Below are 57,335 nucleotides of genomic sequence, written 5' to 3' on the forward strand. Positions count from 1 at the left end.
AAGGCCGCCGCCCGGTTCCCCTACGTGGCCGCCTACCTGCCGTTCAACCGCCTCAAGGACGGAACCGTCCATGACTGGTGACGGCCGCGCCGCCACCAACCGGCGTGGTGCGACCCCGACCCGGCACATCGTCGTGATGGGGGTGTCCGGGTCCGGTAAGACCACCGTTGCCAAAGAGATAGGCAGGCTGACCGCCCTGGCCTTCGCCGAGGCGGACGAGTTCCACTCCGCGGACAACGTGGCCATGATGCGCGCCGGTGTGCCCCTCGACGACGCCGACCGCTGGCCCTGGCTGCGCGCGCTGGCCACTTGGATGGCCGCCCGCGCCGGGGAGGGGGTGTCGACGGTGCTGGCCTGTTCGGCGCTGAAGCGGTCCTACCGGGACGTGCTCCGGCTGGGGGCGCCGGACACGGAGTTCGTCCACCTCGACGGGCCCGTCGAGGTGATCCGCGAGCGGCTGGCGACCCGGGCCGGGCACTACATGCCGGCCAGCCTGCTCGACTCCCAGGTCGCGATCCTCGAGCCGCTGCAGGCCGACGAGTCCGGCCTGGTGCTCGACGCCTCGTTGACGCCGGCCGAGCTCGTGTCCGCGGCCGTCAGCAAGCTCGGGCTGCCCTGCCGCCGAGGCGAACCACCGGGTCAGCACGGCTGAGAGGACAGGCACCCGCCGCAGTGGGGCGCCCGTCCTGTCATGCAGGCCGTAGCCGACCTCACGTCCGACGCGGGTCGCGCCCGACCGGCCGGACCGCCCCGGGTCGGTAGGGTGCGGTACGTGGCAGACGCGGCGGCCGGACGGGCCGTGGACATTTACACCGACGGGGCGTGCAGCGGCAATCCCGGGCCGGGCGGCTGGGGAGCGCTGCTGCGCTACGGCGCCCACGAGAAGGAGCTGTGCGGCGGGGAGCCGGCGACGACCAACAACCGGATGGAGCTGATGGCCCCCATCCAGGCGCTGGAGAGCCTGACCCGCCCGGCGGTGGTCCGCCTGCACACCGACAGCACGTACGTGCGCGACGGCATCATGAAATGGCTGCCGCGGTGGAAGAGCAACGGCTGGCAGACCAGCGCCAAGCAGCCGGTGAAGAACGTCGACCTGTGGCAGCGGCTGGACGCCGCGGCCAGCCGCCACCAGGTGCAGTGGTACTGGGTCAAGGGCCACGCCGGGCACCCTGAGAACGAACGCGCCGACCGGCTGGCCGCCCGCGGTCTCGCCGAGTCCCGGGGGCGCTAGCCAGCCGGGCGCATCCAGTCGCGGGTACCGAAGGTCCGGCACGACGCGGCAGCGGTCTCCGCGGCGCGGCCCAGCGCCGCCACGAACGTCGTCTCGTCGAGCCGGCCGGCCGTCGCCAGCGCGTACGCGAAAGCGCCGTGGAACACGTCGCCGGCCCCGGTGGTGTCGACCACGTCGACGGCCGGAACCTCGACCTGTCCCGCCGAGGCCTGTCCCGCCGAGGCCTGTCCCGCCGGCGCGGGGCCGACCCAGCGCACCGGCTCGGCGCCGTCGGTGACCGCGACCCAGGGCACGCCCCGGTTCCGCAGTAGTTCCAGGGCCGGTTCGCCGGACGGCGCCCGCAGATCCGCCGAGCAGATCGCCACATCCACCAACGGGAACAGGTCGGGCAGGTGCGGCTTCCAGCTTCCACCGTCGAGGATCGCCGGCCGGTCGCCGGCCGCGGCGAGCGTCGCGCCGGCGAGTTCGGGATGGTGGCCGTCGACGAGCACCACGTCGGCGTCGCCGACGAGATCGGCGAGGGCGTCCGGCGGCCGCAGGCGCTGACCCAGCGCGTTGCGGGACACGACCGACCGGGCCCCGGTACCGGCGGTGACCAGCACGCTCGATACCGCCGGCGGCAGCTGAACGCCGGCCGCCAGGTCGACCAACCGGACGCCGAGGGCGTCGAGGTCGGCCTTGACCCCGGCGGCGAGCGGATGGTCGCCGACCCCGGTGACCAGTGTGGCCGAACCGCCGAGGTGGGCGAACGTGGCGGCCGCGTTGGCGGCTGGTCCGCCGGCCGCCACCACCTGCTCGACGGCGGTGGTCTTCTCGTTGGCGGCGGGCACCCGCTCGACCAGTTGGATCACGTCGAACGTGCAGAGCCCGGCGAACACGGCCCGGGGTGGCGTCATCGGGCCAGCGTGGCACACGGCGCGCCGCCACCTCGCACCCGGAAACACTACAAGACGTAGTAGCCTGCGGGTTCCAGCACCGGCCGCAGATCAGGAGCGTGCGCATGTCCTACCTTCAGAGAGGCGGGAGAAGGCTCTGAACGGGGCACCGCGCCGTCTGCGCACGATCACCGCCGGGACGTTGGCCGACACTCTCGCCGAGGCCACCGGTCGCCAACGCCGGGCCGACGCCGTACTGGCCGGCGGCGGCCCGGCGGGCAACGCCCGGCTGACCGCGTGGACCGGGCTCGCCCTGCTGACCCTGTTCCTCGCCGAACTGGTGACCCTTCTCGACGTACGCGGGCTGATCAGCTGGCACCTCGCGATCGGCGCGCTGCTCGTGCCGCCCGCGCTGCTCAAGACCGTGAGTACGGGCTGGCGCATCGCGCGGTACTACACCGGCGACCGGCCCTACCGCGAGTCCGGACCGCCCCCGCTGCTGCTACGGGTGCTCGGACCGCTCGTCGTCTTCGGCACCCTCGCCCTCCTGGGCTCCGGCCTGGCCCTGATCGTCACCGGTCCGCGGGCCGGGCAGGCGTCGCTGGGCAGCGTGCTCGGGTTCCCGCTGGACGTCCTCACCCTCCACAAAGCCGCGTTCGTCGGCTGGGGCGTCGTGACCGGACTGCACACGCTGTGCCGGCTGCTCCCGGCGCTGCGCCTGACCCTGCTGCCGCCCACGGCGCCGCGGCAGGCCGTACCCGGCCGGTGGCGCCGCGCCGGCGCGCTGGCCGCGACCGCCGCGATCGCGGCCGGCCTCGCGGTCGTCGTCGTGCACGCCGGTGACGCCTGGCGGACGCTGCCGGAGCGGCCGTTCCGGCACCACGGTCACTCCAAAGTGGAACCCGTCAGGTAATCCGACAGCACCGCGGCCTCCCGCCGCAACTGCTCGGCACGCTCCGGCCGGCCGGCGTCCTCGTACTCGCGTGCGGCGGCTACCCGCTCCGCCGCCTCGGCGCGAACGATGCGCTCCACCTGCGCCTCCGTCAGCGCCCGGCGCGCGACCTCGGCCGCGCCGACCCCGACGGGCGTCTGCTCGATCGCCAGCGATCCGGGACCGGACACCACCCCGTCGACCGCCTCGGCGTTGTCGACCGCCGCCAGCGCCGACCGCAGCGCCGTCACCGCCACGCGGTCGCGGGCCTTCATCGCGGCGGGAAGGGCTTCCCGCAGCCGCTGACGCAGCGGTACCGCGGGGTCGGGTCGGCCGGTGCCAGACGTGCTGGACGGCGTGCTGGACGGCGTGCTGGACATGGCCGCGACGGTACCGGCACGTTGCGTGTCCATCGACCGATATTCACGGATCGTCACCGGTGGAGCAGGACGAAGCCGTCCGACTCGGCCACGGTGCGGTAACCGGCGGCGCGCAGGGTGGCGACCTCGGCCGCGACGGCGGTCGCCGCGTACGGCCAGTCGGTGACGGCCGTGTCCGCCATCACCCAGGACGCCGTCACCGGGGTGCCGGCCGGTGGAAAGAGCCGGACCCGGCAGCGAGCGGTGAGCTGCGCGCTCAACCGGTTGGTCGCGGCGACCGGGGCGCCGTCCGGGATGCGGCTCAGCAGTGCGCGCGCCGCCACCACGCGAGGATCGGGGCGCCAGAACGCCGGGTCGGTCAGCTCCCACAACGGCCGGCTCGGAACGTACGCGAACGCCACGACCAGGCAGCCCACCGCGGCGGCGCCGCGGAGCCGGGCCGCAACCCGATCCGGCACGCCGATCCGGTCAAGCGCCCGCCGGCCGCCGACGGCATCGACGAACGCGGCGAAGACGATCACCATGGGTACGGCGTTGTAGTGGTACAGCGTCCCCCAGTAGCTGGGGTTGTCGGACAGGAACCGCCAGGCCAGCGTCGGCACGGCCAGCAGGATCAGCGGTGACCGCGCGGCGACGAACAGCCCCACCGCGAGCAACGCCAGGACCGTACCGGCCTGGACCGACCGCGCGCCGGGCACCGCGTCGCCGGCGTCGAACGCCTGCCAGTACGCGTACCGGTGCGCGGGGTTGAGCGCCGGCAGCACGACCCCGACGATCAGCACGGCCGAGGCGAGGCCGAACGCCACCGTCCACGCCCCGAGCCGGCGCTGGCCGCGCAGCAGGAGGTACCCACCGATCGCGGCGACAGTGAGCGGAAGGTCCTCCTTGACCGCGACCAGCGGCAGTGCCCACCCGACCGCGGCGACCCACCGGCGGCGCAGCAGGTTTTCCAGGCAGAACGCCAGCAGCGGCACCGCGAAGCAGATCTCGTGGAAGTCGAAGGTGACCGCCTCCTGGACGCCCCACGACAGCCCGTACGCCAGGCCGACGCAGGCGCCGCCCGCGACACCCAGTACCCGCACGGCCGCCCGGGTGATCGGGATCGCGGCGACGGCGAACAGCGCGGCCTGCGCCACGAGCAGCGTCTGTGGCCCCGGCACGAGCCGGTACAGCGGGGCGAGGAGCATCAGGATCGGATGGAAGTGGTCACCGAGCAGGTTGAAGCCGGGGCCCTTCAGCTCGGCGACCGGGGCGTGCCCGTGGGCGTAGCCGCGTACCGCCTGTTCGAAGATGCCCAGGTCGTAGCCGGTGGACCGGATCAGCTCGTGCTTGCGCAGGGCGAAACTGGTGTACCCGGCGAACAGCGCCGCGGCCAGCAGGTACGGCACCGTGGTCGCGGCGCGCCACCGGGCGGCCACGCCCGGTCGTACCGGCGCGGGTTCCGGCGTCGTCGTCGATGACTCGGTGAGCGAATCCATGGCGAGCACCATGACAGCCGGGCGCTGAGGCGGCCCTGAACCTCCTGAAGATCACTTCAGGTGCGCTCGACCCGCTGTGGCACGCTGGCCTGGATGCGGATCCTGCTGGTGGAAGACGAGCGGCGCATGGCCGAGGCGATCCGCCGAGGTCTGCAGGCCCACTCGTTCACCGTCGACGTGGTCCACGATGGACATTCCGCGCTGGCGAGTGCGGCACAACAGCGGTACGCCGCGATCGTGCTGGATCTCATGCTGCCCGGCCTCAACGGTTACCGGGTCTGCGCCGAGCTGCGCCGGACCGGCGACGCGACACCGGTGCTCATGCTGACCGCCAAGGACGGCGAGTACGACGAGGCGGAGGCGCTGGACACCGGCGCCGACGACTACCTGCGCAAGCCGTTCTCGTACGTGGTGCTGGTCGCGCGACTGCGGGCCCTGCTCCGGCGCGGTGGCGGCGCGCCGCCGGTGTTGCGCGTCGGCGACCTGGTCCTCGATCCGGCCACGCGCACGTGTGAGCGGGCCGGCCGGCCGGTCGACCTGACCCCGAAGGAGTTCGACGTGCTCGAATGCCTGATGCGCCGGGCCGGCGAGGTGGTCGCCAAGACCGAGATCCTCGACCAGGTCTGGGACCTGCACTACGCCCGCGACGTCAACCTCGTGGAGGTGTACGTGAGCGCCGTCCGCCGCAAGGTCGACGCGCCGTTCGGGGTACGGACCATCCACACTGTACGGGGCGTCGGGTACCGCCTGGAGGACTTCGATGCGTAGCGCGGTACGGCGGTTGCTGCCCCGCTCCGTACGTGCCCGGGCCGGGTTCGCCGCGGGGCTGGCCGCCACGGTGCTGTGCCTGGGCGCCGCCTTCTGGCTGCGTCACGTGGTGTACACCGAACGCATGCGCGCCACCGAGCAGAGCGCGCGGCGGGTGCTCTACAGCATGCAGACCACGCTGGTCGGCACGCCGTACGTCGATCCCGACAACCTCACCGTCTTCGTGTCGTTCAGCCCGGACGGGCCGTCCTCGGCGTACGTGACGGTCAGCGCCGACGGCCGGGTCTTCGGCGTCGGCGAGGGCCTCGGCATGATCAGCCAGGACCGGTCCCTGCTGCCGGCGCCACCGCCGGGGCCGGTGACCGAGCACGGGATCCGCCGGACCACGGTGCACGTGGGCGCGTTCCCGCCGGAGATGGGCGTCCGGTTCGCCAACCGCGCCTACCCCGTCCTGTATCTCGACATGGACCTCGACACTCCCCGCCAGCTCCAGCAGCTCGGGTACACCGCACGGGCGCTCGTCGCCTCGCCCGTCCGGCTCTACGTGTTCGTCACGCCGTTCGACGCCGAACGGGCGGTGGCCGCGATCGACCGGCTGCTCATCCCCGGCGTGCCCGCGGCGGTGCTGCTCGTCGCCGCGACGGCCTGGCTGGCCACCGACCGCGCCCTGCGACCGGTCGAGCGCATGCGCGCCCAGGCGGCCGAGTTCACCGCGAACGCCCTCGACCGGCGGCTGTCCGTGCCCGGCTCCGACGACGCCATCTCCCGGCTGGCCGTCACGTTCAACGACACCCTCGACCGGCTCGCCGAGGCCGCCCGGCGGCAGCGGCGGTTCATCGCCGACGCCGCCCACGAGCTGCGCAGCCCCATCGGCGGCGTGCACGCCATCCTGGAAGTCGCCGCGGCCCATCCCGACCGGGCCGACCACCCGGCGGTGTTCCGGGAGGCCATCGCGGAGGTCCGCCGGCTGGGCCGGCTCGCCGACGACCTGCTCCTGCTGGCTCGGCTCGAGGCCGTGCGGACCCCGCCCCGGGCCACCCCGGTCGACCTGGCCGCCCTGGCCCGGGAACGCGTCGTCGACCGGGGCCGCCTGCGGCGGCTGACGGTCACCTGTGACGCCCCTGCGAGCGCGGTGGTCCTCGGCGACCCGGTCCAGCTCGACCGGCTGCTGAGCAACCTGCTCGACAACGCCGAACGCCACGCGCGGCGCGCGATCGAGGTGTCGGTACACGAAGACGCCGACGAGCCGTGCCTGGTGCTGGCGGTCGCCGACGACGGCGCCGGCGTCGCGCCCGCCGACCGGGAGCGGGTCTTCCAGCCGTTCACCCGCCTGGACGACGCCCGCACCCGCAGTGCCGGGGGCACCGGGCTGGGCCTGGCGATCAGCCGGGACATCTGTGTGCGCCACGGCGGCTCGCTGGCCGTGGTCGACGCCGCGCTCGGCGGCGCGTGCTTCGTGGCCCGACTGCCCAACCCGCCACCGCCTCGGGGGATACCCGGCCCCACATGATTATCGATACGATCCGGATCGGCGATGACCACGACCGGGGTGGCCACCGCAGGGTGAAGGAGCCGCCATGCCGTTCGACGAAAGCCTCGACGACGGCCTGGACGACGGCCTCGACCGCAACGAAGACCCGCCGCGCGCGGTCCGGTCCGCGTCCAGGCTCCTGGTCGCCTGCGCGGCCGTCGCCGCGATCGACGCCGGACAGGCGATCCTGGCCGTACGCCACCTCAACGCCGCCGGTGACGTGCTGTCCCGGCTCGCACCGCAGAATGACGGTCCCGGCGTGGTACCCAACATCCGGTGGAGTCTGCTGTACGACACCACGGTCGCGGCCGCCCTCGCGCTGATGCTGGCTCCGCTGGGGTACCTCGTCCGGCGCCCGTCCCAGCCGGCCCGCATCGTCACCTGGTGCGTCGGGGCGGTCGGAGCGATGGCCCTGCTGGTCGGCATCGCCGGCAACCCCGACGACCTGGGGCAGCCGACCGGCGGCGAACCGGCCGAGGTGCAGCGGGCGATGCGTAACCTCCTCGCCGGCTGGTACCCGAGCACGCACGCGCTGGCCGTGGTAGCCGAGATCGTGGGGATCATCGCCGTGGCCGTGCTGCTCGCGCGCTCCAGCGTGGTCGACTTCTACCACCTCAGATCGCAGGGGGCGAAGCCCGGCCTGTGGTGGGAGGCGCGGCGCTGGCGGCCCGCCGACCGGTGACGCCGCTCCTCACGTTTCGCCGGTGACCTGCGAGACCGGGTCAGCGGGGTACGGCGCGCGTCCGGTCAGGTGCCGACGCCCGGTGACGAACGCCAGCCCGTACAGGATCGCGACGACGACGAGCAGGAACCGGTACCCGGTGATCATCGCCGTGTACTCCAGCACGCCGCCGACCATCGCGCCCAGCAGGTTCGCGGCGAACGCCGTCGTCGACGAACCGACGTCCCTGAACCGCTGGGCGAAGACCAGATTGGCCAGGAAGATCGGCGTGAACGCCAGGATGGTGGCGACGCCGAACCTCGGCAGCGCCGGCAACCGCAGCAGCGCGTACTGCGGCACCAGCCAGGCGACGGCCAGCGCGCCCAGCAGGCACGCGTACAGCACCGCGGGCCCGGGCAGGCGGACCCGCCGGGCGACTTCGACCGCGGCCAGGACACTGACCAGCACACCGGCGAACACCAGTGAGTTGACGAACCAGGTCGAGCCGAACAGCAGCGCGTACTGCACGATGCTCTTGGTCTCCAGCAGCATGAAAGCCGCGCCCATGAATGCCAGGTCGGTGTACCTGGCCAGGCCGCGCAGCGGCCCGCCGGCCACCCGGACGACGACGACCGACGCGATGAGCACGAGCCCGAGGATCCGCAGGTACAGCTCGGGGATCTGGCGGGTGGCCAGGTACGGGAACGGGTGGTCGTCGGTGGCGGGCTCCAGGCGCCGGCCGTGCCAGGGGCTTGCGCAGCCACGGACGGGCCCGGTGTTGGCGACGGTGAGGACCGCTTGGCGCCGCTCAGCCAGCGTGGAACCGAGCTCCGCGCACGGGGTCGCCCCGTACACCGTCCTGAGCGTCCCGGCGTACCGGTCCAGCAGGAACGGTTGGTAGTAGTTGTACATGGCGAAGGTGCCCGCCGGCTTGAGATGGTCCCGGGCCTCGCGCAACGCCTCGTCCGTGAGCAGGTAGTTCTCCAGCCGCAGGTTCGACTGGCCGGCCAGCAGCGTGAGGGAGTCCGGCAGGGCGAACAGGATCAGGTCGTAGCGGCGGCTGCTGCGGTGCAGGAACGCGCGCCCGTCGGCGACGTGGGCGGTCACCCGCGGGTCGGCGTACGGCCGGTTCGGATGGTGCACACGCCCCAGGTCCAGCAGGACCGGGTCGATCTCGACGGCGTCCACGTGCCGCGCACCCTGCGAGAGCGCCACCGCCACGTCGTTTCCGGTGCCGGCCCCGATCACCAGGACATCGCCCAACGACGCGCGGTCGACGTGCCGGTACGGGAAGAAGTAGAAGGGCTGGTTGCGGCGCAGGCGAGCGATGGGGTACGCCGTCTGGTGCGGGATGTTGTTCGCCCACACCTTCAGCGCACCAGGCGCGTTCGGCGGATGCTCTGCCGTCACCTTGTAGTACGGCGACCAGCGGTCGTTCGGTGCGGCCGACTCGGAGGCAAGGCCCACGACCACGCCTCCCAAGGCGCACAGCGCGACGGCGAAGCGCCAGCGCGGTCGGCGCGGCAGCAGCACGGCGAAGGTGACGGCGGCGACCAGCCCCCACGCGACCGGCGGCGCCCGAAGAAACGACAGCACCGAGAACACCCCGATGCCGCAGATGCTGCCGAGGATGTCCAGGCGGTAGGCCTCCAGCGGCTCGAACCGGGCGAAGACCCGCGCCACGCCCTGGCCGATGCCCGCCATGACCGCCACGGTCAGGCCGAAGATCACCGGTAGGCTGATCTTCAGCGGCAGCGGCGCCCAACCGAACCGCCCCTGCAACGACGGAGATCCCACCGCGATCAGCCTGGCCGGGAATGCCAGCACGAATACGACCAGGGCGGCCAGCGCCAGCGGCGCCCAGCCGAACAGCTCGTGCCGAGCGCCTGAGCGCAGGAAGCCCACCCCGATGCCGAGGAAGCTCGCCAGCAGGACGAAGTTCGTCAGGGACGCCAGGTTGATGTTGTTCGAGGCGGTCCAGCGGATCAGGGCCAGCTCGACCAGCAGCATCAGGAAGCTCAGCGCGACCAGCCGCGCCCGGCTCGCCCGCCCGGCCGGCGCGCTCACCGTGGGGGCCACCGCCTGCGCGTGTACGTGGCGGCCGGCCTGGCTCGCCCGCTGCGCCAGACTGCCCAACCAGCCAGAACCCTCAGGCATGGCAGCTCCTCCGTCGGTGCCCGCGTCGGGTACACCTCCCCGCCCACGGCACCGGTGAACCGCCGGTGACCTCACCGGTTCCCGCCGCCCCCGCGATAGTGGACATCTGTCACGTCGGGCGACACCCACAGCAACCACGGGACCAGGGCCTTCAACCCTGACCCGCGCTTTCGGGTCAGCGCGGCGCGATCGCGGCCAGCGCTTCCGGAAGGGCGTTCGCCAGGAGATCGGGGCGGAACCCGCACACCCGCAGGCTGAACCGGGGCGAACCGCCCTCCGGGGCGACGATGAGCACCGCCGCGCCGCCCTGCTCGTGGCGGCGGACGAGCCGGTCGAGCAGGCTCACCCCAGCGCTGTCCAGAAAGGACACCGCACCGAGATCGACGACCAACCCGGCGGTCGGCGTCGTCCGGCGGACGATCTCGTCCTCGACCGCATCGACGACCGCGCGGTCGACGTCGCCGTCCAGCCTTGCCACGTACCCGCCGGGCACCGCCAGCACCGCCGTCTGACCCTCGGTCACGCCGCAGCCTTCCAGGTGAGCCGGCGCCGCATCGTCACCACGGTGCCGGGCTCGGTGGCGCCGTCGCCAAGGCCGGTGGCACAGTCGCCGGGCTCGATCGAGACCCGGTCCATCAGCGACCTGATCAGCTCCAGACCCCGCCCGCGGTCGGTCTCCGGATTCGGGCGCCGCCACGATCCCCGGTCACGTACCGTCAGCTCCAGCACCCGGTCGACCACCTCAGCGCGCACCGAAACCACTCCGTCGTCGCACGCGCGGTAGCCGTGCTCGATGGCGTTGGCGGTGGCCTCCGAACAGACAAGCAGCAGCGCGTCCCGCTCGTCGGCAGTGAGCGGCATCGCGGAAAGCCACGAGCGGAAATCGTCCCGCAGGCTCTTCAGCTGGGCCACGTCGGCCGGCAGTTCCCGCTCGAACCGCGGCTCGACGCCGAACCGCACGCACAGCAGGCACACGTCGTCGTACTGGTCCGCCTCGACCAGCGCGTCGACGAGATCGGGAAGCATCGCGGTGAGCGGAGCCCGGCGCCGCCGCCCGGCCTCCCGCGCCAGGCGCGTCATCTGCTCCTCGAGCCCCGCGTCGCGGCGTTCGACCAGCCCATCGGTGTACAGCAGCAGCCGCGACCCGGGCCGCAGCCGCACCGCGTCCTCGGCCCGCGATCTGATACCGGCGTGGGCGGCCAGCGCACCCGAGCGACCGCCCCACAGGAACCGCCGGTCGCCGTCCGGTTCGAGCACCAGCGGCGGCAGGTGCCCGGCGCAGGCGAACCGCAGGTGGCCGGAGGTGAGGTCCAGCTCGCCGTAGACGACGGTCGACACGCGGCCGACGTCGAACCGGTCGACGAACCGGTCGAGCCGCTCCAGGAGGGCCGCCGGGTTGAGGCCGGTCGCCGCGAGAGCCCGGATCGCGCTGCGCAGCTGGCCCATCGCGCTGGCGGCCCGGATGCCCCGGCCGACGACGTCACCGACCACCAGGGCGACCTTGTGGGGACCGATCGGGAACGCGTCGTACCAGTCGCCGCCGACCTCCAGGCCGTCGCCGGCCGCCCGGTAGAAGGTGGTGACGGCGACCCGCGGGTCGTGCAGCGGCTCCCCGGCGAGCAGGCCGCGCTGGAGCGTGTGCGCGTTCTCCCGCTCCTGGTCGTACAGCCGGCCGTTCTCCAGCGCGAGGCCGGCCGACTCGGCCAGCTCGCCGAGGAAACCCAGGCGGCCGCGCACGTCTCGGGACCCGTCGAGCCCCATGACGAGCACGCCGGTGACCCGGCCGCTCGCCCGTAGCGGAAGCGCCACCTCCACGGCCGGACCGGTCCCGTCGACGTCGGTCGTGGCCACCTGAGGTGCGCCCGTGGCGAGCGCCGTCGCGACGTGCTGACCCGGCACCGCACCCGCGGAAGCGTCAGGAGCATCCTCGGCGGAAGCGGCGGAAGCGGCGGAAGCGGCGGAAGCGGCGGAAGCGGCGGAAGCGGCGGAAGCCTCGTCGGCGACCGGGAGGCTCGCACTGGCCAGCCGGGTCAGCCGGCGGTCGACCAGTACCTCGACCCTCGCCCAGCGGGCGATCTCCGGCACGAGCCGGGCCACCAGCCGGTCGGCACGTTGCCGCAGCCCGGGCGCCTCATCCAGATGACGGCTGAGGGCGGCGAAAAACTCGGCCTGCCGCCGTCGAACGACGGCCTCGGCATGCAGCTGCGCCCGCTCCAGCGCCTGTCCGGCCTGGTGGCCGAGGGTACGCAGCATCGGCAGATCGTCGTCGTCGACCTCGCCGGTGTCGTCGAACGACAGGCCCACCACGCCGATGGCCCGCTCCCCCACCGCGAGCGGCACGAACAGCGCCCGGTCCCGACCGATGTCGGCCAGGATCTCCGCGAACCCGGGGAACCGCCGCCGCGCCGCCTCGACCGAGGCGAGCTGGATGAGCTCGTTGCCGCGGACCGCCGCCGCATGGGGTAGATCGGCATCGAGCGGGGCGCGCAGCAGCAGCGGGTGGTGCGCCGCCCCGGCATGGTTGACCCGGACCAGCGTGGCGTCGTCGTCGGCGAGCAGCCACACCGCGCCGCCGACCGCCCGTACCGCCTGGCGCACGCCGCGCACCAGCACCTCGCCCACGTCCTCCGGGGTCAGGGCCGCCGCGAAGTCCGACACCAGCCCGTGCAGCACGGACAGCCGTTGCGCGGAGCGCTCCGCGAAGCGCTGGGCGGCGAGCAGCTCACGCTCGTACGTGCGGCGTGAACTGGCCTCGAAGACCATCGTCCGGATACCCGCGATCGCACCGGCCGCGTCGGCCCGTGCGACCGAGTTGACCAGGGCGGGTATCCGGGAGCCGTCGCGCCGCAGCAGCTCGAGCGCGATCTCGCGGACCTCACCCTGCATGCGTAGCAACGGCCCGTAGTGGGTCTCGTAGTAGATCCGGCCACCGACGCTGAGCAGGCTCTGGTACGTGCGCCGGCCGACCAGGTCGGCACGGTCGTACCCGAGCCAGTCCAGGAGGGTACGGTTGATCTTGACGATGACGCCGTCGGGATCGGTCGACAGGTAGCCGCACGGGGCGTTCTCGTACAGCTCCTCGGCACTCTCCTCCAACGGACCGCTGGCGCCCCGGGCGGGCTCAGCGGTCATCGGGGCGCCCGAAGATAAGCCTTGATCGCCGCGACTGTCTCAACTGGAGCGCTCAGGTTGGGGCAGTGCCCGGTGGCGTTCAGCACGACCAGTTCGCTGCCGGGTATCTGACCGTGCACGTACTCACCGACGGACATCGGGGCGATCACATCGTCCGAGCACTGCAGGATCAGCGTGGGGACGGCGACCTTCGCCAGGTCCGCGCGGTTGTCGGAGGTGAAGGTGAGCTGGGCGAACTGCCGGGCGACGACCGGATCGGTGCGACAGAAGCTGTTGGTCAGCTCCTCGGCCAGCTCCGGCCGGTCGGCGTTCGCCATGATCACCGGAGCGATCGCGCGGGACCAGCCGAGGTAGTTGCTGTCCACCGAGTCGAGCAGTTCGTCGATCTCCGCCCGGGTGAAGCCCCCCACGTACCCGTCCGCCGGATCGTCGATGTAGCGGGGTGACGGGCCGACGAGGACCAGGTTGGCGAAGCGGTCGGGCTCCCGCAGGGCCGCGAGCACGCCGATCATGGAGCTGACCGAGTGCCCGACGAAGGTGACGTCCCACAGGTCGAGCTCGTGCACGATGTCGAGCACGTCGGAGGCGTAGGCGTCCAGCGACGCGTAGCGGTCGGTGGAGTACGCGGCGAGGTCCGACCGCCCGTACCCGACGTGGTCGAACAGGACGACCCGGTGGGTATCGGTGAACTCGGGCGCGACGAATCGCCACATGTTCTGGTCGCAGCCGTAGCCGTGAGCGAACATCATCGGCGACCCGTCGGCGCGGCCGGTCTCGGTCACGCAGTTCCTCGCTACGGCTGTCACGGACCCACAATACGTTCTCGTATCTGGACGGCGTTTGGGCAAGGAATGGGGGATCTGCGGCACCTCCGACAGCTCCGGTCCGTCGTCAGTCGGTCATCGGGCCGGTACGGACAGTGCCCGACCGGCCTGGGTCTGCGGCCCGAACGCGGTCAGGAACCGGTCGCGGAAGGTGTCCATCCGCCAGACCGGGGCCTGCGGACCGGGCTTCAGGCCGTCCTGCCAGCCCCATCCGGAGATCCGGTCCAGCACGGCGGGATCCTTGGCGACGATCGTGATGGGTGTGTCCCGGCTGGCGAACTCGCCGGTGACGACCGCCGGCTGGTGGTCGCCGAAGAAGACGAGCACGAGGTTGTCGTCGCCGTAGTTCTTGACCCACGAGATGAGGGCGCTCAGCGAGTACGCGATGGAGGTGGCGTACGCGGTCTTGATCCGGCCGGGGTCGCGCCACACGTACGCCGGCTGGGGGCCTTCCTTGGCCATGGGGCCGTAGACCGAGCCGTCACCGACGGCGGTCCAGTCGATCATATGCGGTACGGGCGCCCAGGGCGCATGGCTCGAGGTGAGCGGCATCTCCACGAACAACGGGTCGCGGTTCGGTTTGCCGTACTCGAGCCGCTGGAACGCCGACAACGTGTACTGGTCGGGCATGGTGCCGAGGGTGAAGGCCGGACCGTGGTAGTCGAGGTTCTGGGCGGCGTACACCTGGTCGTAGTGGTAGAAGGCGCCCTCCGGCCATGTTCCGGCGGTACCCGGCATGACGCTGACCGTCCGCCAGTTCGCGCGGTGGAAGGCGCCGGCGAGCGTCAGCCGGTTGCTCGACACGAGCTGGCTGTAGCGCTGCTCGGTGTTGATCCACAGGCCGGACTGGAGCGTGGAGTGGGCGAGCCAGCTGCCACCGCCGTACGTCGGTGAGGTCACGAACGCGCTGCGCGCGCTGAACCCGGCGGCGGTCAGGTCGCGCGTGCCGTTGTCGAGTACCGGGTCGACGATCGACGCGAGCGCCGGATCCTCGATCGCGGAACGGCCGTAGCTTTCGATGATGGGGACGACGACATCCTTGCCGCGCAGCGCGGTCAGCAGCTGGTCGCCCGGGGTGTCACGGAAGGCGTCGTGCGCGAGCTGCCCGGCGAACACCTTCGGATCGTTCAGGCTCGCGTGCGCCAGGCGGGCGCTGTCGTAGGCGACGGCGGCGCCGCTCGCGGCGGCTACCGGCACGCCCGGGACGAGCTGCGCGCCGAGCAGGGCACAGGCGAGCCAGGCGACCGCGAGCGCCGCGACGGTGCGGCCGGTCGTGGCCCGGTGCCCGGCCGCGAGGCGGGTCAGGCGCAGCATCGACAACGTCAGGAAGACGAACATGGCGGCGGCGACGACCACCACGGCGGCCGCGGCGGCGATCGCTCCGGCCTGTCCGATCGACTTGCCGAGGGTGTTCACGGCGTCGCGGAGCAGCTTCGAGTCGATCACCGGGTCGAACGCCCGGCCGAGAGCCTCGTAGAAGCCCATGTCGAGAAGTTTCAGGATGGTCAGCAGACCGAGGAGGAGCCCGGCGACCACCGCGACGACGCGCCCCGCCCGCGCCGGCAGGAGAAGGAGGAGGGCGACGACGACGAGCCCTTCCAGCGGGATCTGTACGAGCGCCGCCGGTCTGAGGCTGCCGAGCTGGTCAGGAAGGATGAGCGCGCCGAACACGAGCAGGCCGGCGAGGACGGTGGTCACCCGGGACGCGATCGGGCGCCGCCGGGCACCGGCGGTGGTTTCCGGACCCGGGTCGCTCGCCGCGGGCGTCGGGTCCTGAGTTTCCTGGGTCGACAACCGACGATCCTCCTCCGTGAGGTTGCGGGCTGGCTGGTCACGCGCGCTGGTTGGTCACTGTGGTGCGCCTTGGTCACTGTGGTCCCCGCCGTTCCGGGTTCCGGTTACGTCCCCGCCTGCCGGCAGACGAACGGAAGGTCGAGTCCGTGGGCGGCCCGGCTGACCTTCGCCGCCAGGTAGCCCGCGTTGACCGGGGACAGGTACACGCCGGTCGGCACCCGTTCGGTCACGGTCAGCCCGAGCCTGGTGAGCTGCTCTTCCTTGTCCGGGTTGTTGGTCAGCAGAGCGCAGCGCTCCACGCCGAGGGCGGCGAGCATCTGCGCGGCGGCGGCGTAGTCACGCTCGTCCTCGTCGCGGCCGAGCGCGAGGTTCGCTTCGTAGGTGTCGAGCCCGGCGTCCTGCAGCGCGTACGCGTCGAGCTTGGCGTAAAGGCCGATGCCTCGACCCTCCTGGCGCAGGTACAGCAGGAACCCGCCGGCGGCGCTGATCCGTTCGACCGCCTCCCGCAGTTGCGGACCGCAGTCGCACCGCTGACTGCCGAACACGTCCCCGGTCAGGCATTCGCTGTGCGGACGTACCAGCGGCGCGGATCCTCCCGCCGGGTACCCGTCCGGCGAACCGGACCGGTCCCCCAGCCCGAACGCGAGATGTTCCCGGCCGTCCACCAGCCCGTCGAAGGAGAACACGCGCGCCGTCGTGGCGTACCCGTCGGGGAATCGCAACGGTACGGTCACCTGCGTCCGGATCGTCGCCACCGGCAGTATCTCGTTCATCGGTCTCCTTCTTCAGACGGTGCTTTCCACCCGGCCACCACGCCACCTCCGCCACGCCACATCCGCCACATCCGGCTGATCCGCGGCAGCACCAGTACGCAGGCGCCGGGGAGGCTCGAGACGAGCACCAGTGCCCCGTACACCACGGCGGTCGCGAGTCCCTGCGCGACGGTCAGTCCGGCGGCGCCGAAGGCCCAGGCGGCCACGCCCTCGCGCGGCCCCCAGCCCCCGACGTTCAGGGGCAGCCCCATGGCGAGCAGCGCCAGCAACGTCAGCGGTACCAGCCGGGACAGCGGCGCGCCTGAGCCGGCGGTGTGCGCCGCGACCACGAACGTCGCCAGGTGACCGCAGACGACCACGACGGACGCGACCACGATGCCCGGCCAGCGGCGGGGGGCGAGCAGCGCGTCGCGGATGTCGGCCTTCGAGGTGCGCAGCGCCCGTGCCCACCGGGAGAGTCCACTGCTCGGCAGCGCCCGGGCCACGAGGACGGCACCGAGGCCCACCGCCACGGCCGCGGCGGCCACGGCCGGCATGTACCGCCGCACCGGCGACGGGAACACCAGCAGCACGATGAACGCCATCGCGGCCTGGACGATCTGCCCGGCGGAGCGTTCCCACACCACCGCCCGGACGCCACGGCCGACGTCGCCGACGTTGCGCCCGTGGTCCACGGCGCGATGGACGTCGCCGAGCACACCGCCGGGGAGCGTCGCGTTGAGGAACACCGACCGGTAGCAGTGGGCCACGGCGGTACGCAACGGCAGCCGTACCCCGAGCCCGCGGGCGACCAGGCTCCACCGCCAGCCGCAGCACACCGTGGTCACCGCGCCGATGGCGAGCGCCGCGGCGAGCGCGCCGGCGTCGATGACGCGCAGCCCCGCCAGGAACGGTCCGGTGCCCAGTCGCCACAGCAGAAGCGCGACGATGGCCGCTCCGGCGACCGGCCGGGCCCAGGCCCAGAGCGGTCGGGCCCAGGCCCGTAACGACCGGGTCGGGCGGACGGCCGGCCGTGGCGCGGGCAGGGCCACCGGCGTGGGTGCCGATACGCTGTGCAACTGGCCTCCTTCGAACGGCATCTGTCTGCCAGACACGCACCGCCGGGGTCGCGGGTTCACGGACAACGGGGTTCAGGGACAACTGGATTCACGGACAACGCGGTTCTCACAGCCAACCGGGGTTCGCGGACGACGGCGTCGACGGATCGGGCGCCCAACGTCACGGACACCCGGCGAGAAGGTCGTGGTGGTGTACCACCGCGCCGAGCCGGCCTTCGGCGATCTCCGCCAGCCGGCGGGACGCGTACGCCTCCGCCTCCCCGGCCAGCTCCGGCTGCTGTTCGCAGGCCGCGCCGAGCCAGCCTCGGAACCACTCGGCCGTCAGGTCGGCCTGATCCACGCCGAGCCGCCACGGGCTGGACCGGATCGCGACCGGCACGCCGCGCCGGCGGAACGCATCGGCGCACGCCCCGACGGCGTCGGGCCCGAGTAGCGTGCGGCCGCCTGTCGTCCGGCGCTGGTGGGCGTTGAAAGCCGCGGCGACGGCCGCGTCGAGCGGATCGGCCGGCGTCAGCTCGACCCGCCCGATCACCGAGATCGTCAGCAGGGTCGGGCAGCCGGCTTCGGCGCACGTCGTCACGACCCGCTCGACCTCGTCGGCGGTCAGCATGTCCAGCAGCGCGGAGGCGGTGATCAGGGAGACGCCACGCAGATCCTCGGTGGTCAGCCGGGTGATGTCGCGTTCCCGCGTCTCGACCGTGACCGGCGTACCGTCCGCCGCGCGGATCGGATCCGCGGTGGCGCGCGCAAGCAGGTCGGCATCCCGGTCGTACAGGACCCAGTGCTGCGGGCCGGGCAAACGTGGGGCCAGCCAGCGCGCCATCGAACCGGTGCCGCTGCCCAGGTCATGGATGACCGGCCGGGGCGCGGACGCCAGGTGAGGGCGCAAGTGTTCGACGAGCTCCGGCGCGCGGGCGGCGGCGTCGGCCGCCTCCCGGAGCGCGAGCCAGTCGGCGAATGCGCGGGTCATGTGGATGCTCCGTTCAGGACGTTCGAGATGCGCACGGCGGTGACCGCCCAGCCGGTCAACGTGGCTCGGCGGGCGAGGGCGGAGCGTCGCAGGTGGCCGCGCAGGTCGGGCTCGGTGAGCCAGCGGCGCAGGGCGTCCGCCAACGCCCCCGGGGCGGCGGGCTCGACGAGGATGCCCGGCGTGCTGCCGTCCGGCGCGCGGCCCACGGCCTCGGGCAGGCCGTTCGCGGCGGTCGCGAGTGCCGGGATACCGCGCGCGAGCGCCTCGGTGACCACCATGCCGTACGTCTCGCCGCGCGACGCCAGCACCAGCAGATCGGCGGCGGCGTACGCGGCGTCGAGATCGCTCCCGGTACGCGGACCGACCAGGCGCACCCGGTCGGCCAGACCGTAGCCGTCGAGCCGGCGCCGGAGCCGCGCGACGAAGCCGGGGTCGCGGCTCAGCGCGCCGACGCACACACAGCTCCAGGTCAGGTCCGCGACCTTGGCGAGGGCGTCGGCCAACACGTCGTGGCCCTTGTGCGGGGTGACGGCGGCGACGCACAGCAGCCGGGTGCCGGCGTCCGAACCGGGCACCGGCGGCGCGGGGTCCACTCCGGGCGTGGCGACGTGTACCCGGTCGGCGGGCAGCCCGTACGCCTCCCGCAGTCGGGCCTTCGTCCAGTGGCTCGTGGTGACGACCGCGCGCGCGGCCGACAGCGCGTCGGCCTCGGACTCGTCGCCGAGCGGCAGATGCACGAGAACGACCAGCGACAGCCGGCGCGCCGCGGGCACCAGCACGTCCGGGGCGCACGAGGCGACCAGACCGTCGAGCAGGACGACCGCGCCGTCGGGTAGCCCGGCGAGTACGCGGGCCAGGCCGGCGCGTTCCGCGTCGCTCGGTCGGGGCCAGGCGCCGGCCACGGCGTGTTCGCGTACCGCCCATCCCAGCGCGGCCAGCCCCTGGCAGACCCGGCGGTCGTAGGTGTTGCCGCCGCTCGGGGTCGCCGGATCGTCGATGTCGTTCGGCAGGACGACGTGCAGCTCCCTCATGGCGGGCGTGGTCATAGCGCCCGTGGTCATAGCGCCCGTTCGTAGCTGGCCCAGGCGATGTGCGACTCGTGGAGGGTGACGGCGATGCCGGACAGTCCCCGGGCGCCTTCACCCAGCGCGCCCGCGTGCACCCGGTCGGCGAGGCGGTCGGCGATCACCTTCGCCAGCGCCTCGGTCGAGGTGTTCATACTGGCGAACGCGGGCTCGTCGTCGAGGTTGCGGTAGTTGAGCTGGCTCAGGACGTCGTGCAGCTCGCTCGCGGCCCGACCGATGTCGACGACGAGGTTGTCGGCGTCGAGCTCGGCGCGCCGGAACGTGGCGTCGACCACGAACGTCGCGCCGTGCAGGCGCTGCGCGGGCCCGAAGACCTCGCCGCGGAAACTGTGGGCGATCATGATGTGATCACGGACGGTCACGCTGAACACGCAGATCAATCTCCGTCGAAGGTTGCGTCGTAGGTTCCGTTGTAGGTGATGAGGTGGCACAGCCCGGTCAGCTCCCCCGCGGTCATCCGGGCGAGCACCTGCGGTAGCTCGTCGAAGCGGGACTCGCCGGTGATGAGGGCGTCGAACACCGGGTCGCGCAGCAGCTCGCACGCGAGCGCCAACCGGTCGGAGAACGTACGACTCCCCCGCCGGGCCGGCGAGACGGTACCGACCTGGCTGCTGCGGATGGTCAGCCGTCCGGAGTGGAACGACCCGCCGAGCGAGAGACTGACCTCGCGGTCGCCGTACCAGCTCAGTTCGATGACCGTACCCTCCGGCGCGAGCAGCTCCAGCGCGCGCTGCAGCCCGGCCGAGGTCGCGCTCGCGTGCACGACGAGGTCGCGACCGGGGGCGGCCTCCCCTGGCAGGGCGAACTCCACGCCCAGCGCCTCGGCGACGCCGGCCCGGGCCGGGTCGGCGTCGACCAGCTGGACCCGCACGCCGGGGAACCGGGCGGCCAGGGCCGCGACGCTGCAACCCACCATACCGGCGCCGACGACCGTGACCCGATCGCCGACGAGCGGCGCGGCGTCCCACAGGGCATTGACGGCCGTCTCCACCGTACCGGCAAGTACGGCCCGCGCCGGCGGAACACCGTCGGGTACCGGAATCACCGCGTCGGCCGGGACGACGTACATGGTCTGGTGAGGGTACAGGCAGAAGACGGTACGCCCGAGCAGCCCCTGGTTACCGTCCGTAACCACACCGACGCTAAGGTAGCCGTACTTCACCGGTCCGGGGAAGTCGCCCTCCTGGAACGGCGCGCGCATCGCGGCGTACTGGCTGGCGGGTACGCGGCCGGCGAAGACCAGCGTCTCGGTGCCCCGGCTGACGCCGGAGTACCGGGTGCGCACGAGGACCTCGTCCGGACCGGGCTCGGGTACCGTAGCCGGCCGGAGCTCACCCTCGCCGGGCGCCCGGAGCCAGAAGGCGCGGGCCTCACGCGTCATGGGGCGTCCTCCTCACCCACGCTGTCTCGCTTGAACCGGACGGCCGATTCTTGCGTGTTCCCGATCAAGTCGCACCCCCCTACTCACGGAGGCACCGTGCGCGCGGTTCGAACAGGTCCCGTTATCGGGTTGATTGCCCAGGTTGGTCTGCTGACAGCCCTGGCCATGACCGTCGGTCTCGGCGCCACCGGATGGCTGACCGGCGTCGGGTACGGTCTGGTCGTCTGCGCCGCGCTCACCCGCGGCCTGTCCCGGGCCGGCGCCGGCGCGCTCGGACCGGCCGACCGGGTCACGCTGACCCGGGCCACTCTCGTCGGCGGCGTCGCGGCGTTGACGGCGGACTCCGTGATGGCGGACTCCCTGACGACGGGCTCCATCGTCCGGCAGGCCCCGGTCGGAATGCTGGTCGCCCTCGCCGCCGTGGCGCTCGTGCTCGACGCGGTCGACGGCCGGGTCGCGCGGCGCACCGGTACGGTCTCCGCGCTCGGCGCGCGCTTCGACATGGAGATCGACGCGTTCCTCCTCCTGGTGCTCGGCGCGTACGTCACGCCTTCGATGGGCGCCTGGGTCCTGTCGATCGGTGCGATGCGGTACGCCTTCGTCGCGGCGAGCTGGGTACTGCCGTGGATGCGGGGGACGTTGCCGCCGCGCTACTGGCGCAAGGTCGTCGCGGCGACCCAGGGCGTCGTTCTCGTCGTGGCGGCGGCCGACGCGCTGCCCCGGCCGGTCACGGCCGCCGTCCTGGTGGCCTCGTTGGCCCTGCTCGTCGAATCCTTCGGCCGCGACGTCGCGTGGCTGTGGCGGCACCGTACGGTCCGGCCCGCCCACCGTCACGCCGCCCGATCGTTGTGGACCGGGCCGACGCCGAGGCTCGCGGACCGGACCGGAGCGCGGCCGACGGAGCACCGCGCCGTGGGACGCGCGGCATAGCCGCCTGGTCACGACGCTTTCTGGTCACGACGCTTTCTGGTCACGACCGACCCCGGTCAAGGAGTGATCGACATGAGCGAGTTCGACGCCGTCCTGTTCGACGCCGGCGACACGCTGATCCGGCTGTCCGGCAGCGGCGAGAAACTCCTGCACCGGGCCGCGGTCAACCTCGGAGCCGACCCGCTCGATCCGGACGAGGTCACGCACGTGTGGCGCCGGGTGCTCGACCGCAGCAGCAAGCCCGCGGAACTGGCCAAAGGGCGTGACCTGTCGAACGCCCGGCACCGCGAGGTGTGGATCGCGCTGTACGACGAGGCAGGCTGCGAGCGGCTGGCGCCCGGGCTGAGCGAGGAGCTGTACCGGCTCACCGTCAGCGCGCAGTCGTGGGAGGCGTTCCCGGACACCCTGGTGACGCTGCGGGCCCTGCGCGACCGGGGCCTGCGGGTGGGCGTCGTCAGTGACACCGGCTTCGACCTGCGCCCGGCGATGGACCTGTTGGGGCTGTCGCCGCTGTTGGACACCGTCGTGATGTCGTTTCAGTGCGGTGTCTGCAAGCCCGACACCAAGCCGTTCCGCATAGCCTGTGACGACCTTCAGGTGCGTCCGGAACGGTCGCTCATGGTCGGGGACAATCCGCTCACCGACTCCGGCGCGGTCGCCGCCGGGATGTACGTCTTCCTGCTGCCACCCCCGGCGCGCACCGGCCCGCGTGGACTCGGGCATGTCCTGTCCCTGATCTGACGGCGGTTTGCGGGTAGGTTCACAGGCAAGATCGCTACCGAGCCCGGAGAGCCCGCATGACCAAGATCGCGACCTGCGCCTTTCCCCCGAGCTACGACGTCGCCAGGAACCTCGAACTGCACCTGTCGTACATCGACGAAGCCGCCGACAACGGCGCCGACCTCGTGGTGTTCCCGGAGACGAGCCTGCAGGGCTACCCGCCGAACTTCAGCGTCGGCGACCCGGAGCCCGCCCTCAAGCAGGCGTTCGGCGCGGCCGAGCCGGTGCCGGGCGGGCCGAGCGTGGAGGCGATCGCCGCGAGAGCCGTCGACCGGCGCATCCACGTGGTGTACGGGCTCACCGAGGCCGGCGCGCGGCCAGGAATCGTGTACAACACCATGGTCCTGACCGGCCCGCAGGGCCTGATCGGCACCTTCCGGAAGGTCCACGTCACCATCCCGGAGCAGATGGTGTGGCGGCCCGGTAACGACTGGCCCGTCTACGACACGCCGTTCGGGCGCGTCGGCATGCTGATCTGCTACGACAAGTCGTTCCCGGAGTCGTGCCGGGAACTCGCGCTGCGCGGTGCGGACATCTTCGTGATGTCGACCGCCTGGCCGATCATGCCGGGCCACGGCGAGGGCATGGACAACTTCTGGGTCCGCCAGTACGACGCGTTCGAGCGCGTCCGGGCCATGGAGAACGGCCGCTGGTTCGTCTCCTCCAACTTCATCGGTGAGCTGGGCGGGTTCGAGTTCTTCGGCTTGAGCCAGATCATCGACCCGACCGGGCGGGTCCTCGCCACCACGGGCACCGACTCCGTCGGCCTCGTCTACGCGGACGTCGACATCTTCGCCGGCATGGCGGCCGCCCGGACCGCGCTGCAGGGCCCCTTCCTCGTGCGCGACCGGCGTCCCGACACCTATCGGGCGCTGCGCGGCGAGCTACCGACCGCCATCGACGGATGACAACGTAATGTGATCGCGACGAGTGTAGTTGGCCGCGACTGAATTTGGGCGCGACCGAATTTTGGCCGCGACCACGGGAGGTACGGATCGTGGATCGACCGACATGGGCGCCGACCGGCGTCGACATCCTGAGGCCGGCCTCGTCGCGCATGTACGACTACATGCTCGGCGGCAGTCACAACTTCCAGGTCGATCGGGAGGTCGCCGACCAGGCCATCGCGCACATGCCGGAGCTGCCTTTCGTACTGCGGGAGGGCAGGTCGTTCCTGCGCCGCGCGGTGCGGTTCCTCGTGGAAGCCGGCGTCGACCAGTTCCTCGACCTGGGCTCGGGAATCCCGACGGTCGGCAATGTCCACGAGGTCGCGCGGCAGGTCAACCCCGCGGCCCGCGTGGTCTATGTCGACAACGACCCGATCGCCGTCGCGCACTCCCGCGCGATCCTGGGGGCCGACCCCCGGGCGATCGCCCTCGAGGCCGACCTGCGGCACCCGCTGCAGATCCTCAACAACCCCCAGGTACGCGGCCTGCTCGACGTCACCCGGCCTGTCGCGGTGCTACTGGTCGCCGTGCTGCACTTCGTGCCGGACAGCGACCAGCCGACACAGATCGTCCGGCAGTTGCGTGACGCCGTCGCGCCCGGCAGCTATCTGGTGGTCGCCCACTCCACCGACGACGGCGCGGCCCCGGCCGGGCAGGCGAGCGCACGCGGTGTGTACGCGCGGTCGGGCAACGCGGTCATCGCCCGATCTCAGCAGCAGGTTGCGGAGTTCTTCGACGGCTGGGAACTGGTGCCGCCGGGCGTGGTCCGCGTGCCCCTGTGGCACGCGACCGACGATGCTCCTGTTGAGGCTGTTCCCGCCGACGCCGACCGGTTCCCCGGGTACGTCGGGGTGGCGCGGCTGCCGTAGCGGGCGTTACCGCAGTTGAGCGAATGCCTGGTCGGCGTCGGCGACAGCCTCGGGGTGGACGTCGCGGGCGGTTCGCCCGTCGGCGATCTTTTGCCAGTTTGTCCGGGCGAGTACCCGCTGGACCGCGAGTACCTGAGCGGCCCGCAGTCGTGCCTCGATGCCCGGGCCGAGGGCGCCCGCCAGTGCCTCCTCGTCCTCGAGCAGGTACCGCGTGAGCCGTCCCGCCAGGCTCGGTGTGGTGAATACCAGCCGATGAAACGCCACCACCTCGGGATGATCGTTGAGGCCGGTGACGGGCTCGTAACGATCGAGACCGGCGCGGAAGTGCCGGTGCAGCGCCGTCACCGGCGAGACGCCGGGCTGGCGGTCACGCACGACGCGCGCGGCCTCACCGTTGTGATCCGCGAATCGGTGCAGCACCAGGTCCTCCTTGGTCGCGAAGTACCGAAAGAGGGTCGGCTTGGAGACCTCGGCCGCCGCGGCGATGTCGTTGACCGAGACCTGATCGAAGCCGTGCGCCAGGAACAGCGAGATCGCCGCGTCGGCGATGGCGTCACGGGTTCGCGCCTTCTTGCGGGCCCGCAGCCCCGTCGGCTCGATCACCTGTTCAGCGTAACATTAATGACCGGGTCGCTTTTTTAACCCGGTAATGCTTTGATGAGAGCGTGACTCAGACAGACGTCCTCGTGATTGGTGCCGGCCCGACCGGCCTGACGCTCGCGTGTGATCTTGCCCGGCGCGGCGTCGCAGTGCGCATCGTCGATCGGGCACAGGAGTTTCCGGGTGGTTCGCGCGGCAAGGGACTGAGCCCACGCAGCCTTGAAGTGTTCGACGACCTCGCGGTGGTCGACCGAATGCTGGCTTCCGGGATCACCCACCTGCCGCATCGCAAGTACCAGGGTGCGGAGGTGGTCGCCGAGATCGACCCCGAGGCGGGACGGGTGCCTACGCCCGACATCCCGTACCCGACCGGCCTGATGATCCCCCAGTGGCGGGTGGAGCAGATCCTGCGCGAGCGGCTGGCCGACTTCGGCGTCGCCGTCGAACTGGGCGCCGAACTGCGCGGCTTCAGCCAACACGCCGACGGCGTGACCGCCACGATCGGCGAAGCTCGGATCCAGGCGCGATACCTGGTCGGCTGTGACGGCGGCCACAGTACCGTCCGCAAGGCGCTCGGCCTGAGTTTGCGCGGCCAGACGCCGGACGTCCAGCTCATGGCCGTCGGCGATGTCGAGGTCGACGGGCTCGGCCGCGACGCCTGGCACCAGTGGTTCACCGGCGACGGCGCAATCATGCTGTGTCCGCTCCCCGGCACCAACGCCTTCCAGGTCCAGGCGTCACCTGAACTCGACCAGGACGGTTCGCCGCTCGAACCGACCCTGGAACGATTCCAGCAGACCTTCGACCGGGTCGCCGGCATTCCGGGCGTGCGACTGCACAGTCTGGCGTGGCGCTCGACCTACCGGGTCAACGTCCGCATGGTCGACCAACTCCGGGTGGGCCGGGTATTCCTCGCCGGAGACGCCGCGCACGTACACCCGATCGCGGGTGGCCTCGGCATGAACAGCGGGGTCCAGGACGCCTACAACCTCGGCTGGAAGCTGGGCCTCGTGCTCACCGACAACGCCACGCCGAGCTTGCTCGACACGTACGAAGAGGAACGACTGCCGATTGCGAGTTGGCTACTCGATATCACCTCGGAACGGCTGGGCGTCGTCCTCGACGCAATCAAGGAAAAGGGCGGCGGCGTGGACGCCGTGGCCACGCCCGAACTCACACAGCTCATGCTCCGGTACCCGTGGAGCCGGCTCTCCCGCCAAGGCACCAGCCGACCCACCGGACCTCGACCGGGCGACCGGGCGCCGGACGCGCCGCTGCGCGACGCCGCCACCGGCACGCCAACTCGCCTCTTCGATCTCTTCCGTGGGCCGCACTTCACCCTGCTCGGCCTCGGCGAACGCTGCGCCCCGGCGCTCGGCGACGTCGAAACCGACATCGTCAAGCCCTACCTTGTCGGGCCAGGCGGCCTCCTGGACGACGACGGGCACGTGGCACACGCTTATGGCGCCGACGCTCTGATCCTCGTCCGCCCGGACGGACACATCGGGCTGGTCGCCGACCCAACGGAGTCGGGAAGCGTTGGCGAGTACCTCCGCTCCCTGTGAAGGCGTTCGGAACCCGCTCGAACGGCTGATGAGAAGCTGATGAGAACGAGAAATTCGGTCGCGGCGGGCAACCAGGAATCCCACAATGATCACGTGATCGAGTCGCCTGCAGTCGTCAACGTCTCTGTCGCTACGGCCAGCACCGGCCGGCGACAGCAGACGCTGCCGGGTGCGGCGCCGATCCCCCCGCTCCTCCCGTGACCGCCCTTCTCGCCGGCGTGTTCGCCGGGTACGGCATCGCCGTACCAGTGGGCGCCATCGCCGTCCTCATCATCGGCCTGACCGCCCGTACGTCGCTTCGGGTGGGCGCGGCCGCCGCGCTCGGCGTCGCGACGGCCGACGGGCTCTACGCCCTGGTCGCGGTCGTCGGTGGCGCCGCGCTCGCCCGCCTGATCGTTCCGATCGCCACGCCGATGCGGTGGCTGGCGGCGGCCGTCCTGGCCGGTATCGCCATCCGCACCGCAGTCGGCGCCGTACGCCACCACCGCGACCCGGACAGCGCGCCGCCGGCACGGTCCGGCCTCGCTACCCCGGCCCGGGCGTACGGCGGCCTGCTCGGGCTCACCCTGCTCAACCCGATGACCATCGTCTACTTCGGAGCGCTCGTACTCGGCCGGCAGACCGCCGACGCACCGGGCGCGTCGGGCGGGGCGCTGTTCCTGCTGGGCGCGTTCCTGGCGTCCGCGAGCTGGCAGTTGCTGCTCGCCGTCGGCGGCTCGCTGGTCGGGCGGGCCCTGGCTGGCCCACGAGGTCGACTGGCCACCGCCCTCGCGTCGAGCCTGTTGATTGTCGCACTCGCCGTCAGCCTCCTGCCGTCCGACTGACGGGGCGTGGGACACGCAGCGTGGGGACCAGTCGCGCCCCGTATGTGACGAAGTTGGTACGACTGCATGCTGTACCCGTCGCTTCACCTCGTGCACCATGTTTCGGTGCTCAGGGAATTACAGGCTGTAACCGAGGGTCTCGCCGCACGTCTCCAACGCGACGTCGCGATCGACGACCCGCGGATGCGGTTACTGGCGCACACCGCCCACCACGGCCTGGTCGACCAGGCCCGGACCGAGTCCATTCTGCGGCTGCAGGCCCCACCAGCCGTGGTGGGTTACGTCGTCGCGCTGGGGCTGGACAGAGCAGGCAAGCCGGTCGTACGCGTACCGCCCGCCCCCGAACTCGAACTGCTCGCCAGGGTCTGCGCACCGCTGCGGGCAGGCGGTGAGCTGCTCGGCTACCTGTGGCTGATCGACGCCGACGAGTCGTTGACCGAGCAGGACTTCGAGGTCATCGCGGAGACGGCGCAGTCCGCGGCCATGGTGCTGCAGCGCGATCGGCTGCTCGACGACCTGCGGGCCAGCCGCGAACGGGAGCTCGTCCGCGACCTCCTCTCCGCCGACCCGGAGGTGCGGGTCGCGGCGGCGGACGCGCTCGCGGCGCTGGAGGAGCCCCAGGCCGGCCCGGCCCGGGTGGTGGTGGTCAACGTACCGGCCGCCGTCGACATGCTGGCCGACGAGCTGATCGCCAAGGTCGACCGGGCGCTGGACCGGGTGGCCCGACAGCTCGTACCCCGCCGGTGCCTCCGTCTGGTACGGGTCGATCACGGGTTGCTCATCGTTCCCCTCGGGCCCGGCGGCCGTGACATCGCGCCCGATGTGGCCCGGGCGGCGCGCGCGGCACTGCAGCGGGTACTGCATGGCACGGAGGTCCGGAGCGGCGTGGGTGATCGCGTCAACGAGCTGGCCGACGCGGTCAACAGCTACCGACAGGCACGAACGGCGGTGCGCGTCTCCGAGGTGATCCCCGGCTTCGGGCCGGACGTGGCGTGGAGCGAACTCGGCGTGTACCGCATCCTGGTCCACCTTCCCCTCGACGAGCTGCCGGAAGACGCGATCCCACCCGAACTGCTCGCGCTCCTCGACAGCCCGAGCGGCCGGGAGATCGTCCGGAGCGTCGAGGTGTACCTGGATCGGGCCGGTGACGCGAGGGCGGCCGTGGACGCGCTCAAGATACACCGCACCACGCTCTACTACCGGCTCGGCCGCTTCGCGGAGCTGACCGGGCTGAACCTGAGCGACGGCGGCGACCGCCTGGCCGTCCATGTGGGCCTCAAGCTGGCCAGACTCCGCGGTTCCTACACCCCGTGACCGCAGACCGGCATTCAACAGATGTAGCAACCGCGGACCGCAGCTTTCGACACGAGTCTGTGCCTCTGGACGGCCTGACCGGATCATGCTTTTCCTCACGCTCCAAGGAGAGGACAGGTTTCATGCAGGGCTCGTACAGCCATATCGTCGTCGGCGCAGGCGCACTCGGAACAGCGGCCGCATACTGGCTCGCCGAGCAGGGCGCCGAGCGGGTGTTGGTTCTCGAGCAGTACGAGCTCGGACACACCCGCGGGGCGTCCGAGGACCACTCGCGGATCATCCGGCACGCGTACCACTCGCCGGTCTACACCGCCCTCACGCACGCCATGTACGAAACCTGGTCGCAGATCGAGGAGCGCACCGGCCTCGAACTCGTACTCAAGACCGGCGGCCTGGACCTCGCGATCGTCGACACGGAGGGCCACGAGGAGCTCAAGAACTACAAGCGCTCCCTCGCCCCCGTCGGCGTCGAGTCCGAGGACCTGACCGCCGACGACATCCGCCGCCGCTACCCGCAATGGCAGATCGAGGACAACGTCGTCGGCATGTACCAGGAGGACGGCGGCATCCTCGACATCCGCCGGGCCGGCGCCGCGCACATCGCGCTCGCCCGCGGCCTCGGCGTGACCTTCTCCCCGAACACCACGGTCACCGACATCGCCTCCTCCGACAGCGGGGTGACCGTGACGACCGACCGCGGCGTCTTCACCGCCGACTCGGTCGTGCTGTGCGTCGCCTCCTGGCTGCCACAGTTCCTGCCGAAGCTGGGCCTCAACTGGAACATCACCCTCTGCCAGGAGCAGGTCAGCTACTTCGCCACGCCCAACGTCCGGGACTTCGCGCCCGACCGCTTCCCGATGTGGATCTGGCACGGCACGCCGGACCCGCTGTTCTACGGCTTCCCGGTCTACGGCGAGGTGGCGGTCAAGGCCGCGCGCGACATGTCGGGCCGATTCGTGACCCAGGAGACCCGGTCGTTCACCCCGGTACCGGAGGAGACCGCCCTCATCGCCGAGTTCCTCGCCCGGCGGCTGCCCGGCGCCGTGGGGCCCGAGCTCTACAGCAAGACCTGCGTGTACGACATGCCGGCCGACCGGGACTTCATCATCGACCGGATGCCTGGACACCCCCGCATCACGGTCGGCATCGGCGCCGGCCATGCCGCAAAGTTCGCCAGCCTCTTCGGCAAGATCCTCGCCGAGCTCACCCTCGAGGGCCGCACGGCGCACCCGATCGACGCTTTCCGCGCGGACCGGCCGGCACTGACCGACCCCGACTTCGTACCGACGTTCCGGATGACCGGCTGACCAGCGCGACCACGTGAGCAGCCGGCAGCAGCGCCGGGGCGCCAGCCCGCCCGGGCAGGGGGACGATCGGTCCCCCTGCCTTTACGGATATACCGAGGAGGACCATCGTGACGGCAGGCGAGCGACCCGCCGACGCTAGCGGGACCGGCCGGCGCGCGGGTGAGGCGGGGCCGGACCGGTCGCCCGTACCCCTGCTGCGGCTGGAGAACATCAGCATCAGCTACCGCGGGCACGAGGTCGTCCACGAGGTGTCTCTCGATGTCTCCCCCGGCGAGGTCGTCGCGCTGATCGGCCCGAGCGGGGCCGGCAAGAGCAGCCTGCTGCGCTGCGTCAACTTCCTGGAGGTGCCGGCGGCGGGAACGGTGTACCTGGAGGGTCGGCCCGTCGGGTTCGTGCAGCGTCGCGGCCGGAGCGTACCGGCCAACGCCACCGCGCTGGCCGAGCACCGCCGCGAGGTCGGCATGGTCTTCCAGAACTTCAATCTCTTCCCCCACCTGACCGCGGTCGAGAACGTCATGCTGGCGCAGATCCACTCGCTCGGACGCTCGAAGGCCGACGCCCGGGAACGGGCGCTCAAGGAGCTGGCCCACGTGGGCCTGGCGAGCCACGCGGACGCGAAGCCGGCCAAGTGCTCGGGAGGTCAGCAGCAGCGCATCGCGATCGCCCGGGCGCTGGCCATGGACCCCAAGCTGATGCTCTTCGACGAGCCGACCTCGGCGCTCGACCCGGAGCTCGGCATCGAGGTCCTGACGACCATGCGCCGGCTCGCCGACGAGGGCATGACGATGATCGTGGTCACCCACGAGATGCACTTCGCCGAGGAGGTGGCCGACCGCATCGTGTTCATGGCCGACGGCCGCATCGTGGAACAGGGGCCGGCGCGTCAGGTCATGCGCGAACCGGTGCACGAGCGGACCAAGCGCTTCCTCGCGGCAGTGACGGACCGCTGACATGGCGCGCATCCTGTCGATCCTGGCCGCGGGTATCGGCCAGACCGTCGCGATCACGGCGGCCGCCTTCGTGCTGGGTGCCGTGGCCGGCTTTCCGCTGGCGCTGATGCGCAGGTCGCCCTACCGCGTGCTCCGGATGCCGGCCGCCGCGGTGATCGAGATCCTGCGTTCCATCCCGCCGATCGTCTGGCTGTTCATCGTCTACTACGGCATCGGCTCCGACGTCGTGAAGCTGTCCACCTTCCAGGGGGCGGTGATCGGGCTGGGCCTCATCGCCGCCGCCTACCTCGCGGAGATCTACCGCGCGGGCATCGACGCGGTCGCCCGTGGCCAGTGGGAGGCGGCGAAGGCACTGGCGCTCCCCCGGCGGGCGACGTACCAGCGGGTGATCCTTCCGCAGGCCCTCACCGTGGTCACCCCACCGGCCGCCACCTACGCCATCGGCCTGCTCAAGGACAGCGCGATCGCCTCGGTCATCGGCGCTACGGACATCACCTTCCGCGCCGTACAGGAGACGCAGGCCAACCTGCACGGCCTGTCCGTCTTCGCGGTCGCGGGGCTGCTGTACATCGCCCTGAGCGTGCCGATCGCCGCCGTGGCGAGATACACCGACCGGATCCTGGCGCAGAAGGTGGCCAAGTAGATGGACTTCCTCCGGCAGTGGCAGCAGTTCTTCCCGCAGTTCCTCCCCGGCCTGTGGGTGACGCTCAAGCTGACCGTCGCCAGCCTGGTGCTCGGCTTCCCGCTCGGCGCCGCGCTCGCCGTCGCGGTCAGCTCGACGCGCCGGGTAATCAGGTGGCCGAGTATCGTGCTGGTCGAGCTGGGCCGGGGCGCGCCGGGGCTGATCGTGCTCTACCTCGTGTACTACGGGCTGCCCCAGGTCGGTCTGACGTTGCCGAACTTCCTCGCGGCGACGGTCGCCCTCGCCATCACCACCGGTGCGTACTCCAGCGAGATCTTCCGGGCTGGCCTGCTGGCCGTGCCGGTCGGTCAGCGGGAGGCGAGCAGGGCGCTCGGGCTCAAGCCGTTCAAGGAGTTCCGTCTGGTCGTCCTGCCGCAGGCGCTCAAGTTCGTCATCCCGCCGCTGATCGGCTTCGCGATCATCCTGTACCAGGGGACGTCGCTCGCGTTCGCCATCTCCACCCCTGAACTGTTGAGCCGCGCGTACAACGCGGCCTCGATCACCTTCCAGTTCACCGCCGCGCTCACGCTCGCCGGAGCGATGTACGCGGTCATCTCCCTGCTCGCGATCGCCCTGGTCCGAACCGGAAGCCGGCGCGACGAACGGCCGTGACGACGTTCACGGTGTCCACCATCGAGTACCCGTACAAGGAGACATATGTCCCGCAGATCCCTGATGCTCGCCCTTCCCGCCGCACTGCTCCTCACCGGAGGACTCGCGGCATGTGGCGGTGGTGGCGGTAGCGACAAGTCATCCGCCGCCGACAGCGGCTGCAAGCCGGCCCACACCTTCTCGACCCTCGAGAAGGGCAAGCTGACCGTCTCGGTGTACGTTTCGCCGCCGTACTCCGAGCAGAAGGGCACCACCTTCGGCGGAGTCGACGGAGCGATCATCAACGCGCTCGCCAAGAAGGAGTGCCTGGAGCTGAAGGCGAACCCGGTTTCGGGCGCCGCCCTCATCGCGAGCGTGCAGTCCAAGCGGGCGGATCTGGGCGTCGGCGGCGTGTACCGCACGGCGGAGCGGGAGAAGCTGCTCAACCTCAGCGACACGATGTACCGCGACGGCATGGCCCTGCTGTCCAAGAAGGACGTTTCCGATCTGGCCAGCCTCAAGGGCAAGACGGTCGGCGTCGTCCAGGGGTACCTGTGGAACGCGGAGCTCCAGAAGGCCCTCGGCACCGACTCCGTGAAGATCTACCAGGCGTCCGACGGAATGGTCAACGACCTTGCCAACGGCCGGCTCGACGCGGGTGTGCTCACCACCGCCGAGGCCGGGTACCGGGCCGCGCAGAACAAGAGCGCCAACCTCAAGGTGACGAACTTCGCGCCCGACCCGGCGGTCCCGTCCTCGCAGCAGCCGGGTCAGGTCGTGCTCGCCGAGACCAAGGGCAACACGGCCATGACGCAGGCCTTCGACGAGGACATCAAGGCGATGATCCAGGACGGTACGATCGGCGGCTTCCTCAAGGACAACAACATGTCCGAAAGCCTCGCCGGTAACGCGTGACCCAGCGGCTTCGAGGTCCCCGGCGGTTGGACGCCGCCGGGGACCTCGGCGCCCGCCGGGTGAGCACAGAACAAGTGAGGGGTAGGACGTGGCCCACGTCCCCACGGCGCCGACCGGTGACACCGGCAAGCGTGTCACGGTCAACGGAATCGACATGTACTACGAGGAGCGGGGCACCGGAGCGCCCGTCCTGCTGCTGCACGGCGGGATCGTGGACCACCGGTCGTGGCGCTTCCAGATCCGGGAACTGGCCCAGCACTTCCGCGTCCTCGCTCCCGATACCCGGGCGCACGGACGCTCCACCGATACGGGTCAGCCGCTCAGTTACGAACTCTTCGCCGCGGACGTCGTTGCCTTTCTCCGCGCGCTCGGCATCGACAGGACGCACATCGTCGGTTTCAGCGACGGCGGAGCCACCGGCCTACTGCTCGGCGCCGAGCAACCGGCACTGGTCGATCAGCTCGTGTGCATCAGCTCGCCGTACCACACGTCCAACTACCGGGAAGGCATCATCGAGTTCCTGGCAAAGATCACACCGGAGACGCTGTACCGCACGGTGGGGCCCGAATACCGCACGGCCATGACGATGGCGGAGGCGCTGCATCCGAACCGCGAATCCTGGCTCGCGTTCTGGCGCAGAGTCGTGAACGGTCTCTGGACGCGTCAGCCTGACATGCCGCTCGACCGCCTCGCGGACGTACGGGTGCCCACCCTCGTCCTCCATGCCGAGCACGAGCAGTTCTACGCGAGGGAGCACTCCGAGGAGATGGCCCGGACCATCCCGGACGCCCGACTCGAGATCATTGCCGGTGCCACTCACGCCGCCCCACTGGAACGGCCGAATGAGGTCAACGCCGCCATCCTGCGATTCCTCTCGGAGCGCTGCGGGTCGAACCGGTCCATGACCACCGGTGCGGCGCGTTTGTAACAGTACATTGGTTGCTTTGTATGCACCGTGCCCGTGTCGTAACGTCCCCGCGTGACGTCGATCGACACGGCCAGCGCATTGGCGGACGCCGAGCCGCGGGCCTTCTGGCTGGACACGCCCGACCGGCCGGCCTCCCGCCCGGCACTACAGGGATCCGCGCGCGCCGAACTCGCGGTCGTCGGTGGTGGATTCTCCGGTTTGTGGACCGCACTGTTGGCCAAGGAGCGCGATCCCGGCCGTGAGGTCATCCTGCTGGAAGGCGAGCGGATCGGCTGGGCCGCGAGTGGCCGCAACGGCGGCTTCTGCGCCGCGAGCCTCACCCACGGCGAGGCAAACGGCCGCGACCGCTTCCCGCAGGAGTACCCGATCCTGGACCGGCTCGGCCGGCAGAATCTCGACGAGATCCAACAGGCGGTACGCAAATACACCATCGACTGCGACTTCCGGCTGACCGGCAGCCTCGACGTCGCCACGGAGCCGTACCAGGTCGACCACCTGCGGGGCATCGCAAGCCAGGACAGCTTCCTCGACCGGGACGCGGTCCGGTCCGAACTCGACTCTCCCACGTACCTGGCCGGGATCTGGGACCGGGAGGGCACCGCGCTGGTCAACCCGGCCGCGCTCGCCTGGGGGCTGGCCGCCGCCGCCGAGGCGGCTGGCGTACGGATCGTGGAACACAGCCCGGTGATCGGGATCAGCCAGTCCGGCAACGGGCTGCGGTTGCGGACCCTGGGCGGCGCCACCGTGCAGGCGGACAAGGTCGCGCTGGGCACCAATGCTTTCCCGGCACTGGTACGCCGGCTGCGGCTGTACACGGTTCCGGTGTACGACTACGCCCTGATGACCGAGCCGCTGTCCCAGGCACAGCTGGACTCGATCGGCTGGCGGAACCGCCAGGGCGTCAGCGACTCCGGCAACCAGTTCCACTACTACCGGCTCACGGCCGACAACCGGATCCTGTGGGGCGGCTACGACGCGATCTACCACTTCGGACGCAAAATCAGGGCCGCGTACGACCAACGCCCGGCCACCTTCCACAAACTGGCCGAACACTTCTTCCGGACCTTCCCTCAACTGGAAGGGCTGGCCTTCACCCACCGCTGGGGCGGCGCGATCGACACCTGCACCCGCTTCTTCGCCTTCTACGGCACGGCTTTCGGCGGCCGGGCGGCGTACGCGCTCGGCTACACCGGCCTCGGCGTCGGAGCCACCCGGTTCGGCGCGAACGTCATGCTGGACCTGCTGTCCGGCGAGCGCACGGAACGGACGGAGCTCGACATCGTACGCAAGAAGCCCCTGCCGTTCCCGCCCGAGCCGCTGGCCTTCGCCGGCATCCAGGCGACGCGGTGGTCACTGGCCCGCGCCGACCGCAACGACGGCGAACGCAACCTGTGGCTGCGCACGCTCGACCGGCTGGGACTGGGGTTCGACTCGTGACAACGGACAACCCGGGCCCACCGTCGGCAACCCCGCTGTCGGCAACGCCCCGGACCCGGCTGCGTCGGATGAAGGAGAACGGGCGCACCGAACGCGAGGCCCTCTTCGACGTGCTCGCCGCCGGCATCGTGTGCCACCTCGGCGTGATCGTGGACGGCCATCCGATGGTCGTGCCCACAGTGTACGGCTTCGACCGGGAACACTTGTACGTGCACGGCTCGGTGGCCAGCCGCAGCCTCACCGCCGGTACGCTGGCCTGCGCCACCATCACGGTGGTCGACGGGCTCGTGCTGGCGCGCTCGGTGTTCGAACACGGCGTGAACTACCGGTGCGCGATGATCTACGGCGTGCCGCGCCCCGTCGTCGACGATCAGGAGAAGCTGGCCGGGCTGCGCCTGCTCACCGAGCACGTCACACCCGGGCAGTGGGAGTACGCGCGGCAGCCCAGCCGCAAGGAGCTGGCCGCGACCACACTGCTCGCGCTGCCGCTCGCGGAGGCCTCGGTGAAGATCCGTACCGGTCCGCCCGACGACGGCGACGGGCCCGACGCGGCGCTCGAAGTCTGGGCGGGTGAGCTTCCGCTCGCCACCGGATGGCAGCATCCGGTGCCCGATCCCGTGCTGCCGCCGTCCGTGCCGCTGCCCGCACACATCGCCGCGCGGGCCGGAACCCGGCTCGGCTGACCCCGGGGTGCGGATCAGGCGCGACGCTTCCGCCGGGTCGTCGACAGCGCGGAGTCGGACCGGGTGGGGCTTGACAGGGTGGCGCGCAGCCCTTCGAGGTAGGTCTCGAGAATCGTCCGGAACACCTCGTCCTCGTCTTCGAGGGCGGTGGCGACGTGGGTGCGGATTATCGACCGCGTGGCCGGTACCTGCTCCGGTGAGGCGTACACGCGCAGGCCGATCGCCACGTCCTGCTCCTGCAGCTCGGTGGGGAGGCTGAGCAGCGTCCCGGTGATGCCGATGTGCCCGAGCACCACCTCGGCGAACGCCCGGCAGTGCCGGGCGGCCGCCGCGGGATCGAGCCCGGCCTTCGTCAACTCGGCGCTGATCGTGGCGACGAGCTGCGTCTCGGCCTCGCCACCGGTGAAGCGCGACGCCGCCTGGGCCCCCAGCGCGGGGCGCGCGAGGTAGGCCCGCCGCATCGACCAGGCCGCGCTCCGCAACGTGTCGACCCAGTTCCCGCCCGGCTCGATCCCGGCGACCGCTTCGGCCATCAGCTGGTCGCCCATGGCGAGCAGGAGCGCGTCCTTGTTGCGGAAGTGCCGGTACAGCGCGGTCGGATCGGCCCCGAGCGCGCGTCCGAGGCTGGCGAGGGTCAGCGACTTCGTCCCCTCCCGGTCGGCCAGCCGCATGGCCGCCTCCAGGATCACCTCCCGCGAGAGGCTCACCCGCTCCCTCGCTCGCGGCAGGCGGGCCCGCCCTGATGTCGACCCCGCAGACGCCGTGGGTGCGGCATCGGGTTGCTTCGCCATCGGAGTCCGTCCCCTCGTCGTGAGCCGTGCGGTCGGTGGAGGATATGCCCGCGGGCGTGGCCGCGGGCACCGCGGGTCCAGACTGCGATCAAGCCCGGGCACGGCGCCGGGACGGCCTCTGCCGGCGCGCCGGAGCCGGCCGGTCGCACCGGCGGGCTCCGGTTCCAGGGACGGTCCCCAGCGATGATGTCGCGACGCGACCTCCAGGGACCAGCTTCCTGAGTGAAGCAGCGGTCAACGACGCTGTCAACGCCATTGACAGCGTAGCTGACCAGGGCGTACATTTCGGCGCCATCGTCGATCACGCTCGACCCGCCGGTCACCGGCGGACGCGGAGGAGGGCCCGTGGCCGCAGATCTGGCCGTCGTAGGGGCGCGGGTGCGGACCATGGATCCGGTCATGCCCTGGGCGTCCGCGGTGGCGATGCGCGACGGAGTCGTCGTGGCGGTGGGCGACGACGCCGACGTGCGCCGCGAATGCGACGCCTCGACCCGGTTGATCGACGGGGCCGGGCTCGTCCTGACCCCCGGTCTCACCGACGGCCACCAGCACCTGTTCCAGGGCGCGGAGGTCGCCCAGGGGGTGGACTTCGACCGGGTGGAATCGCTCGAAGGCATCCGCAGCAGGCTGCGCGGGCGCCGGGCGGAGACAGGCGCCGGCCGGTGGCTCCTGGGCTTCGCCCTGGCGTACGAGGCGTTCGAGGGCCGGGCCTACCACCACACGCTCATCGACGACGCGGCCGGGGACGGGCCAATGCTCGTGTACGCGCTGGACCTGCACACCGCGTTCGTCAATGGGCACGCGCTGCGACTGGCCGGAGTGGACGGTCCCCGCAACCTCGGCGACGGGGCGATCGTGGTGTGCGACGACGCCGGGCGCCCCACCGGTGAGCTGCGCGAGCGTTCAGCCATCGACCTCGTGCTGCGGCACCTGCCGGCGCCGACCCGCGCGCAGCGGCTGTCCTGGTACGCCGACGCCATGGCCCGGCAGAACGCGGTCGGCATCACGGCCCTGCACCTGATGGACGGGGGGCCCGAGACCGTCGACCTCCTGGCGGAACTGGAGTCCGAAGGGCTACTCAACCTGCGGGTGGCGCTCCACCACTTCGTCACGCCGGCGACAAGCGACGACGAACTGTCCGAGATCATCGCCAGCCGTTCACGCGCCGGCCGGCGGTGGCGCGCCGACGGGGTCAAGTTCATGATCGACGGCGTCATCGACACGGGTACGGCCTGGCTGGAGGAGCCCGACAACTTCGGCGACGGCCGGGAGCCCATGTGGCCCGACCCGGACGTGTACCGCCGGCGGCTGCGGCAGGTGCACGACGCTGGTTTCCGGGTCGCCACGCACGCCATCGGTGACCGCGCGGTCCGGGAGGTCCTCGACGCCTACGCCGGTCTGCCGGGCGGTTCGGCGGGTCGCCACCGCATCGAGCACATCGAGACCGCTCCGGACGCCACCATCGCCCGCTTCGCCCCCGAGCGCGTGACGGCGTCGATGCAGCCGATCCACCTGCGCTGGCTCAAGCCCGACCTGAGCGACCCGTGGTCGCAGCGCCTGGACCCGCGGCGCTGCGCGCACGGCATGCGCTCCGGCGACCTGTCGGCCGCGGGAGCGCTGATGGTGCTCGGCTCGGACTGGCCGGTCGCCCCCTTCGATCCCCGGGTGGGCTTCTTCGCCGCCCGGCTACGCCGCGCACCCGACGTGGACGACGACCGCCCGATCGGCGCCAGCCGGCCGCTGACCGGTGAGGAGGTGCTCGCCGGCTACACGGTCAACCCGGCACGCGTGCTCGGCGAGGAGCGGGTCGCGGGCCGGATCCGCCCGGGCATGCGCGCCGATCTGGTCGGCTGGGGCGACGACCCGGTGACCTGCTCCGCCGCCGACATCACCGACCTGCCGGTACGGCTGACCATCGTGGCCGGACAGGTCGTCCACCACGCCGCCGGCTGACCGGCGGTGCGACCCGAGCGGGACCGGCCCCTGAGCCCGCTCGCCATCTGCTCTGACCCCATCGCTCGCTCCCATCCCTGGAGGACCCCATGGACCGCACCCGGCTCACCGCCCTGTTAGCGCGCGAGCGCGACAACTACACCCGGCAGAACCCCCGATCGGCGGCGGCCTACGCCCGCGCCGAGCACCTGTTCGGCCGGGTACCGATGACGTGGATGAACAAGCAGGCGGCCGGCTTCCCGCTGTACCTCGCGTCGGCGCGCGGCAGCCATGTGACCGACATCGACGGCCACGACTACGTCGACCTGTGCCTGGGTGACACCGGGGCGATGGCGGGGCACAGCCCGGCCCCGGTGGTCGAGGCGGTCACCCGGCGGCTCGCCGTGCTCGGTGGCGTCACCGCGATGATGCCGACGGAGGACGCCGAGTGGGTGGCCGCGGAGCTGACCCGGCGGTTCGGCGTACCGAGGTGGAGCTTCTCGCTGACCGCGACGGACGCCAACAGGTGGGCGATCCGCTTGGCGCGCGCCGTCACGAGCCGGCCGAAGATCCTGTTCAACAGCTACTGCTACCACGGCAGCGTCGACGAGTCGCTCATCGTGGTAGGCGACGACGGCGAAGGCGTCAGCCGGCCCGGCAACGTCGGCGCGCCCTGCGACGTGACCCTGACCAGCCGGGTGGCGGAGTTCAACGACGTCGACGGGCTGGAGCGGCAGCTCGCCCACGGCGACGTCGCCGCCGTACTGATGGAGCCGGCGCTGACCAACATCGGCATCGTGCTGCCCGAGCCGGGTTACCTGGCGGCGGTGCGTACCCTGACCCGCCAGTACGGCGCGCTGCTCATCAACGATGAGACGCACACGTTCTCGGCCGGCCCCGGCGGCTGCACCGGCGCCTGGGGCCTCACGCCGGACATCGTCACGATCGGCAAGGCGATCGGCGGCGGAGTGCCGATCGGCGCGTACGGCCTGTCCGCGGAACTGGCCGACGACATCCTCAGCCGCGACGAGCTGGATCTGATCGACATGGGCGGCGTCGGCGGGACGCTCGCCGGCAACGCGCTGTCGGTCGCCGCCGCCCGGGCGACGCTCGAACAGGTGCTCACCGACGCCGCCTTCACCGAGATGACGGCGCTCGCCACCGCGTTCACCACCGCGGTTACCGAGGTCATCGAGGCCTACGACCTGCCGTGGACGATCAGCCAGCTCGGTGCCCGGGCCGAGTACCGGTTCACCAGCCCGGCACCGCGCGACGGCTCATCCTCGGCACGGGCGGCCGACGCCGAACTGGAGGACTACCTGCACCTGTACCTCGCCAACCGCGGCGTGCTTCTCACGCCCTTCCACAACATGGCGCTGATGTCCCCGGCGACGACCGCCGAGGACGTGGACCGCCACTCCGAGGTGTTCGCCGCGGCGGTCGCGGAGCTCATGGCGTGAGCGCCGCCTGGGACGGTCAGGTCGCGCTGGTCACCGGGTGCGGCAGCGACCGCGGGATCGGTTTCGCCTGCGCGCGGCACCTGGGCGCGCTCGGCGCCCGGCTGGTGCTGACGTCGACCACCGAGCGGGTCGAGCGGCGCGCCGCCGAGCTGCGGGCCACGGGTGTCTCCGCCATCGGGTACGTCGCCGACCTGACCGACCCCGCCCAGGCCGCCGGCCTGGTGGCGACCGCGACCGGGCTCGGGCGGCTGACGGTGGCGGTCAACAACGCCGGCATGACCTCGGTGACGGACCCGGAGGTCCAGGTCCCCGCGACCGGGATGACCGACGCCCAGTGGGAGCGCGGCCTGCACCGCAACGTCTCGACCGCCTTCTACGTATCCCGTGCCGCCCTCCCGGCGATGCGCGACGCCGGGTACGGGCGGATCGTGAACGTGGCCTCCACCTCCGGACCGGTCTCGGCCTACCCGCACGACGCGGCCTATCACGCGGCGAAGGCGGCGGTGCTCGGACTCACCCGCGCGCTGGCCATCGAGACCGCGTCGCACGGGATCACCGTCAACGCCGTCGCACCGGGCTGGATCGCCACCGGCTCGACCACCGAGCACGAGCTCGCGGCCGGTCGGCGTACCCCGGTCGGCAGGCCCGGTACCCCGGACGAGGTCGCCGCCGTGGCCGCGTTCCTGGCCGGTCCGGGCGCCAGCTACGTCACCGGGCAGCTGTTCGTCGTCGACGGCGGCAACTCCATCGCCGAAGACCACACCTGACAGACGTTCGTCCACCTTCGAGAAACGGGTAACCGCACATGACCGTCAACCCAGCCGAACCAGCCCCGACCGCTACCCGGACGGCGTTCGTCGGTGGTCTCGTCTGGACCCACGGCACCGGCCCCATCGCCGCGGACGTCCTCGTCGCGAACGGCCGGATAGTCCACGTTGGGGCTTTGTCCGCCGACCAGCTGGAAACGGCTTCGGAGGTCGTCGATCTCGCCGGCGGTACGCTGCTGCCCGGCTTCGGCGACGGACACGCGCACCCGCCCTTCGGTGGGCTCGAGCCGCAGTTCGCCGACGTCCGGCAGGATTCGATCGAGGGCATCGTGCGGTCCGTCGGCAGGTACGCCGAGGCCAATCCCGGGCTCGACTGGATCCAGGGCTGGGGCTTCGACCTCAGCCTCGCGCCCGCGGGCCGGTTCGACGCCCGGTGGCTCGACGAGGCGGTGCCCGACCGCCCGGTGGTCCTGCGCGCCTCCGACTACCACACCGCCTGGTGCAACAGCGAGGCGCTGCGCCGAGCCGGAATCACCGCCGCCACACCGCAGCCGCAGGACGGCGAGATCGTCCTGCGCGAGGACGGCAGTCCGCTGGGCACCCTGCGCGAGTGGGGAGCCACCAACCTGGTCTTCGACCTGCTTCCCGAACTGGAGCACGAGCAGGTCGTGCTGGCCCTCGACGACGCCACCCGCCGGTTCGCGGAGGCGGGGGTGACCTGGGTACAGGACGCCTGGACGGAGCCGGACACGGTAGGCGCGTACCTCGCCGCGGCCCGACGGGGCGCCCTGCACACGCGGCTGAACATGGCCTTCCGCGCCGACCCGGCGACGTGGCGGGACCAGGTCAAGACGTTCGTCGACCGCCGGGCCGAGGTCGAGTCGGCCGGCCACGACCTGCTCACGGCCAGAACCGTGAAGTTCTTCGCCGACGGAGTACTCGAGTCCGGCACCGCGTCGCTCCTGGAGCCCTACTGCGACTGCCCGCACAGCCACGGTGTGCCGAACTGGTCCGCCGACGAGCTCACCGCCGCGGTCACGGCGTTCGACGCCCTCGGGTTCCAGACCCACATCCACGCCATCGGCGACGCGGCCGTCCGCGACGCGCTGGACGCGATCGCGGCCGCGACAGCGACGAACCCCCGTTGGGACCGGCGGCCGGTGCTCGCTCACGTCCAGGTCGTGCATCCGCGGGATCTGCCGCGGTTCGCCGAGCTCGGCGTGATCGCCTGTTTCCAGCCGCTGTGGGCCAAGCTCGGCCCGGTACAGCGGGCCCTCACCATTCCGCGGCTCGGCCCCGAGCGGAGCCGGCTGCAGTACCCGATCGGCGGGATCGTCCGCAGCGGCGCCCCGATCTCCTTCGGCAGCGACTGGCCGGTCACCGACCTCAATCCGCTCGTGGGCCTGACCACGGCCGTCACCCGCCAGACGGCCGCGGGGGAACCCGCCGGGGGGTGGCTTCCGGAGGAACGGCTGGACCTGCCGCACGCGGTGGCCGCGTACACGAAGGGCTCCGCCTATCAGGCGTTCCTCGACGACACGGGCGCCATCCAGGTCGGCAACCGGGCCGACCTCTGTTGGGTCATGGCAGACCTCCGCGAGCCGGACCTGGCAAAGCTGCCTCATGCCCGGGTTCTCGGCACCTGGGTGGACGGGCGCCGCACCCGGTAGGGCCGCCGGTCGACAGCGACGTCGGTCCGCGCCGACGCGGAGATCCAGCGCGACGTGCCGGCGAGCTGGACCGGGCTCCTCGTGCGCAGATCGGCGAGATCAACGCTTCCGTCAATTCCGTCAGGGACGGGGTCGTGACCGTCACCGGCACGATTCCCATCGGCAAGACGCTCACCGCGTATATACACTCGGAGTATACTCTTGGTGTATGGTCACTCCATGAGCGTTCCTCTCACCCTGCTGGGTCTGCTCGAACGAGCCCCCAGCCATGGTTACGACCTCAAACGCGACTACGACGCCGTCTTCGGCCGGGGTAAACCGCTGCCGTTCGGTCAGGTCTACGCCACGCTCGGCCGGCTGGCCCGCGACGGCAAGGTCGTGATCAGCGACGTGGAACCCGGCGACGGCCCCGAGCGCAAGCGCTACATCATCACCGAACTCGGAGCGACCGAGGTCGAAACCTGGCTGACCGATCCGGTCGAGCCGGAGCCCCACCTGCAGACCGTGCTGTTCACCAAGGTCGTCCTGGCGCTGATGCTGGACCGCCCCGCCGCGCACTACCTCGACACCCAGCGGGCCGCCCACCTGAAGCGCATGCGCGAGCTGACCGAGATCAAGCGGAGCGGCAGCCTGGTCGACGCGCTCCTGGCCGATCACGGCCTGTTCCACCTCGAAGCCGATCTGCGATGGATCGAGCTGACCGCGGCCCGGCTCGACGCGTTGGCGCGGGAGGTCCGACGATGACCGACACCGCCATCATCGAGGCGCGCGACGTCGTCCTGTCGTTCGGCCAGACGCCCGCGCTGCGCGGCGCGGATGTCGCGGTGAACGCCGGCGAGATCCTGGCCGTCATGGGCCCGAGCGGATCGGGCAAGTCGACGCTGCTGCACTGTCTGGCCGGAATCCTCCTGCCCGATTCCGGCGAGATCCACTTCGCCGGTCGTCGGCTCGACAGCATGGGCGAGGCGGAGCGCAGCACCCTACGCCGGGACCGCTTCGGTTTCGTCTTCCAGTTCGGTCAGCTCGTACCCGAACTGACCGCCGAGGAGAACGTCGCGCTGCCGCTCCTGCTCGGCGGCACCCGCCGGGCGGAGGCGCTCAAGCAGGCGAGAACGTGGTTCGGGCGGCTCGGCCTGGACGGGCTGGAGCAGCGGCGGTCCGGAGAGCTGTCCGGCGGGCAGGCCCAGCGCGTCGCGCTGGCCCGCGGGCTGGTCAACCGGCCCGAGATCCTGTTCGCCGACGAGCCGACCGGCTCGCTCGACTCCCTCACCGGCGAGCAGGTCATGGACCTCATGGTCACCGTCGCCCGGGAGCAGGGCACCACGGTCGTCCTGGTCACCCACGAGCCGCGGGTGGCCGCGTACGCCGATCGTGAGGTCATCGTCCGCGACGGCAGGGTCCACTCGCTCGCCGCCGAAGGGATCGGCGCAGAACGGATCGGCGCAGAACGGATCGGCGCAGAACGGACCGGCTCGTGATCGGCTTCGGCCTCCGGCTCGCCGTGGCCGGGGGCAGGGAGGCGATCACCCGGCTGGTCATCATCGCCGTCGCGGTGGCGCTGGGCGCCGGCCTGCTGCTGACCACCCTGGCCGGCATCAACGCGGTCACCACGCTGAACGACCGGACCGCCTGGCTCACCCCCGCCAAGGCCACCAGTGGCAGCGCCCCGACCTCGGATCCGCTGCTGGCGGTGCTCCGCCACAGCTACTTCCACCGCCGGAACCTCGACCGCATCGACCTCGCCGCCACCGGACCCCACTCGCCGATCCCGCCGGGCATTCCCCGACTGCCCGGACCGGGTGAGTACTACGCGTCGCCGGCGCTCAGCGCGCTGCTGCGCACCACCCCGGCCGACCAGCTCGGCGACCAGTTCCCCGGCCACGAGATCGGCACCATCGGCTCGTCGGCGCTGCCCGCCCCCACGTCCCTGCTCATCATCATCGGACACAGCCCGGCCGAGCTCGCCCACCAGCCGCACGTCAGGCCCGTCACCAGCATCGCGCGGACCGCGGCCGACAGCGGGGACAACACCAGGGCCGCCGGCCTCGACCTGGTGCTCGCGGTCGTGGCCGGCGCGATGATCTTCCCGTTGCTGATGTTCATCGGCACCGCGACCCGGCTCGCCGCGGCCCGGCGGGAGCAGCGCTTCGCGGCGATGCGCCTGGTCGGCGCGACGCCCCGGCAAGTGGCAGCGATCGCCGCGGTCGAGGCGACCGTCTCCGCCGTCGCGGGTACCGCCCTCGCCTTCGGCCTGTTCTTCCTGTTCCGCGAGCGGGTCGCGGCGATCCCGTTCACCGGCGCGCCGTTCTTCCCCTCGGATCTGTCGCTCAACCTGATCGACGTACTGAGCGTCGCGGTCGGCGTCCCGGTCGCGGCGGCCGTGGTGGCCCGGCTCGCGCTGCGCCGGGTGAACATCTCTCCGCTGGGCGTCACCCGTCGCGTCACGCCACGCCCGCCACAGGCCTACCGGCTGATCCCGCTCGCACTGGGCCTGGCCGAACTCGCCTACTTCCTGGTGGGCCACGTACCGGACACCTCGATCGGCCAGGTCGAGGCGTTCCTGCCCGGCTTCCTGGTGGTGATGGCCGGGCTGGTCATCGCCGGCCCGTGGCTCACCATGGTCGGAGCCCGCATCATGGCCCGGCGCACCAGCCGACCGGCGACGCTGATCGCCGCGCGGCGGCTCGCGGACAACCCCAGGGCCGGGTTCCGCGCGGTCAGCGGGCTGATCCTGGCCCTCTTCGTCGCCAGCGTGGCGGTCGGCGTCATCACCACGATCGTCGACCATCGGGGCGGCCCGACCACCGGCCCAGCCGCCACCAACCTGTCGCTGAATCTGCCGCCTGACACCCCACCGGTCCAGGACTCGTTGCGGGCGCGGCTGCGCGCGATCCCCGGGGTACAGGGCCTGGCGGTCGTTTACGCGGCACCGAACGACCTGCCGCCGCCACCCGGCACCCCGTGGACCCCGCCGGGGCTGGTGTCGTGCGCCGCCCTCGCCGGGCATCCGGACTTCGGGCGCTGCGCGCCCGGCGCCGAAGTGGCCTCGGTCTTCATCGATCTCACTTTCCGTCCAGAGTGGATGCCTGTGGACGGGACCTGGCCGACGGCACATGTCCCGCTCGACCAACTGTCACGCCTGCCGATCGCGTCGCTCGTCGTAGGTACCGACGGGTCGACGTCCGCGCTCGAGCGGGCCCGGACGGTCCTGGTGGATGCCTATCCACGCGAGCCATTCTTCGCCAGCACCGAGGCCGAGTGGCAGGCGGACACCGCGAGCACCCTCAATCAGTGGAAGCAACTGGCCAACGTGGTGATCCTGGTGAGTCTGGTGATCGCCGGATCCAGCCTGGCAGTCAGCGTGGTGGGCGGGCTCACCGACCGCAAGCGCCCGTTCAGCCTGTTGCGGCTCACCGGCGCACCGCTCGCGATGCTGCGCCGGGTCGTCGCGCTGGAGACCGCCGTGCCGCTGCTGGCCGCCGCCGTGGTGGCGATCGCAACGGGGTTCCTGGGCGCCCACCTGTTCCTCGTGGCCCAGATGCGCTACTCGCTGCACGCGCCGGGAGCCGCGTACTACCTGATCGTCCTCTGCGGGCTCGCCGCGTGCCTCGGGATCGTCGGGTCCACCTTCCCGCTGCTACGGCGGATCACCGGCCCGGAAACCGCACGGAACGAGTAAGAACCGGACCGACGACAGCCCGTGGCGCGAGCGGCGTCACGGGCTGTCAGGCGGGAACGGACACCTTCGCCGGGGTCTGGCCGCCGAAGAGCAGCGCCACCACATCGCTCACCGCATGTACGCCCGCGCTGAGAGTGCCGCCCGGCGGCTGGCTGTACATCACGACGACGACGCACCGCTCGGTCGGCCCGGCAAAGCCGACGGTGTGGGTGACCCAGTGCTCGCCGCCGGAATCCGGCTTGAGCGCCCAGCCGTCCTTGTTGCCCGGGCGCAGCGTCGGCCCCGCCGCCCACACGCCCCAGTGCTGGTTGTCGGCCACCCCGCGCAGCGTCTCCACCAGGTACGCCCGGTCGTCGGCGTGCAGGTGGTCGCCCAGCACGTAGCTCATCAGGTGGTCCAGGTCCTCGGCCGTGCACCGCAGGTTGCGCCAGTACGTCTCGCGGCCGGCCACCACGGACAGCGAAGCCATCCCGTACCCGGCACGGAACCGGTCGAGCATGCCCGGACCGTCGTAGCGGTTCCAGAGCGTGTCGGTGGCGTCGTTCGACGACGACCGGAGCATGTCGGACATGGCCCGCCGGTCGGCGTCGGTCAGGTGAATGGCGCCGGCGCGCTGCCGTTCCAACAGGAACGTGGCGATCGCCAGCTTGATGGTGGACCCGGTCCACATCGGGGTGCGCGTCGCGCCGGCACGCCAGACCGCCCCGGTCTGACGGTCGCGCATCACCACACCCAACTGGCCACGGCGGTTGGCCGCGTACGCCGCCGCGGCCTCGAAGCGTGCCCGCTGAGCGCAGTCCCACCCGTCCTGGCAGGCGGAAGGCACCGGGCTGTCCGGGGTTGCCGTGCCCGCCGGACTCGTCGCGGTCGAGGTCGCGGTCGCCGGTGGATCCGGTGGCGCCGAGGGAGCCGGGGCCGAGGACCATTCGCCGGCCGGCCGGACCCGCACCCCGTCTTGACCACAGCCGGCGACGAAGGGGAGCGCGGCGACAGCGACGCCGATGAGACGGACCGAGACGCCGATGAGACGGATATGCATGACGCCCGAACGCTACCGGGATCCACGCGCCCCGTCGAGCCGTCCGGTCCCCGCTGCCGCCCTACTCCGCGCTGTTGTACTGCTCGGTGCCCGGCTCGCCGTCGAAGCGCGTCCAGCGCACCCGCAGCTCGTCGCGGGTGCCGAACCGGACGAGATGCCGTCCGACGACGTCCTCCAGCTGCGCCAGGTGGTCCGGCTCCCCCTCGACGGACAGGTGCAGCCCGTCCGGCGCGCAGAACAGCTCGGCGCGCCCGGCGGAGAAGGTGATGTAGCCGCGCTCGTCGCTTTCCGACCAGTCGCCGCCGTTGCGGCGGCCGAGATGCGCGACCAGCTGTTTGGCGTAGCGCGCCGGCCGGTCCGTGACCACCAGGGCTTCACTTCGACCGGTCATCGACCGCTCCTCCTCGCTCGTCGTGTCGCTACCGACGATAACCGGTCGGTGTCCGTACGGTTGGGGCCCGGCGCGCACGCGCCGGGCCCCACCAACGGTCGTACCGTCAGCCGGCTACTTCACCGCGTTGAGCGCGTCGACGATGCCCGCGCCGTAGAAGCCGTTACGCGCGCCGCCGGAGCAGGTCGCGTCGTAGGCGTGCGGGCCCGACGAGATCAGCGGGACCGGGTTGTAGACGCCCGCCGGGCAGGACTGCGGGTCGGCGGTCCGCTCCAGGAACGACGACAGCTGCCCCGCCGTCATGCCCGGGTGGGCCGACAGCGCGAGCGCCGCGACGCCGACGGCGTGCGGGCCGGCCATGGACGTGCCCTGCATGTAGCCGTAGCCGTTGGCCTTCGTCGTCGTGTTGATGACGGTCGACAGGATCTGGTCGGCGCTGGTCGAGCGGGCGCCCTGAGTGCGGAACCGCGCGTCACCGCCGGGAGCGGCGACGTCCACGACGCCCTGGCCGTACGAGGAGTAGTAGCTCTTCTGACCAGTCGGACCGACCGCCGAGACGGCGACCACGCCCGGCGCCTCGGCCGGCAGGTCGAGGCAGGCGCTGTTGATCGCGCGGGTCTCCGGCGTGCCGTTGTCCGGGCTGCCGGCGTCGACGGTCTTGTGCGCCAGGTCGACGTTGGAGTTACCCGCCGACGCGATGTTGAGCACGCCCTTGTTCTGCGAGTAGCGGATGGCCCGCTGCACCGCCTGCCAGACCGGGCGCTGACGCGCGTCGTTGCGGCAGTTGAACTCCCACGGGTCGATGTAGTAGCTGTTGTTGGTGATCTGCATGCCGTGTTCGGCGGCCCACACGAATCCGCAGACGGCGGCCTCCGGGTAGATGAAGCCGTCGTCGTTGACGACCTTCACCGACGCCACCTTGACGCCCGGTGCGATGCCGGCGACGCCGACGCCGTTGACGGCGGCGGCGATGGTGCCGGCCACGTGGGTGCCGTGGCTGGAGGTCGTCGGGTTCCAGGCCGCCTCGTGGGTGTCGACGACGCCGCCGATGCAGGACGCGCTCTTGTCCTTGGCGATCTGGGTGGCCAGGTCGGGGTGGGTGCTGGAGATACCGCTGTCCAGGATGCCCACGGTCACATTCGGGCTGCCGGCGTTGACCGCCTGCGCCTGCGGGACGCCGATCATCGACATGTCCCACTGCTGACCGTAGAGCGGTTCCTTGGTCGGGTCTCCGGTGGTGGTGGCAGCGGCGTTGGCGACGTCGGCCGCCGAGACCTCCACCATCTCGCCCTCGTCGAGGGCGGTGCCGAGGCCCGCGGTGGCGGCGACGGAGTCGACGCCGGTGCCCTTCACCTGGTTGGCGAAGTCCGGGTTGGTGGACCGGACGACGAGCACACCGATCTGGTTGTACTTGGCGACCACCGTACCGTTGGCGGCGGCCACCCGGGCGGCCGCGGTGTCGGTCTTGCCGCCTTCCGGGGCGAGGACCAGATACGTGGAGTCCGGGCCGACGGCCGCGGCCGAAGCCGGTCCGCCGGTCACGGCGAGACCGACGACGCCGAGCGCCACAGCGGACGCGGCAGCCAGGGTCTTACGACGGGGGTTCTTCACACAATCTCCCATGGAGCTGTTGCCGCCGGCCCGCACCCGTGGCAGGGCGGCCGGCGCGAGACGGACAAGGCGCCCGCCTCCAACAGAGCAACGTCAGGCGTTCGCTTCCGTTACGCAAACCTGTCCAATCGGATACGAATCATCAACATCAACCCCTGCTCGTCCCCTCGGCCGTCGCGGACGGGGCCGCGGCGCTGTAACCATCAGCGCAGCTTCGGGGTGTATTGAGGTGACAGCCCGGCGAGGGATGGTGTGGATGACTAGGCCCGACGACTTCGACGCCTTCTACACGGCGACCGCTCGGCGCGTGGTGCAGTACGTCTACGCGGTGTGCGGCGACCTGGCCGAGGCGCAGGACGTGGTCCAGGAGGCGTACGCCCGGGCCTGGCAGAGGTGGTCGACGCTGGCCGACTACGACGATCCCGAGGGTTGGGTGCGTACGGTCGCCTGGCGGCTGTCGATGAACCGGTGGCGCAGTGCGCGCCGGTGGCTGGGTGCCCGGGCCCGCCTCGGCCACCCGCAGGACGTCCCGGGGCCTACGCCCGACCGGGTGGCCCTGGTCGACGCGCTGCGCCGGATACCGGAGCCGCAACGGCGGGTCGTGGTCTCGCACTACCTCTACGACATGCCCGTGGCCGAGATCGCCGACAGCACCGGGATGCCGGTCGGAACGGTGAAGGTCTACCTCGCCCGGGCCCGCACCGCGCTCGCGGCACTGCTGGGAAACGAAACGGAGGACGCCGATGTCAGCTCGCATTCGTGAGGCGCTGGACGACCTGGAACACGAGGTAGCCGCGCTCCCCCTGGCTCCGCCGCACGCCATCCGGGCCCGCGGCCGGGCGCGGCGGCGCCGCCAGGCGGCGGTGGTCGCCACGGTGGCGGCGGGAGTGGCGGTCACGGGGGCCGTCGCACTCCCGTCGCTGACCGGGCGCGCGGGACCGGCCGGCGTACGATCGCAGCAGGTCGTCGCCGCACCCGTCCCCAGCGATTCGGCCAGCACCCGCGCGACCGGCGGCTGCGTCAACCCCTCGGCCTCGCCGACCCCGTCCGACGCCGACCGCGCCGGCGCGCTCGCCACGAGCCGGAAAGCGCGGGTCTTCCTGAAGCCGACGGCCACCTCGACCGAGAAGGCGGCCGTCGACGCCGCGCTGCGCGGGCTGAAGGACGTCACGGCGATCGAATTTCTGAGCCACGAGCACCAGTGGCAGCGCTTCGCGGCGCAGTACTGCTACGCGCCCGACCTTGTCGCGGCGACCAGGCCCGACAGCCTGCCCGAGGCGTTCGACCTCACGCTCGCCAGTGCCGGGGACTACAGCGACGTCGAGGCGACGATCGGTCGGATGGCAGGCGTCGACAGCGTCGTCCATGCCGTGCCGTGAGCACCCGTCACCCACGGCTCGCTTAGCCGGCGGCCGTGAGCCGCGGGACACGAACAGATGTCGTGCCCCGCCCATCGCGAGGGGCGTGCGACCATGGATCGCCATGAGCCTCGCGATCGCGCCCATCACCGACATTACGACGTGGATGCGCAGCAGCGGGCTGGAGATCGTGCTCTTCCTCAGCGGCGCGATCCTGCTCGCGCGGTTCATCCGATGGCTCGGCGACCGGATCACCCGGCGGATCGACGCCGCGTCGGTCGGCGACGGCGGCCTGGTGCGCTCGGAGGCGTCCAAACACCGCCACGCGCTGACCCAGGTGATCATGTGGAGCGCGCTCGTGCTCGTCTACTGCGTCTGCGCGGCGCTCATTCTGCAGCGCCTGGGGGTCCCGGTGACGGGCCTGGTCGCGCCGGCCGCCGTCGCCGGCGTCGCGCTGGGCTTCGGCGCACAGCGGATCGTGCAGGACGTTCTCGCCGGAATCTTCATCATCGCCGAGCGGCAGTACGGCTACGGTGACATGGTCCGCATCGCGGCGCTCGGCTCGGAGGCCGGCGTAAGCGGCACCGTCGAGGAGGTCACCCTGCGGATAACCCGGATGCGCTCGGCGAACGGCGAAGTCATCATCGTGCCGAACGGCCAGATCGTGCAGGTGATCAACATGTCGCGGGACTGGGCTCGCGCGGTGATCGACATCCCGGTGCCCAGCTCCACCGACATCAATCAGGTCCAGGGCGTCCTCCGCCGCGTGGGCGACGCCGCCGCCGTGGACGAGCGGCTGGGGCCGCTGCTGCTCGGCCCTCCATCCGTACTGGGCGTGGAGAGCATCGAGGTGGACACGCTGCACGTGCGGATCGTGGCCCGTACCCTGCCCGGCAAGCAGTTCGAGGCTGGCCGTGAGCTGCGCTCGCGGGTGGCCGCGGCGCTGCGGCAGGAGGGTGTCGTCGTCGCCGCCGACGTGGACACGGCCCATCCCACCGGGGCGGCATGATGCCCGGACACCTGTTCGGCGGCCGGGTCCGCACGTCCACCGCCCTCATCGCGCTGGTCTTCGTCGTCACGCTGGCGACCTACCTGCTCGTGCGTCCCACCCCGGACAAGGAGCACAAAGCCGCCACGACGCCGGCACCGGCATCCACCGGGCCGGCCAGCCCGAAGCCGACGACCCGGCCCCGGCACCGGCCCTCACCGACGCCGACGCCGAGCCCGACGGTCACCGCCGTCCCCTCCGCATCCGAGACGCCCCGGCTGCGCAGCGCTCCCCCGAGCGCCCCGGTACCGTCGCGAAGCCCGGCCGTCCCCAGCGAGACGCCGTCGCCCTCGGCCAGCTCCACCCCGTGAGGCACGGCTCCTCTCCGTGATGCGCGCCGCCCGGTGCTCCGGCCGCCGTCCGCGGCCGGGTGGCCTACCCGACCGCGTCGCCTACCCGACCGCGCGGCCTACCTGACCGCGTCGCCTACCCGACGGCGTGGCCTACCCGACCGGGCGGCCGGCCGGGCGTCCTCACTGCGTCGCCACGACGATGCAGCGCCGCAGCTCCTCGACCGCCTCCGGGGCGCCCTCGACCGTCACGCCGCTCGGCTCACCGGCACCCTCCCGGTTCCACACCCAGCGCAGCACGGCCATCGGCGGGCCGCTCAGCGTCACGTCGGCCGCGCCGTCACCGGCACCGTCCTCGACCGTGAACAGCCGCGGACCGGTCCGCACCCGCCACGCCGCGCCGTCGGTGCGCACGGTGTACGTGCGGCCCGGTGAACCGTCCAGGATGTCGGTGAAGTAGCTGCCCCACTCGCCGACGCCGTACGCCGTGAAGACCTTGAGCAGCTCGTCGATGCCATCGATGGCGAGGTCGGCCGGGACCGGCGCGACCGGCTGCCCCGTGCCCAGCTCGGCGTCGATGCGGTGGATGACCGTCTCCTGCGCCATCCGCCGGATCCAGAAGCCGACGGTCTGGTCCGGGGCGTACCAGGTGCCGGCCGGATCCTCCGGCTTGCGGGCGGCGAACTCGTCGAGCAGCTCGGCGTACGCCCGGTCGAGCAGCGCGAGCGGCTCGGAGTCCGCGAGCTCCTTCGGCGGCCACTGGTCGGGCTCGGCGCCCTCCCGCATGGCCAGCGTCTTGTGCACGTACACCTCGCCGACGTGGCGGGCCAGGTCGGCGACGGTCCAGCCGGGGCAGCTCGGCACCGCCGCGGTCAGGTCGGTCGGCGCGACGGCCCGCAGTCGGGCGAAGTCGGCCGCAAGGCAGTCGAGGAATCGGGAATGCTCCATGCCGTGCAGTTCAGCACAGGCCCACGACACTTTCCGCGCGTTCCCGGTCCGGCGTCCACCATCAGGGTCGTACCGGCCGGACGGCGGCGCCCGACAGGGGGTCGGCCCGGTCCGGGCCGACCCCCTGATCCGCAAGTACGGTCGTTGCTACTTCGGCGGCGGCGCCACCAGGCACTTGGCCGGCGTCGACGCGTTCTTGAAGTTGTCGATGCCGACGATCAGCGCGTCACCGCGTAGGGTGACCTTGTAGTTGATGTCGCCCGCGCCGTCCTTGACCGAGGGCTGCGCGCCCGGCGCCTGAACAAGCTTGATCTTCGTACCGCTCGGGAACGGTCCGAAGTTCACCGACGAGTCAGCGGTGTCACGGATGAAGATGTCGACCGCGGTGTCGACGAGGTCGGTCGCCGAGATCTGGTAGAAGCCGTCCGGGTTGTTCGAGCCGGGCGTGTTCTTCCCGCTCGGGTTGTTGGTCGGGGTGCACGCGGCCGTGGGGGGCGTGGTGTCGACCACCCGCATGACGGCCGTGTCACTGCCCGTGTTGCCGGCCGCGTCCTTGGCGGTGCACGTCACCGTGGTCTCCCCGAGCGGGAACGTGTTGCCCGACGGCGGCGTGCAGGAGGGTGTCAGCGGCCCGTCGACGTTGTCGACCGCGGTGGCGGGATAGTTGACGACCGCGCCGGCCGGGCTGGTGGCCTCGACGGTCTGGTCGTCGACCGTGACGGTCGGCGGCGTCACGTCGTTGACGCGGACGTTGATCTGCTCGACGAACGCCGGGCCGCCGGACAGGCCGTTGAGCAGGAACTCGACGGTGCAGTGCAGGGTCGCGCCCTGTTTCGCGTCACCGGCGACGTTGATGGTCTCGGTGAAGTTGACGTCCGTGCCGCTCCGTTGCGTCTTCGAGGGGGCGTCGAAGGTGGCGGAGAGACCGGGGTCGCACGACACCTTCGGAGTCACCGTGACGTCGAGGTCGTGCAGGCCGCTCAGGATCGCGGCGGTGACGGTGTCGGGCGCGCTGCCGACCAGTTGGCCGCCCGTGGCGGTGACCACGGTCTGCGCCTGGCCGGTGGCGTTCAGTCCGCCACCGCCGCCGGTCACGTCGACGGCTATCGTCCGCGCGCCGTCAGCCTGCAGGGCGGCGACGGCGTCGGTGAGCGTGTGTCCGGCGCTGGGGTCGTGGCTCGGTGCGTCCCCGACGAGCACGACGATCCGACTGCTGCCGGACCGGTAGCTGATCGCGCCCTTTGAGACCTGGTAAAGCGCGTTGACCCAGGCCTCCGGTGTGTCGCCGCCACCGCCCGCGACCAGGCCGTTGACGGCGGTCTGCAGGGCGGTCGCGTCCCCTGTGAGGTCCTGGCGTACGCGGAAGAGTTCGGCGCCGTCTCCCTCGTCCCGGTACGAGGCGACCGCGAACTCGGCGCTGGGCTGCGCGGCCCGGACCTCGTTGATGACCTGCTGCAGGTTCGTCCGCACGTTGGCGATCGCCCCGCTCATGCTGCCGGTGGTGTCGACCAGCAGCACCACGTCGGGGTTGGGAGGGATGGCCGGAGTGTGCACGGTCTTGTTGACCGAGATCGAGGCTCCCGGATCGGCGTTGCGGTCGACCGTGGCGGGGTCGACTCCGGGAGCCGCGGCGGCGGGCGAGGCGAGGACCGTCGCCAGGGCGGTGGTGGCCGCGCCCACCGCCACCACCCGCCCGAGTAATCGTCGTCCTGGCTGGCTCACTACTGCTGTCACGGACAAGGTCGCTCCTTGTGGCCGGTACCGCGATGAACACGCGGCGTGTGCCACGGAACACTAGGAGTCAGCGCAACGCCGCCGAGTCGGACACAGGTCAACGTCCGGTAGCCGACGGCAGGAAGCGACCTCACCGGCTAGGGTCGCCAGCCCCCGGCCTGGGTGAAAGACCCGCCGCCCGGTAGCACTCGTCGATCAACCGCATGGTGACGACCGCGTCGTCGCCGTCGGTCGGCATCGGCGCGCCGGTACGGACGGCCGCGGTGAACGCCTCGAGCTGGTAGGTGTAGGACGAGCGGGTGCCGAGGTGCTCGACCCGTCGGCCGTCCGGAGTCTGGACCACGACCCTGTCGTCCAGATGCGGCTGTACGAAGTTCGGCGCGGTCGCCTCACCCCGGGTTCCGACGACACGGCAGCTGAACTCCCACCGGTCAGCCGCCATGTGGCAGCGCGCCGAGCCGGTCGCGCCGGACGGGAAGACGAGGTCGGCGTCGAGCCACTCGTCCACCCCCGGAGCCGCGGCACGCTCACCCGCCCGGGCGGCGGTGAGGGACGGCTCGCCACCACCCCAGGGCGCGAGCACGCGCTGGGCGTGCACGCTGTAGCAGCCGAGGTCCATCAGGGCGCCGCCGGCGAGGGCGAGCGACCACCGGGGGTCGGCCCCGCCGGGGTCCGGCATCATCATCATGGTCTCGACCCGGACGAGGTCGCCCAGCTCACCGATTGCCAGCAACTCGTGCAGCCGCCGGGTCACCGGGTGGTACAGGTAGTGGAACCCGTCGGCGACGACCACACCCGCCCGGTGCGCCGCATCGCGCACCTCGGCGGCCTCCTCGGCGTTCGCCGCGAACGGCTTCTCCGACAGCACATGCTTGCCGGCCTCGATGGCGGCCAGGTTCCAGGTGGCGTGGAGGCCGTTGACGAGCGGGTTGTAGACGGCGTCGACCTCGGGGTCGGCGAGGACCTCGTCGTACGTGGCGACCGCCCGTTCCACGCCGTGCGCCGCGGCGAAGGCCGCGGCCCGTTCGTTGTCGCGCGCCGCGATGACGACCAGGCGGGTACCGGTCGTCATCGCGGGCTTGACGATCGCGAGTTCGGCGATGCGGGCCGCGCCGAGAATGCCGATACGTAGCGGTTCCATGCGGTCTCCGGTCGATTCAGACGGTGAAGGCCCGGCGGAAGGCGCGCAGCGCCGTGGTGCTCTCCCCGGAGGCCCAGGCTTCCAGGCCGATCGTGCCGGCGAAGCCCATCTCCGCGAGGGCTCGCGCGACGCCGAAATAGTTGATCTCTCCGGTGCCGGGCTCGCACCGCCCGGGCACGTCGGCCACCTGGATCTCACCGATCCACGGCAGGGCACGGCGACACAGCTCGATGAGGTTCCCCTCGCCGATCTGCGCGTGGTACAGGTCGAGCATCAGCCGCAGGTGGTCGCTGCCGACCGACGCCACGAGCGCCAGGCAGTCGTCGGCACGGCCGAACGGCACACCCGGGTGGTCCACCGCCGTATTGAGGTTCTCGAGCACGAACGTGACGCCGTGCGCTTCCCCGAGACGCGCGACCCGGCTGAGCGTACGGTGCGCGGCCAGCCACATCTCACCGGTCACCACGGTGGCGGGCGTCACCGGCAGACCGTCGCCGCCCAGTCCGGTCCCGTGCAGGTTGAGTCGTGGGATCCCGAGCCGCCGCGCCACCGCGACGGACTCCGCGGCGGTGGCGAGCAGCTCGTCCGCGCCGGCAGGGTCGGTGAGGCTGCCCCGCACGTAGCCCGTCATCGAGGAGTAGACGGCCCCCTCCTCGCGGAGGGCGACCAGCAGGTCGATGTCGTGGCGTGTCCAGTCCCAGAGCTCGATTTGGAAGTCCAGCTCGGTGATCCGACGTACCCGCTCGGCCACCGGCAGTTCGCGGAAGACCATCTCGGCGCAGACCGCCAGCGTGAAGGGGCCCTGCCGTCCACGAATGCTCATGCGCCCGCCTCGCTCCGCTCGCCGACCGCATGAGGCACCCGCGCGCTGCAACCCTGATTCGCTCGCTGACGCTCGCTCATGCGGACTCCTCGCTCTCGCTGATGCGGACCGGCGCGCCGCGCTCGACCGACGCGATGCAGGCCAGCGCGATCCGTAGCGCGGCGCGGGCGTCGTGACCGCCCACCTCGGGTGCGCCGCCCCGGCGGACCGTGGCGCAGAAGGCGGCCAGCTCGGCGGCGTACGCGTCCGGGAAGAGCTCGGTATCGGCCCGTACGGTTGGACCCGCCACGCCGGTACTGCTC

At 71.7% G+C, this 57,335-nt stretch carries 55 protein-coding genes and 1 pseudogene (1 of these 56 running past the window's edge); 32 read left to right on the forward strand and 24 right to left on the reverse strand.

Going from position 1 to position 57,335, the window contains the following annotated elements:
* The first annotated feature begins 70 nt into the window (after positions 1-70).
* Together HC031_RS12490 and rnhA are read left to right on the forward strand one after the other, a co-directional pair.
* A complete protein-coding gene (locus HC031_RS12490; protein WP_167925439.1) occupies positions 71-652 on the forward strand; it encodes a gluconokinase in 582 nt (193 codons plus the stop codon).
* 120 nt (positions 653-772) lie between these two features.
* Entirely contained in the window at positions 773-1,231 is a 459-nt protein-coding gene (gene rnhA, locus HC031_RS12495) for a ribonuclease HI (protein WP_338090626.1), read from the forward strand.
* Here rnhA and HC031_RS12500 read toward each other — a convergent pair.
* Positions 1,228-2,127 (reverse strand): PfkB family carbohydrate kinase, encoded by a 900-nt coding sequence (locus tag HC031_RS12500; protein ID WP_167925441.1) that lies wholly within the window; start codon positions 2,125-2,127, stop codon positions 1,228-1,230. The genes rnhA and HC031_RS12500 overlap by 4 nt on opposite strands.
* 181 nt (positions 2,128-2,308) lie before the next feature.
* Here HC031_RS12500 and HC031_RS12505 point away from each other — a divergent pair, with 181 nt between their 5' ends.
* Positions 2,309-3,019, forward strand: a complete 711-nt coding sequence (locus HC031_RS12505) for a hypothetical protein (protein WP_167925442.1) — start codon at positions 2,309-2,311, stop codon at positions 3,017-3,019.
* Here HC031_RS12505 and HC031_RS12510 read toward each other — a convergent pair.
* Entirely contained in the window at positions 2,992-3,417 is a 426-nt protein-coding gene (locus HC031_RS12510) for a GatB/YqeY domain-containing protein (RefSeq protein WP_167925443.1), read from the reverse strand. The genes HC031_RS12505 and HC031_RS12510 overlap by 28 nt on opposite strands.
* Before the next feature lie 53 nt (positions 3,418-3,470).
* Positions 3,471-4,895, reverse strand: a complete 1,425-nt coding sequence (locus tag HC031_RS12515) for a DUF2079 domain-containing protein (protein ID WP_167925444.1) — start codon at positions 4,893-4,895, stop codon at positions 3,471-3,473.
* Between the two features lie 93 nt (positions 4,896-4,988).
* On the opposite strand from HC031_RS12515, the gene HC031_RS12520 reads away from it, so the two are divergent.
* From HC031_RS12520 to HC031_RS12530, 3 genes are all read left to right on the forward strand, one after another.
* Entirely contained in the window at positions 4,989-5,663 is a 675-nt protein-coding gene (locus HC031_RS12520) for a response regulator transcription factor (RefSeq protein WP_167925445.1), read from the forward strand.
* Positions 5,656-7,173, forward strand: coding sequence for a sensor histidine kinase (locus HC031_RS12525; RefSeq protein ID WP_167925446.1), 1,518 nt, complete (start codon positions 5,656-5,658; stop codon positions 7,171-7,173). Before HC031_RS12520 ends, HC031_RS12525 begins: the two co-directional genes overlap by 8 nt.
* A gap of 67 nt (positions 7,174-7,240) precedes the next feature.
* On the forward strand, positions 7,241-7,876 hold the full coding sequence (locus tag HC031_RS12530; RefSeq protein WP_167925447.1) for a hypothetical protein: 636 nt from the start codon (positions 7,241-7,243) through the stop codon (positions 7,874-7,876).
* A 9-nt stretch (positions 7,877-7,885) separates the two neighbouring features.
* On the opposite strand, the gene HC031_RS12535 is transcribed toward HC031_RS12530, so the two are convergent.
* The 11 genes from HC031_RS12535 to HC031_RS12585 form a co-directional block, all read right to left on the reverse strand.
* Complete coding sequence (locus HC031_RS12535; RefSeq protein WP_205862662.1) at positions 7,886-10,012, reverse strand: spermine/spermidine synthase domain-containing protein; 2,127 nt, start codon at positions 10,010-10,012, stop codon at positions 7,886-7,888.
* A 175-nt stretch (positions 10,013-10,187) separates the two neighbouring features.
* On the reverse strand, positions 10,188-10,535 hold the full coding sequence (locus tag HC031_RS12540; protein WP_167925448.1) for an STAS domain-containing protein: 348 nt from the start codon (positions 10,533-10,535) through the stop codon (positions 10,188-10,190).
* A complete protein-coding gene (locus tag HC031_RS12545; protein ID WP_167925449.1) occupies positions 10,532-13,144 on the reverse strand; it encodes a SpoIIE family protein phosphatase in 2,613 nt (870 codons plus the stop codon). The genes HC031_RS12540 and HC031_RS12545 overlap by 4 nt, the downstream gene beginning before the upstream one ends.
* Positions 13,141-13,950 (reverse strand): alpha/beta fold hydrolase, encoded by an 810-nt coding sequence (locus HC031_RS12550; RefSeq protein ID WP_338090627.1) that lies wholly within the window; start codon positions 13,948-13,950, stop codon positions 13,141-13,143. The genes HC031_RS12545 and HC031_RS12550 overlap by 4 nt, the downstream gene beginning before the upstream one ends.
* Before the next feature lie 93 nt (positions 13,951-14,043).
* The gene (locus HC031_RS12555) at positions 14,044-15,762 is read right to left on the reverse strand and encodes an alkaline phosphatase family protein (protein WP_240942431.1); all 1,719 of its coding nucleotides are present in this window, start codon (positions 15,760-15,762) and stop codon (positions 14,044-14,046) included.
* 104 nt (positions 15,763-15,866) lie between these two features.
* Positions 15,867-16,526 (reverse strand): GTP cyclohydrolase II, encoded by a 660-nt coding sequence (locus tag HC031_RS12560; protein WP_338090641.1) that lies wholly within the window; start codon positions 16,524-16,526, stop codon positions 15,867-15,869.
* Between the two features lie 5 nt (positions 16,527-16,531).
* The gene (locus tag HC031_RS12565) at positions 16,532-17,614 is read right to left on the reverse strand and encodes a lysylphosphatidylglycerol synthase transmembrane domain-containing protein (RefSeq protein WP_167925451.1); all 1,083 of its coding nucleotides are present in this window, start codon (positions 17,612-17,614) and stop codon (positions 16,532-16,534) included.
* Positions 17,615-17,753: 139 nt separating this feature from the next.
* Positions 17,754-18,563 (reverse strand): class I SAM-dependent methyltransferase, encoded by an 810-nt coding sequence (locus HC031_RS12570; RefSeq protein ID WP_167925452.1) that lies wholly within the window; start codon positions 18,561-18,563, stop codon positions 17,754-17,756.
* Positions 18,560-19,624: a glycosyltransferase family 4 protein gene (locus HC031_RS12575; RefSeq protein ID WP_240942432.1), complete on the reverse strand. Its 1,065-nt coding sequence runs from the start codon at positions 19,622-19,624 to the stop codon at positions 18,560-18,562. Before HC031_RS12575 ends, HC031_RS12570 begins: the two co-directional genes overlap by 4 nt.
* Positions 19,621-20,019 (reverse strand): 6-carboxytetrahydropterin synthase, encoded by a 399-nt coding sequence (locus tag HC031_RS12580; RefSeq protein WP_167925453.1) that lies wholly within the window; start codon positions 20,017-20,019, stop codon positions 19,621-19,623. Before HC031_RS12580 ends, HC031_RS12575 begins: the two co-directional genes overlap by 4 nt.
* Positions 20,020-20,024: 5 nt before the next feature.
* Complete coding sequence (locus HC031_RS12585; protein ID WP_167925454.1) at positions 20,025-21,029, reverse strand: zinc-dependent alcohol dehydrogenase; 1,005 nt, start codon at positions 21,027-21,029, stop codon at positions 20,025-20,027.
* Between the two features lie 96 nt (positions 21,030-21,125).
* Between HC031_RS12585 and HC031_RS12590 the strand changes: the two are divergent.
* From HC031_RS12590 to HC031_RS12605, 4 genes and pseudogenes are all read left to right on the forward strand, one after another.
* Positions 21,126-21,896 (forward strand): annotated as a pseudogene (locus tag HC031_RS12590) (CDP-alcohol phosphatidyltransferase family protein); the annotation flags it as partial.
* Between the two features lie 135 nt (positions 21,897-22,031).
* The gene (locus HC031_RS12595) at positions 22,032-22,700 is read left to right on the forward strand and encodes an HAD family hydrolase (protein ID WP_167925456.1); all 669 of its coding nucleotides are present in this window, start codon (positions 22,032-22,034) and stop codon (positions 22,698-22,700) included.
* A gap of 56 nt (positions 22,701-22,756) precedes the next feature.
* Positions 22,757-23,647, forward strand: a complete 891-nt coding sequence (locus tag HC031_RS12600; RefSeq protein WP_167925457.1) for a carbon-nitrogen hydrolase family protein — start codon at positions 22,757-22,759, stop codon at positions 23,645-23,647.
* Between the two features lie 89 nt (positions 23,648-23,736).
* Positions 23,737-24,555, forward strand: coding sequence for an SAM-dependent methyltransferase (locus HC031_RS12605; RefSeq protein ID WP_167925458.1), 819 nt, complete (start codon positions 23,737-23,739; stop codon positions 24,553-24,555).
* Positions 24,556-24,561: 6 nt separating this feature from the next.
* Here the strand turns inward: HC031_RS12605 and HC031_RS12610 are convergent, their stop codons facing one another.
* Positions 24,562-25,158: a TetR family transcriptional regulator gene (locus HC031_RS12610; RefSeq protein WP_167925459.1), complete on the reverse strand. Its 597-nt coding sequence runs from the start codon at positions 25,156-25,158 to the stop codon at positions 24,562-24,564.
* A gap of 62 nt (positions 25,159-25,220) precedes the next feature.
* On the opposite strand from HC031_RS12610, the gene HC031_RS12615 reads away from it, so the two are divergent.
* From HC031_RS12615 to HC031_RS12665, 11 genes are all read left to right on the forward strand, one after another.
* Positions 25,221-26,720 (forward strand): FAD-dependent oxidoreductase, encoded by a 1,500-nt coding sequence (locus tag HC031_RS12615; RefSeq protein ID WP_167925460.1) that lies wholly within the window; start codon positions 25,221-25,223, stop codon positions 26,718-26,720.
* A gap of 197 nt (positions 26,721-26,917) precedes the next feature.
* Positions 26,918-27,544, forward strand: coding sequence for a LysE family transporter (locus HC031_RS12620; RefSeq protein ID WP_167925461.1), 627 nt, complete (start codon positions 26,918-26,920; stop codon positions 27,542-27,544).
* A gap of 105 nt (positions 27,545-27,649) precedes the next feature.
* Complete coding sequence (locus HC031_RS12625; RefSeq protein ID WP_167925462.1) at positions 27,650-28,858, forward strand: helix-turn-helix domain-containing protein; 1,209 nt, start codon at positions 27,650-27,652, stop codon at positions 28,856-28,858.
* A gap of 122 nt (positions 28,859-28,980) precedes the next feature.
* Positions 28,981-30,165: an N-methyl-L-tryptophan oxidase gene (gene solA / locus HC031_RS12630; protein ID WP_167925463.1), complete on the forward strand. Its 1,185-nt coding sequence runs from the start codon at positions 28,981-28,983 to the stop codon at positions 30,163-30,165.
* 107 nt (positions 30,166-30,272) lie between these two features.
* Entirely contained in the window at positions 30,273-31,115 is an 843-nt protein-coding gene (locus HC031_RS12635; protein ID WP_338090628.1) for an ATP-binding cassette domain-containing protein, read from the forward strand.
* Position 31,116: 1 nt separating this feature from the next.
* A complete protein-coding gene (locus HC031_RS12640; RefSeq protein ID WP_167925464.1) occupies positions 31,117-31,758 on the forward strand; it encodes an amino acid ABC transporter permease in 642 nt (213 codons plus the stop codon).
* Positions 31,759-32,409, forward strand: a complete 651-nt coding sequence (locus HC031_RS12645; RefSeq protein ID WP_167925465.1) for an amino acid ABC transporter permease — start codon at positions 31,759-31,761, stop codon at positions 32,407-32,409.
* 45 nt (positions 32,410-32,454) lie between these two features.
* Entirely contained in the window at positions 32,455-33,303 is an 849-nt protein-coding gene (locus tag HC031_RS12650; protein WP_167925466.1) for a substrate-binding periplasmic protein, read from the forward strand.
* An 88-nt stretch (positions 33,304-33,391) separates the two neighbouring features.
* Positions 33,392-34,231 (forward strand): alpha/beta fold hydrolase, encoded by an 840-nt coding sequence (locus HC031_RS12655; protein WP_167925467.1) that lies wholly within the window; start codon positions 33,392-33,394, stop codon positions 34,229-34,231.
* 51 nt (positions 34,232-34,282) lie between these two features.
* On the forward strand, positions 34,283-35,668 hold the full coding sequence (locus HC031_RS12660) for an NAD(P)/FAD-dependent oxidoreductase (RefSeq protein WP_338090629.1): 1,386 nt from the start codon (positions 34,283-34,285) through the stop codon (positions 35,666-35,668).
* Positions 35,669-35,736: 68 nt separating this feature from the next.
* Complete coding sequence (locus tag HC031_RS12665) at positions 35,737-36,351, forward strand: pyridoxamine 5'-phosphate oxidase family protein (protein WP_167925631.1); 615 nt, start codon at positions 35,737-35,739, stop codon at positions 36,349-36,351.
* Between the two features lie 14 nt (positions 36,352-36,365).
* Here HC031_RS12665 and HC031_RS12670 read toward each other — a convergent pair whose 3' ends face one another.
* Entirely contained in the window at positions 36,366-37,058 is a 693-nt protein-coding gene (locus HC031_RS12670; RefSeq protein WP_167925468.1) for a TetR family transcriptional regulator, read from the reverse strand.
* A gap of 429 nt (positions 37,059-37,487) precedes the next feature.
* On the opposite strand from HC031_RS12670, the gene HC031_RS12675 reads away from it, so the two are divergent.
* The 7 genes from HC031_RS12675 to HC031_RS12705 all read left to right on the forward strand — a co-directional run bounded on the left by HC031_RS12675 (position 37,488) and on the right by HC031_RS12705 (position 46,650).
* Positions 37,488-39,095 carry an amidohydrolase family protein gene (locus tag HC031_RS12675; protein ID WP_167925469.1) on the forward strand — a complete coding sequence of 536 codons (1,608 nt, stop codon included), beginning with the start codon at positions 37,488-37,490 and terminating at the stop codon, positions 39,093-39,095.
* 89 nt (positions 39,096-39,184) lie between these two features.
* Positions 39,185-40,534 (forward strand): transaminase, encoded by a 1,350-nt coding sequence (locus tag HC031_RS33055; RefSeq protein WP_167925470.1) that lies wholly within the window; start codon positions 39,185-39,187, stop codon positions 40,532-40,534.
* Complete coding sequence (locus HC031_RS33060; RefSeq protein WP_167925471.1) at positions 40,531-41,301, forward strand: SDR family oxidoreductase; 771 nt, start codon at positions 40,531-40,533, stop codon at positions 41,299-41,301. The genes HC031_RS33055 and HC031_RS33060 overlap by 4 nt, the downstream gene beginning before the upstream one ends.
* Before the next feature lie 38 nt (positions 41,302-41,339).
* Complete coding sequence (locus HC031_RS12690) at positions 41,340-42,971, forward strand: amidohydrolase (protein WP_167925472.1); 1,632 nt, start codon at positions 41,340-41,342, stop codon at positions 42,969-42,971.
* A gap of 219 nt (positions 42,972-43,190) precedes the next feature.
* Entirely contained in the window at positions 43,191-43,715 is a 525-nt protein-coding gene (locus tag HC031_RS12695) for a PadR family transcriptional regulator (RefSeq protein ID WP_167925473.1), read from the forward strand.
* Positions 43,712-44,449, forward strand: coding sequence for an ABC transporter ATP-binding protein (locus HC031_RS12700; protein WP_167925474.1), 738 nt, complete (start codon positions 43,712-43,714; stop codon positions 44,447-44,449). Before HC031_RS12695 ends, HC031_RS12700 begins: the two co-directional genes overlap by 4 nt.
* On the forward strand, positions 44,446-46,650 hold the full coding sequence (locus HC031_RS12705; RefSeq protein WP_167925475.1) for an FtsX-like permease family protein: 2,205 nt from the start codon (positions 44,446-44,448) through the stop codon (positions 46,648-46,650). Before HC031_RS12700 ends, HC031_RS12705 begins: the two co-directional genes overlap by 4 nt.
* A 46-nt stretch (positions 46,651-46,696) precedes the next feature.
* Here HC031_RS12705 and HC031_RS12710 read toward each other — a convergent pair whose 3' ends face one another.
* From HC031_RS12710 to HC031_RS12720, 3 genes are all read right to left on the reverse strand, one after another.
* Complete coding sequence (locus tag HC031_RS12710; RefSeq protein WP_167925476.1) at positions 46,697-47,689, reverse strand: serine hydrolase; 993 nt, start codon at positions 47,687-47,689, stop codon at positions 46,697-46,699.
* A 61-nt stretch (positions 47,690-47,750) separates the two neighbouring features.
* Positions 47,751-48,080: a DUF2218 domain-containing protein gene (locus tag HC031_RS12715; RefSeq protein WP_167925477.1), complete on the reverse strand. Its 330-nt coding sequence runs from the start codon at positions 48,078-48,080 to the stop codon at positions 47,751-47,753.
* Positions 48,081-48,194: 114 nt separating this feature from the next.
* Positions 48,195-49,691 carry a S8 family serine peptidase gene (locus tag HC031_RS12720; protein WP_167925478.1) on the reverse strand — a complete coding sequence of 499 codons (1,497 nt, stop codon included), beginning with the start codon at positions 49,689-49,691 and terminating at the stop codon, positions 48,195-48,197.
* Positions 49,692-49,947: 256 nt separating this feature from the next.
* Between HC031_RS12720 and HC031_RS12725 the strand changes: the two genes are divergently transcribed.
* The 4 genes from HC031_RS12725 (at position 49,948) to HC031_RS33870 (ending at position 52,408) form a co-directional block, all read left to right on the forward strand.
* On the forward strand, positions 49,948-50,454 hold the full coding sequence (locus HC031_RS12725; RefSeq protein WP_167925479.1) for a SigE family RNA polymerase sigma factor: 507 nt from the start codon (positions 49,948-49,950) through the stop codon (positions 50,452-50,454).
* Positions 50,435-51,070: a permease-like cell division protein FtsX gene (locus HC031_RS12730; RefSeq protein ID WP_167925480.1), complete on the forward strand. Its 636-nt coding sequence runs from the start codon at positions 50,435-50,437 to the stop codon at positions 51,068-51,070. The genes HC031_RS12725 and HC031_RS12730 overlap by 20 nt, the downstream gene beginning before the upstream one ends.
* Before the next feature lie 103 nt (positions 51,071-51,173).
* Positions 51,174-52,058, forward strand: coding sequence for a mechanosensitive ion channel family protein (locus HC031_RS12735; RefSeq protein WP_167925481.1), 885 nt, complete (start codon positions 51,174-51,176; stop codon positions 52,056-52,058).
* Complete coding sequence (locus tag HC031_RS33870) at positions 52,055-52,408, forward strand: Rv3103c transmembrane domain-containing protein (protein ID WP_167925482.1); 354 nt, start codon at positions 52,055-52,057, stop codon at positions 52,406-52,408. Before HC031_RS12735 ends, HC031_RS33870 begins: the two co-directional genes overlap by 4 nt.
* A 162-nt stretch (positions 52,409-52,570) precedes the next feature.
* On the opposite strand, the gene HC031_RS12745 is transcribed toward HC031_RS33870, so the two are convergent.
* The 5 genes from HC031_RS12745 to HC031_RS12765 all read right to left on the reverse strand — a co-directional run.
* Entirely contained in the window at positions 52,571-53,335 is a 765-nt protein-coding gene (locus tag HC031_RS12745) for a maleylpyruvate isomerase family mycothiol-dependent enzyme (protein ID WP_167925483.1), read from the reverse strand.
* A 147-nt stretch (positions 53,336-53,482) separates the two neighbouring features.
* A complete protein-coding gene (locus HC031_RS12750; protein WP_167925484.1) occupies positions 53,483-55,069 on the reverse strand; it encodes a VWA domain-containing protein in 1,587 nt (528 codons plus the stop codon).
* Positions 55,070-55,199: 130 nt separating this feature from the next.
* Entirely contained in the window at positions 55,200-56,210 is a 1,011-nt protein-coding gene (locus HC031_RS12755; RefSeq protein WP_167925485.1) for a Gfo/Idh/MocA family protein, read from the reverse strand.
* A 16-nt stretch (positions 56,211-56,226) separates the two neighbouring features.
* Complete coding sequence (locus tag HC031_RS12760; RefSeq protein WP_167925486.1) at positions 56,227-57,033, reverse strand: TIM barrel protein; 807 nt, start codon at positions 57,031-57,033, stop codon at positions 56,227-56,229.
* Between the two features lie 76 nt (positions 57,034-57,109).
* A protein-coding gene (locus tag HC031_RS12765) for a Gfo/Idh/MocA family oxidoreductase (protein WP_167925487.1) crosses the window boundary here: on the reverse strand, positions 57,110-57,335 show its 3' end. 815 nt of this gene lie beyond the right edge of the window; the window shows 226 of its 1,041 coding nt (coding positions 816-1,041); the start codon falls outside the window, past its right edge; the stop codon is at positions 57,110-57,112.

The sequence above is a fragment of the Planosporangium thailandense genome (assembly GCF_011947195.1).
Taxonomy (GTDB): Bacteria; Actinomycetota; Actinomycetes; order Mycobacteriales; family Micromonosporaceae; genus Planosporangium; species Planosporangium thailandense.

Excerpts from the sequence above, each read along its gene's own strand:
- HC031_RS12490 (WP_167925439.1), top strand. The coding sequence starts at position 71 with ATGACTGGTGACGGCCGCGCCGCCACCAACCGGCGTGGTGCGACCCCG.
- HC031_RS12500 (WP_167925441.1), bottom strand. The coding sequence starts at position 2,127 with ATGACGCCACCCCGGGCCGTGTTCGCCGGGCTCTGCACGTTCGACGTG.
- HC031_RS12510 (WP_167925443.1), bottom strand. The coding sequence starts at position 3,417 with ATGTCCAGCACGCCGTCCAGCACGCCGTCCAGCACGTCTGGCACCGGC.
- HC031_RS12515 (WP_167925444.1), bottom strand. The coding sequence starts at position 4,895 with ATGGATTCGCTCACCGAGTCATCGACGACGACGCCGGAACCCGCGCCG.
- HC031_RS12520 (WP_167925445.1), top strand. The coding sequence starts at position 4,989 with ATGCGGATCCTGCTGGTGGAAGACGAGCGGCGCATGGCCGAGGCGATC.
- HC031_RS12525 (WP_167925446.1), top strand. The coding sequence starts at position 5,656 with ATGCGTAGCGCGGTACGGCGGTTGCTGCCCCGCTCCGTACGTGCCCGG.
- HC031_RS12530 (WP_167925447.1), top strand. The coding sequence starts at position 7,241 with ATGCCGTTCGACGAAAGCCTCGACGACGGCCTGGACGACGGCCTCGAC.
- HC031_RS12535 (WP_205862662.1), bottom strand. The coding sequence starts at position 10,012 with ATGCCTGAGGGTTCTGGCTGGTTGGGCAGTCTGGCGCAGCGGGCGAGC.
- HC031_RS12545 (WP_167925449.1), bottom strand. The coding sequence starts at position 13,144 with ATGACCGCTGAGCCCGCCCGGGGCGCCAGCGGTCCGTTGGAGGAGAGT.
- HC031_RS12565 (WP_167925451.1), bottom strand. The coding sequence starts at position 17,614 with ATGCCGTTCGAAGGAGGCCAGTTGCACAGCGTATCGGCACCCACGCCG.
- HC031_RS12570 (WP_167925452.1), bottom strand. The coding sequence starts at position 18,563 with ATGACCCGCGCATTCGCCGACTGGCTCGCGCTCCGGGAGGCGGCCGAC.
- HC031_RS12575 (WP_240942432.1), bottom strand. The coding sequence starts at position 19,624 with ATGACCACGGGCGCTATGACCACGCCCGCCATGAGGGAGCTGCACGTC.
- HC031_RS12585 (WP_167925454.1), bottom strand. The coding sequence starts at position 21,029 with ATGACGCGTGAGGCCCGCGCCTTCTGGCTCCGGGCGCCCGGCGAGGGT.
- HC031_RS12595 (WP_167925456.1), top strand. The coding sequence starts at position 22,032 with ATGAGCGAGTTCGACGCCGTCCTGTTCGACGCCGGCGACACGCTGATC.
- HC031_RS12600 (WP_167925457.1), top strand. The coding sequence starts at position 22,757 with ATGACCAAGATCGCGACCTGCGCCTTTCCCCCGAGCTACGACGTCGCC.
- solA (WP_167925463.1), top strand. The coding sequence starts at position 28,981 with ATGCAGGGCTCGTACAGCCATATCGTCGTCGGCGCAGGCGCACTCGGA.
- HC031_RS12640 (WP_167925464.1), top strand. The coding sequence starts at position 31,117 with ATGGCGCGCATCCTGTCGATCCTGGCCGCGGGTATCGGCCAGACCGTC.
- HC031_RS12645 (WP_167925465.1), top strand. The coding sequence starts at position 31,759 with ATGGACTTCCTCCGGCAGTGGCAGCAGTTCTTCCCGCAGTTCCTCCCC.
- HC031_RS12650 (WP_167925466.1), top strand. The coding sequence starts at position 32,455 with ATGTCCCGCAGATCCCTGATGCTCGCCCTTCCCGCCGCACTGCTCCTC.
- HC031_RS12665 (WP_167925631.1), top strand. The coding sequence starts at position 35,737 with ATGAAGGAGAACGGGCGCACCGAACGCGAGGCCCTCTTCGACGTGCTC.
- HC031_RS33055 (WP_167925470.1), top strand. The coding sequence starts at position 39,185 with ATGGACCGCACCCGGCTCACCGCCCTGTTAGCGCGCGAGCGCGACAAC.
- HC031_RS12690 (WP_167925472.1), top strand. The coding sequence starts at position 41,340 with ATGACCGTCAACCCAGCCGAACCAGCCCCGACCGCTACCCGGACGGCG.
- HC031_RS12695 (WP_167925473.1), top strand. The coding sequence starts at position 43,191 with ATGAGCGTTCCTCTCACCCTGCTGGGTCTGCTCGAACGAGCCCCCAGC.
- HC031_RS12700 (WP_167925474.1), top strand. The coding sequence starts at position 43,712 with ATGACCGACACCGCCATCATCGAGGCGCGCGACGTCGTCCTGTCGTTC.
- HC031_RS12710 (WP_167925476.1), bottom strand. The coding sequence starts at position 47,689 with ATGCATATCCGTCTCATCGGCGTCTCGGTCCGTCTCATCGGCGTCGCT.
- HC031_RS12715 (WP_167925477.1), bottom strand. The coding sequence starts at position 48,080 with ATGACCGGTCGAAGTGAAGCCCTGGTGGTCACGGACCGGCCGGCGCGC.
- HC031_RS12725 (WP_167925479.1), top strand. The coding sequence starts at position 49,948 with ATGACTAGGCCCGACGACTTCGACGCCTTCTACACGGCGACCGCTCGG.
- HC031_RS12730 (WP_167925480.1), top strand. The coding sequence starts at position 50,435 with ATGTCAGCTCGCATTCGTGAGGCGCTGGACGACCTGGAACACGAGGTA.
- HC031_RS12735 (WP_167925481.1), top strand. The coding sequence starts at position 51,174 with ATGAGCCTCGCGATCGCGCCCATCACCGACATTACGACGTGGATGCGC.
- HC031_RS33870 (WP_167925482.1), top strand. The coding sequence starts at position 52,055 with ATGATGCCCGGACACCTGTTCGGCGGCCGGGTCCGCACGTCCACCGCC.
- HC031_RS12745 (WP_167925483.1), bottom strand. The coding sequence starts at position 53,335 with ATGGAGCATTCCCGATTCCTCGACTGCCTTGCGGCCGACTTCGCCCGA.
- HC031_RS12755 (WP_167925485.1), bottom strand. The coding sequence starts at position 56,210 with ATGGAACCGCTACGTATCGGCATTCTCGGCGCGGCCCGCATCGCCGAA.
- HC031_RS12760 (WP_167925486.1), bottom strand. The coding sequence starts at position 57,033 with ATGAGCATTCGTGGACGGCAGGGCCCCTTCACGCTGGCGGTCTGCGCC.